General features: G+C 72.0%; 49 protein-coding genes and 2 pseudogenes (2 of these 51 running past the window's edge). 14 read left to right on the forward strand and 37 right to left on the reverse strand.

Features of this window, described 5'->3' with window-relative positions; all coding sequences use genetic code 11:
* On the reverse strand, nt 1–135 hold the start of the coding sequence (locus ACWCSV_RS05880) for an MFS transporter (RefSeq protein ID WP_451138871.1). 1,203 nt of this gene lie to the left of the window's left edge; the window shows 135 of its 1,338 coding nt (coding positions 1–135); it begins with the start codon at nt 133–135; its stop codon lies off the left edge, out of view.
* Nucleotides 136–357: 222 nt separating this feature from the next.
* Here ACWCSV_RS05880 and ACWCSV_RS05885 point away from each other — a divergent pair, with 222 nt between their 5' ends.
* The gene (locus ACWCSV_RS05885) at nt 358–1,044 is read left to right on the forward strand and encodes an NUDIX domain-containing protein (protein ID WP_451138873.1); all 687 of its coding nucleotides are present in this window, start codon (nt 358–360) and stop codon (nt 1,042–1,044) included.
* On the opposite strand, the gene ACWCSV_RS05890 is transcribed toward ACWCSV_RS05885, so the two are convergent.
* Complete coding sequence (locus ACWCSV_RS05890; RefSeq protein WP_451138875.1) at nt 1,028–1,225, reverse strand: CsbD family protein; 198 nt, start codon at nt 1,223–1,225, stop codon at nt 1,028–1,030. The two genes, ACWCSV_RS05885 and ACWCSV_RS05890, sit on opposite strands and share 17 nt — an antisense overlap.
* A 159-nt stretch (nt 1,226–1,384) precedes the next feature.
* Between ACWCSV_RS05890 and ACWCSV_RS05895 the strand changes: the two genes are divergently transcribed.
* Together ACWCSV_RS05895 and ACWCSV_RS05900 are read left to right on the forward strand one after the other, a co-directional pair.
* On the forward strand, nt 1,385–2,035 hold the full coding sequence (locus tag ACWCSV_RS05895; RefSeq protein ID WP_451138877.1) for an HAD family hydrolase: 651 nt from the start codon (nt 1,385–1,387) through the stop codon (nt 2,033–2,035).
* A gap of 86 nt (nt 2,036–2,121) precedes the next feature.
* The gene (locus tag ACWCSV_RS05900; protein WP_451138879.1) at nt 2,122–2,655 is read left to right on the forward strand and encodes an NUDIX hydrolase; all 534 of its coding nucleotides are present in this window, start codon (nt 2,122–2,124) and stop codon (nt 2,653–2,655) included.
* Nucleotides 2,656–2,709: 54 nt separating this feature from the next.
* Here ACWCSV_RS05900 and ACWCSV_RS05905 read toward each other — a convergent pair whose 3' ends face one another.
* On the reverse strand, nt 2,710–3,465 hold the full coding sequence (locus ACWCSV_RS05905) for a GntR family transcriptional regulator (protein ID WP_451138881.1): 756 nt from the start codon (nt 3,463–3,465) through the stop codon (nt 2,710–2,712).
* Nucleotides 3,466–3,524: 59 nt separating this feature from the next.
* Between ACWCSV_RS05905 and ACWCSV_RS05910 the strand changes: the two genes are divergently transcribed.
* Both ACWCSV_RS05910 and ACWCSV_RS05915 read left to right on the forward strand, forming a co-directional pair.
* Nucleotides 3,525–3,965 carry a hypothetical protein gene (locus ACWCSV_RS05910; protein ID WP_451138883.1) on the forward strand — a complete coding sequence of 147 codons (441 nt, stop codon included), beginning with the start codon at nt 3,525–3,527 and terminating at the stop codon, nt 3,963–3,965.
* On the forward strand, nt 3,962–4,387 hold the full coding sequence (locus ACWCSV_RS05915) for an ATP-binding protein (RefSeq protein ID WP_451138885.1): 426 nt from the start codon (nt 3,962–3,964) through the stop codon (nt 4,385–4,387). Before ACWCSV_RS05910 ends, ACWCSV_RS05915 begins: the two co-directional genes overlap by 4 nt.
* A gap of 337 nt (nt 4,388–4,724) precedes the next feature.
* Here the strand turns inward: ACWCSV_RS05915 and ACWCSV_RS05920 are convergent, their stop codons facing one another.
* Both ACWCSV_RS05920 and ACWCSV_RS05925 read right to left on the reverse strand, forming a co-directional pair.
* On the reverse strand, nt 4,725–5,816 hold the full coding sequence (locus ACWCSV_RS05920) for a branched-chain amino acid aminotransferase (RefSeq protein ID WP_451138887.1): 1,092 nt from the start codon (nt 5,814–5,816) through the stop codon (nt 4,725–4,727).
* A 254-nt stretch (nt 5,817–6,070) separates the two neighbouring features.
* A complete protein-coding gene (locus ACWCSV_RS05925; RefSeq protein WP_451138889.1) occupies nt 6,071–7,111 on the reverse strand; it encodes a 3-isopropylmalate dehydrogenase in 1,041 nt (346 codons plus the stop codon).
* 129 nt (nt 7,112–7,240) lie between these two features.
* Between ACWCSV_RS05925 and ACWCSV_RS05930 the strand changes: the two genes are divergently transcribed.
* Nucleotides 7,241–8,833: a purple acid phosphatase family protein gene (locus ACWCSV_RS05930; RefSeq protein WP_451138891.1), complete on the forward strand. Its 1,593-nt coding sequence runs from the start codon at nt 7,241–7,243 to the stop codon at nt 8,831–8,833.
* A 93-nt stretch (nt 8,834–8,926) separates the two neighbouring features.
* On the opposite strand, the gene ACWCSV_RS05935 is transcribed toward ACWCSV_RS05930, so the two are convergent.
* The 5 genes from ACWCSV_RS05935 to ACWCSV_RS05955 form a co-directional block, all read right to left on the reverse strand.
* A complete protein-coding gene (locus tag ACWCSV_RS05935) occupies nt 8,927–9,058 on the reverse strand; it encodes a hypothetical protein (RefSeq protein ID WP_390962475.1) in 132 nt (43 codons plus the stop codon).
* 663 nt (nt 9,059–9,721) lie between these two features.
* Nucleotides 9,722–10,786 carry an iron-siderophore ABC transporter substrate-binding protein gene (locus ACWCSV_RS05940; RefSeq protein WP_451138893.1) on the reverse strand — a complete coding sequence of 355 codons (1,065 nt, stop codon included), beginning with the start codon at nt 10,784–10,786 and terminating at the stop codon, nt 9,722–9,724.
* 102 nt (nt 10,787–10,888) lie between these two features.
* On the reverse strand, nt 10,889–11,719 hold the full coding sequence (locus ACWCSV_RS05945) for an ABC transporter ATP-binding protein (RefSeq protein WP_451138895.1): 831 nt from the start codon (nt 11,717–11,719) through the stop codon (nt 10,889–10,891).
* Between the two features lie 70 nt (nt 11,720–11,789).
* Nucleotides 11,790–12,890, reverse strand: a complete 1,101-nt coding sequence (locus ACWCSV_RS05950) for a FecCD family ABC transporter permease (protein WP_451138897.1) — start codon at nt 12,888–12,890, stop codon at nt 11,790–11,792.
* Nucleotides 12,887–13,957 carry a FecCD family ABC transporter permease gene (locus ACWCSV_RS05955; protein ID WP_451138899.1) on the reverse strand — a complete coding sequence of 357 codons (1,071 nt, stop codon included), beginning with the start codon at nt 13,955–13,957 and terminating at the stop codon, nt 12,887–12,889. The genes ACWCSV_RS05950 and ACWCSV_RS05955 overlap by 4 nt, the downstream gene beginning before the upstream one ends.
* 278 nt (nt 13,958–14,235) lie before the next feature.
* On the opposite strand from ACWCSV_RS05955, the gene ACWCSV_RS05960 reads away from it, so the two are divergent.
* A complete protein-coding gene (locus ACWCSV_RS05960) occupies nt 14,236–14,862 on the forward strand; it encodes an MSMEG_1061 family FMN-dependent PPOX-type flavoprotein (RefSeq protein ID WP_451138901.1) in 627 nt (208 codons plus the stop codon).
* 242 nt (nt 14,863–15,104) lie between these two features.
* On the opposite strand, the gene pruA is transcribed toward ACWCSV_RS05960, so the two are convergent.
* Together pruA and ACWCSV_RS05970 are read right to left on the reverse strand one after the other, a co-directional pair.
* Nucleotides 15,105–16,736 carry an L-glutamate gamma-semialdehyde dehydrogenase gene (gene pruA, locus ACWCSV_RS05965; protein ID WP_451138903.1) on the reverse strand — a complete coding sequence of 544 codons (1,632 nt, stop codon included), beginning with the start codon at nt 16,734–16,736 and terminating at the stop codon, nt 15,105–15,107.
* Nucleotides 16,737–16,784: 48 nt separating this feature from the next.
* On the reverse strand, nt 16,785–17,711 hold the full coding sequence (locus ACWCSV_RS05970) for a proline dehydrogenase family protein (RefSeq protein WP_451138905.1): 927 nt from the start codon (nt 17,709–17,711) through the stop codon (nt 16,785–16,787).
* A 237-nt stretch (nt 17,712–17,948) separates the two neighbouring features.
* Between ACWCSV_RS05970 and ACWCSV_RS05975 the strand changes: the two genes are divergently transcribed.
* A complete protein-coding gene (locus tag ACWCSV_RS05975) occupies nt 17,949–19,094 on the forward strand; it encodes a PucR family transcriptional regulator (RefSeq protein WP_451138907.1) in 1,146 nt (381 codons plus the stop codon).
* A gap of 67 nt (nt 19,095–19,161) precedes the next feature.
* On the opposite strand, the gene ACWCSV_RS05980 is transcribed toward ACWCSV_RS05975, so the two are convergent.
* The 3 genes from ACWCSV_RS05980 to ACWCSV_RS05990 form a co-directional block, all read right to left on the reverse strand.
* A complete protein-coding gene (locus tag ACWCSV_RS05980; RefSeq protein ID WP_451138909.1) occupies nt 19,162–19,746 on the reverse strand; it encodes a hypothetical protein in 585 nt (194 codons plus the stop codon).
* Entirely contained in the window at nt 19,743–20,447 is a 705-nt protein-coding gene (locus tag ACWCSV_RS05985; RefSeq protein ID WP_451138911.1) for a hypothetical protein, read from the reverse strand. The genes ACWCSV_RS05980 and ACWCSV_RS05985 overlap by 4 nt, the downstream gene beginning before the upstream one ends.
* 252 nt (nt 20,448–20,699) lie before the next feature.
* Nucleotides 20,700–20,876 carry a hypothetical protein gene (locus ACWCSV_RS05990; protein WP_451138913.1) on the reverse strand — a complete coding sequence of 59 codons (177 nt, stop codon included), beginning with the start codon at nt 20,874–20,876 and terminating at the stop codon, nt 20,700–20,702.
* 808 nt (nt 20,877–21,684) lie between these two features.
* Here ACWCSV_RS05990 and ACWCSV_RS05995 point away from each other — a divergent pair.
* Nucleotides 21,685–22,260, forward strand: a pseudogene (locus tag ACWCSV_RS05995) (cellulose-binding protein); the annotation flags it as partial.
* Nucleotides 22,261–22,521: 261 nt separating this feature from the next.
* Here the strand turns inward: ACWCSV_RS05995 and ACWCSV_RS06000 are convergent.
* From ACWCSV_RS06000 to ACWCSV_RS06030, 7 genes are all read right to left on the reverse strand, one after another.
* Nucleotides 22,522–24,933: a Tox-REase-5 domain-containing protein gene (locus ACWCSV_RS06000; protein ID WP_451138915.1), complete on the reverse strand. Its 2,412-nt coding sequence runs from the start codon at nt 24,931–24,933 to the stop codon at nt 22,522–22,524.
* A gap of 308 nt (nt 24,934–25,241) precedes the next feature.
* Nucleotides 25,242–26,834, reverse strand: coding sequence for a phosphoglycerate dehydrogenase (serA, locus tag ACWCSV_RS06005; RefSeq protein ID WP_390962493.1), 1,593 nt, complete (start codon nt 26,832–26,834; stop codon nt 25,242–25,244).
* A gap of 326 nt (nt 26,835–27,160) precedes the next feature.
* On the reverse strand, nt 27,161–28,162 hold the full coding sequence (gene ilvC / locus ACWCSV_RS06010; protein WP_327178153.1) for a ketol-acid reductoisomerase: 1,002 nt from the start codon (nt 28,160–28,162) through the stop codon (nt 27,161–27,163).
* 136 nt (nt 28,163–28,298) lie between these two features.
* Nucleotides 28,299–28,826 (reverse strand): acetolactate synthase small subunit, encoded by a 528-nt coding sequence (gene ilvN / locus ACWCSV_RS06015; protein ID WP_386886297.1) that lies wholly within the window; start codon nt 28,824–28,826, stop codon nt 28,299–28,301.
* 22 nt (nt 28,827–28,848) lie between these two features.
* The gene (locus ACWCSV_RS06020) at nt 28,849–30,705 is read right to left on the reverse strand and encodes an acetolactate synthase large subunit (RefSeq protein ID WP_451138918.1); all 1,857 of its coding nucleotides are present in this window, start codon (nt 30,703–30,705) and stop codon (nt 28,849–28,851) included.
* A 202-nt stretch (nt 30,706–30,907) separates the two neighbouring features.
* Nucleotides 30,908–33,748 (reverse strand): putative bifunctional diguanylate cyclase/phosphodiesterase, encoded by a 2,841-nt coding sequence (locus tag ACWCSV_RS06025; protein ID WP_451138920.1) that lies wholly within the window; start codon nt 33,746–33,748, stop codon nt 30,908–30,910.
* Between the two features lie 395 nt (nt 33,749–34,143).
* Nucleotides 34,144–35,094 carry a 2-hydroxyacid dehydrogenase gene (locus ACWCSV_RS06030; RefSeq protein ID WP_451138922.1) on the reverse strand — a complete coding sequence of 317 codons (951 nt, stop codon included), beginning with the start codon at nt 35,092–35,094 and terminating at the stop codon, nt 34,144–34,146.
* Nucleotides 35,095–35,472: 378 nt separating this feature from the next.
* On the opposite strand from ACWCSV_RS06030, the gene ACWCSV_RS06035 reads away from it, so the two are divergent.
* Nucleotides 35,473–36,465: an aldo/keto reductase gene (locus ACWCSV_RS06035; protein ID WP_451139106.1), complete on the forward strand. Its 993-nt coding sequence runs from the start codon at nt 35,473–35,475 to the stop codon at nt 36,463–36,465.
* A gap of 223 nt (nt 36,466–36,688) precedes the next feature.
* A complete protein-coding gene (locus ACWCSV_RS06040; RefSeq protein ID WP_451138924.1) occupies nt 36,689–37,909 on the forward strand; it encodes a PQQ-dependent sugar dehydrogenase in 1,221 nt (406 codons plus the stop codon).
* Nucleotides 37,910–37,952: 43 nt separating this feature from the next.
* On the opposite strand, the gene ACWCSV_RS06045 is transcribed toward ACWCSV_RS06040, so the two are convergent.
* The 13 genes and pseudogenes from ACWCSV_RS06045 to ACWCSV_RS06105 form a co-directional block, all read right to left on the reverse strand.
* A complete protein-coding gene (locus ACWCSV_RS06045) occupies nt 37,953–38,591 on the reverse strand; it encodes a hypothetical protein (protein ID WP_451138926.1) in 639 nt (212 codons plus the stop codon).
* A 72-nt stretch (nt 38,592–38,663) separates the two neighbouring features.
* Entirely contained in the window at nt 38,664–39,218 is a 555-nt protein-coding gene (locus tag ACWCSV_RS06050; protein WP_451138928.1) for a GNAT family N-acetyltransferase, read from the reverse strand.
* A gap of 95 nt (nt 39,219–39,313) precedes the next feature.
* A pseudogene (locus ACWCSV_RS06055) lies at nt 39,314–39,676 on the reverse strand (signal peptidase I); the annotation flags it as partial.
* Nucleotides 39,677–39,708: 32 nt separating this feature from the next.
* Nucleotides 39,709–40,968, reverse strand: coding sequence for an SLC13 family permease (locus ACWCSV_RS06060; protein ID WP_451139108.1), 1,260 nt, complete (start codon nt 40,966–40,968; stop codon nt 39,709–39,711).
* A 154-nt stretch (nt 40,969–41,122) separates the two neighbouring features.
* Nucleotides 41,123–42,631 carry an Asp-tRNA(Asn)/Glu-tRNA(Gln) amidotransferase subunit GatB gene (gatB, locus tag ACWCSV_RS06065; protein WP_451138930.1) on the reverse strand — a complete coding sequence of 503 codons (1,509 nt, stop codon included), beginning with the start codon at nt 42,629–42,631 and terminating at the stop codon, nt 41,123–41,125.
* 16 nt (nt 42,632–42,647) lie between these two features.
* Nucleotides 42,648–42,881 (reverse strand): hypothetical protein, encoded by a 234-nt coding sequence (locus ACWCSV_RS06070; RefSeq protein WP_451139110.1) that lies wholly within the window; start codon nt 42,879–42,881, stop codon nt 42,648–42,650.
* A 5-nt stretch (nt 42,882–42,886) separates the two neighbouring features.
* Complete coding sequence (gene gatA, locus ACWCSV_RS06075; RefSeq protein WP_451138932.1) at nt 42,887–44,389, reverse strand: Asp-tRNA(Asn)/Glu-tRNA(Gln) amidotransferase subunit GatA; 1,503 nt, start codon at nt 44,387–44,389, stop codon at nt 42,887–42,889.
* 5 nt (nt 44,390–44,394) lie between these two features.
* Nucleotides 44,395–44,691, reverse strand: coding sequence for an Asp-tRNA(Asn)/Glu-tRNA(Gln) amidotransferase subunit GatC (gene gatC, locus ACWCSV_RS06080; protein WP_266709411.1), 297 nt, complete (start codon nt 44,689–44,691; stop codon nt 44,395–44,397).
* Between the two features lie 148 nt (nt 44,692–44,839).
* Entirely contained in the window at nt 44,840–46,990 is a 2,151-nt protein-coding gene (locus ACWCSV_RS06085) for a putative bifunctional diguanylate cyclase/phosphodiesterase (protein WP_451138934.1), read from the reverse strand.
* 397 nt (nt 46,991–47,387) lie between these two features.
* Nucleotides 47,388–49,589 (reverse strand): NAD-dependent DNA ligase LigA, encoded by a 2,202-nt coding sequence (ligA, locus tag ACWCSV_RS06090; protein WP_451138936.1) that lies wholly within the window; start codon nt 49,587–49,589, stop codon nt 47,388–47,390.
* Between the two features lie 99 nt (nt 49,590–49,688).
* Nucleotides 49,689–50,714, reverse strand: coding sequence for a methionine synthase (locus tag ACWCSV_RS06095; RefSeq protein ID WP_451138938.1), 1,026 nt, complete (start codon nt 50,712–50,714; stop codon nt 49,689–49,691).
* 71 nt (nt 50,715–50,785) lie between these two features.
* Nucleotides 50,786–51,475: an SDR family oxidoreductase gene (locus ACWCSV_RS06100; RefSeq protein WP_451138940.1), complete on the reverse strand. Its 690-nt coding sequence runs from the start codon at nt 51,473–51,475 to the stop codon at nt 50,786–50,788.
* Nucleotides 51,476–51,543: 68 nt separating this feature from the next.
* Entirely contained in the window at nt 51,544–52,083 is a 540-nt protein-coding gene (locus tag ACWCSV_RS06105; protein WP_451138942.1) for an LOG family protein, read from the reverse strand.
* A 258-nt stretch (nt 52,084–52,341) separates the two neighbouring features.
* On the opposite strand from ACWCSV_RS06105, the gene ACWCSV_RS06110 reads away from it, so the two are divergent.
* Together ACWCSV_RS06110 and ACWCSV_RS06115 are read left to right on the forward strand one after the other, a co-directional pair.
* Nucleotides 52,342–52,677, forward strand: coding sequence for a DUF427 domain-containing protein (locus ACWCSV_RS06110; protein WP_451138944.1), 336 nt, complete (start codon nt 52,342–52,344; stop codon nt 52,675–52,677).
* Nucleotides 52,678–52,783: 106 nt separating this feature from the next.
* Nucleotides 52,784–53,587, forward strand: coding sequence for an alpha/beta fold hydrolase (locus tag ACWCSV_RS06115; RefSeq protein WP_451138946.1), 804 nt, complete (start codon nt 52,784–52,786; stop codon nt 53,585–53,587).
* 49 nt (nt 53,588–53,636) lie between these two features.
* Here ACWCSV_RS06115 and mnmA read toward each other — a convergent pair whose 3' ends face one another.
* The gene (gene mnmA, locus ACWCSV_RS06120; RefSeq protein WP_451138948.1) at nt 53,637–54,770 is read right to left on the reverse strand and encodes a tRNA 2-thiouridine(34) synthase MnmA; all 1,134 of its coding nucleotides are present in this window, start codon (nt 54,768–54,770) and stop codon (nt 53,637–53,639) included.
* Nucleotides 54,771–54,831: 61 nt separating this feature from the next.
* Here mnmA and ACWCSV_RS06125 point away from each other — a divergent pair, with 61 nt between their 5' ends.
* On the forward strand, nt 54,832–55,518 hold the full coding sequence (locus ACWCSV_RS06125) for an N-acetylmuramoyl-L-alanine amidase (protein WP_451138950.1): 687 nt from the start codon (nt 54,832–54,834) through the stop codon (nt 55,516–55,518).
* A 25-nt stretch (nt 55,519–55,543) separates the two neighbouring features.
* Here the strand turns inward: ACWCSV_RS06125 and ACWCSV_RS06130 are convergent, their stop codons facing one another.
* Nucleotides 55,544–56,671: the 3' portion of a cysteine desulfurase family protein gene (locus ACWCSV_RS06130; RefSeq protein WP_451138952.1), read on the reverse strand. It continues 42 nt past the right edge of the window; 1,128 of the gene's 1,170 nt are visible here — the last part of the coding sequence; the start codon falls outside the window, past its right edge; its stop codon occupies nt 55,544–55,546.

Raw genomic sequence — 56,671 nt, forward strand, 5'->3', positions numbered from 1 at the left:
CGCGGTCCCGTTGCCCTCGGGGAAGAACGCGTCCGCGAAGTAGACGGCGAAGGTCGCGTAGACGAACCAGTCGAACCACTCGACCATGTTCCCGGCCGAACCGACCCAGATCCTCTTCCACTGCTCTCGTCCCATGGTCGGCCACCGTGCCGCACGCCGGGGAGAGCGGACAAGGGAGCGGAGGGCAACGATCCGGTTTACTTGCGTACGTTGCGTACCCCGGCCGAGAGAAGCACTCCCGGCGCGAAGGGCGTCGTACGGCCAACGGCTGAGCGTCGTGCGGTCAACGGCTGGGCCGGGAAGCCTGGTTGCCCACCAAGCGCGATTCCGCCGCATCGGCGAGGGGTAGGGCCCCTCATGACCACGAGGACAACCGACCCCACTCCGGCCGTCACGGTCCGGGTCTGCGCCGCGATCGTCGAGAACGGGGAGATCTGCCTCGTCCGCCGCTCCCGCCCCGGCGGGACGCAGCACTCCCTGCCCGGCGGGCTCCTCGACCAGGACGAGGAAGTGCCGGAGGCGCTCGCCCGCGAGCTCCGGGAGGAGCTCACCCTCGACGTCGGCTCATTGCCCGAACCGCCCCGGCCGCTCTGGGTCCAGGACCAGATCTCCACAAGGCCCGGCCGCCCCGGCACCTTCCGCCGGCTCCATCTGATCCACCTCCTGGCTCTCCCGCGCCCCGCCCGGGAGGCCCTGCCGGAGAGCGAACAGGATGCCGAGTACCCCACCAGGGTGGTGTGGGTCCCTCTCGCGAAGGCTGCGGCCCTCCACCTCTACCCCGCCGTGGCCGAGCGAAGGCTGCGGCCCTCCACCTCTACCCCGCCGTGGCCGACGTGCTCGACCGGCTGCTCCCGGCCGGCGACCCTCCCGGCTCCGGACCCCTACTGCTTCCGCCGATCACCGACCGGACCCACCGCTGGCGCTGACGCGGTGGGGTCGGTGGTGCCGGCGGCGGTGGCGGCGGTGGCGGGACAGCCGACGGGCCCCCGCCCAGGAAAGGCGGGGGCCCGGAGAGTGAGTACCGGTCTCACTCGTCGTCGGTGATCAGCGGGTCCTTCGGGCCGGACTTGTCGCGCAGGTTCTTGCGCGCGTCGCCCACGGCGTCCTTCGCGGCACCCTTCGCCTGGTCGGCCTTGCCTTCGGCGACCTTGCTCCGGTTGCCGGTCATCCTGCCCATGGCTTCCTTGGCCTTGCCCTTGACCTTGTCCTTGCTGCCGTCAGTCACGGGGCCTCCTCGGATGGACGAACCTTCCACTGCCAACGTAGGTCACCTCGGCAGTACCTGCAGGACAGCGCCTGCCCGGCGGAGTCCGGGCGAAACAGGAGACGGCGGGAGCAGCCGCGGCCGGACGCCCCGCCCCTCCCGCCCAGTAGGGTCGGCCCGGTGATCGAGACCATCGTCTTCGACGTCGGCGAGACGCTGACCAACGACAACCGGTACTGGGGCTCCTGGGCCGACTGGCTGGACGTCCCCCGGCACACCATGAGCGCCCTGGTGGGGGCGGTGGTGACCCAGGGCCGCGACAACTCCGACGCGTTGCGCCTGGTCCGCCCCGGCATCGACGTAGAGGCCGAGTGGCGGGCCCGGGAGGCGGCGGGCCGGGGCGAGTACCTGGACGAGTCGGACCTCTACCCGGACGTACGCCTGACCCTGGGCGCGCTCCGCGAGCTCGGCGTCCGCGTGATCGTCGCGGGGAACCAGACGGCCCGCGCCGGTGAGTTGCTGCGGGCCCTGAACCTGCCCGCCGACCTCGTCGTGATGTCCGAGGAGTGGGGGGCCGCCAAGCCGGAGCCCGCCTTCTTCGCCCGCGTTTTCGGCGTCTCCGGCACCCGCTCCGAGAACACCCTGTACGTCGGCGACCACCCGGCCAACGACGTCTTCCCCGCCCACGCGGCGGGCCTGCTCACCGCCCACCTGAGGCGCGGCCCCTGGGGCCACTGGTGGGCCGACGACCCCGCCGTCCGCGCGACGGCGGACTGGTCGGTCGACTCGCTGGGCGAGGTGGCGGAGCTGGTGCGGGGGGAGCGGGAGTAGGCGGGGGCCACGGCGATCGGCGGCGTGCCTTACTGGACAGCCCCGTATGCTGGCGCGATCTTGACGGCCCTGCGGCAGGAACCGGTATGAGCGAGTGGACCGTGCATGGATCGCGACCGATCTACTCCAGCCGCTGGGTCGGCCTCGATCTCGTGGACGTGGAACCACCCGGCCGCCCCCGCTACGAACACCACCTGATCAAGCTGGCGCCCGTCGCGGCCGTGGTGCTCCTCTCCCCCGCCGACGAGGTACTGCTGATGTGGCGGCACCGTTTCGCCACATCGACGTGGAACTGGGAGATCCCGAGCGGCATCGTCGAGCCGGGTGAGGATCTGGCCGTCGCCGCCGCCCGCGAGGTCCTCGAAGAGACCGGCTATCGAGTGGACCCGGCCACCCTCGCCCCTCTCGCCTACATCCAGCCCGTCGGCGGCATGTCCGACGCCGAGCACCATGTCTTCCTCGCGCGCGACGCCGTGCGGGTGGCCGAGCCCGTCGACACCCACGAGGCGGATCGCATCGAGTGGCATCCGCTCTCGGCCGTACAGGGAATGATCGACGCCCGGCAGATCGTGGCCGGTGTGGCGGTGACCGGGCTGCTCCAGGTGCTTGCCCGTCACTGACTCAGGCCGGGCGCTTCGCGTCCAACCGCCGGCACAGGTACCGCATCCCTGCGGTCACTCGTCCAGCTCGATGACGAAATCCACCACGGTCGTATCGGCCCGCCGCACGATCGGGTGAGCCACCTCGACGATCCGGCCGGTGTCCGCAACGTGCCTGCGGGTGTACCGGAGAACCGGAACTCCCGCGCCAATCCGAAGGGTTCCGGCCTCTTCCTCGGTCGGCATCGCCGCCGTGAAGGACTCCGTGATCCGACTGACCGTGACACCCAGCGAGGCCATCTGGGCCCGGGTCCCGCCCGGCCAGGGCTCGTTGATCGGGTCCGCCACGGGAGTGCCCGAGACATCCGCCCAGCGCACGTACGAGGTGGACATCTGGGTCGGCTGATCGCCGTCGAAGAACACGAAGTGCCGTGCGAGGAGGCGCTCTCTGGGCTCGCACTCGAAGAGGTTGGCCAGCTCGGCGTTCGCCTCCACGCGCTCGAACCGCTTGTCGAGCCGGTACTCCGACCACCCGATGCCCTGGTCCCGGGTGTACGGCGTGGACGGTGCGCCCGGCACGGTCCGGTACCGGTCGGCCGCCATGCGGTGGACGGGAGGGCGCGGCCTCACGATGGTCCCCGCCCTGGCCCTGGTCTCGATCAGCCCCTCGTTGCGGAGCAGCCGCAGGGCGTTGCGGATCGTCGTGTCGGAGACCCGATAGGACTCACTGAGCTCGGGCAGCGTCGGAAGCTTGTCGCCCTGCCGGAACTCGCCGGAAGAAATACGGCGTCGCAGGTCAGCGGCGATCCGCAGGTACTCGGGCTGGGCCACGCCACACCACCGTTTCGAAGATCGCGTCAATTCTGTGCACACATACTCTCCCGTTCCGCTTGACCGACGCCAACTCCGCCGACAATCTGTGTACAGAAAGCAGGTATCCGTACACAGATAAACCGGAAGCCGGAAGGACAGTCATGCCCGAATCGGGCCATACCTGGCGCGTGCTCTTCAAGGGGCATCCCGGCGAGGCAAGCCACGTGCGCCGGTGGGCCCGTGGGCGGCTGAACCACGACGACGCCGAACTGATCGCCGACGAGCTGTTCGTAGCGATCCTGGTCGGCCTCACCGGCCGAAGCCCCGACGCCGTCGAGATGACCATCTCGACCGCCGGGAGCAGGGCTCGCATCAGCGCCACCGGCTTCCTGCCGCTGCCCGTGCCCGCCATGCGCGGTCCGGGCGCCCTCATCATCAGCCGGCTGAGCCACTCGTCGGGCGTCTCCCAAGACGGCCAGTGCTTATGGGCTCAGCTCCGCCCGGAGGTGACAACGTGACCAAGAACTGCACGGAAGACAGCCCCGCGAGGCTCTCCTCCTACTCCAAGACGCTCCCTCGCACACCGGCGAGCGCGGCCGTCGCACGTCAGCTCGTACGAACCGCTCTCGCCGAGTGGGGAATTGACGACCTGACCGATGACGCCACCCTGATCGTCACCGAACTGACGAGCAACTCCATCGACCACGGCCACCTGGAACAGGTGCGGGTCATCGTCTCCCGGCCGAGACCCGGCTGCGTCCGTATCGGGGTCATGGACCGCTCGAAGGTCATCCCCTTGATGCGCTCCAACCCCGACGAGAACGCTGTGCGGGGGCGAGGTCTGGTGCTGGTCGACGCGCTCAGCGAGCGCTGGGGGACCGAGCTGTACCGCTGGGGCAAGCAGGTCTGGGCGGAGTTGAGCAGTGAGGTGCGCCGGTGAAGGACGGCAAGCCCTGGGTGGGCGACCAGGTGCACGATGAGGAAACCGGGCGGGACGCGATCGTCACCGACGTCCAGGGCAACACCGTCTACGTTCTTCGCTCCGTACACGGACCTGACCTGTGGAAACGGAGAAACGGGCGCCGGCTGACAGTCGTGGTGCCCCGTGAGGAACAGAACGGGGCACCACAGGTGCCGGAGCCGGACGCCTCGGCAGGCCGAACCGCCTGACGAACACCCCCGTTCGCGCCTCGTACGACGCCCGAAGGCCGCGCCCCGTTCTTCCGTCGGGCGCGGCCTTCGTACGTACCGCGTGTGTGCGGTGGAACGACCGGCCGTCAGTCGCCCAGCGGGTGCATCCAGCCGTGGGTGTCCTCGGCGATGCCGCGCTGGATGTCCAGGAGGCGCTCGCGGAGCTTCAGGGTGATCTCGCCGGGGGTGCCATCGCCCTGGGTCCACTCGCCGCCGGCCGACTTCACCGTGCCGACGGGGGTGATCACGGCGGCGGTGCCGCAGGCGAAGACCTCCTTGAGGGTGCCGTTCGCGCTGTCCTCGCGCCACTGGTCGATGGAGACCCGTCCCTCCTCGGAGGTGTAGCCGAGGTCGCGGGCGACGGCGAGGAGGGAGTCACGGGTGACGCCGGCGAGCAGGGAGCCGGTGAGGGCGGGGGTGACGATGTGGTTCTCGTACACGAAGTAGAGGTTCATCCCGCCGAGCTCCTCGACCCACTTGTGCTCCACGGCGTCGAGGTAGGCGACCTGGTCGCAGCCCTTGGCGGTGGCCTCGGCCTGGGCGAGGAGGGAGGCGGCGTAGTTGCCGCCGGTCTTGGCGTCGCCCATGCCGCCGGGGACGGCGCGGACGCGGTCCTCGGAGAGCCAGATGGAGACGGGCTTCACACCGCCGGCGAAGTAGGCGCCTGCCGGGGAGGCGATGACGAGGAAGAGGTACTCGTTGGCGGGCTTCACGCCCAGGCCGACCTCGGTGGCGATCATGAACGGGCGGAGGTAGAAGGACTCCTCGCCGCCGTGCGCCGGGACCCATGCCTTGTCCTGCTGGACCAGCACGTCGCACGCCTCGATGAAGGTCTCCACCGGCAGCTCGGGCATGCCGAGGCGGTGGGCGGAACGCTGGAAGCGCTTGGCGTTGGCCTCGGGGCGGAAGGTGGCGACGCTGCCGTCGGGCTGCCGGTACGCCTTCAGCCCTTCGAAGATCTCCTGCGCGTAGTGCAGGACCATCGTCGCCGGGTCGAGGGAGAGCGGGGCGTACGGGACGAGCTGCCCGTCGTGCCAGCCCCGGCCTTCGGTCCACCGGATGGTGACCATGTGGTCGGTGAAGTGGCGGCCGAATCCGGGGGCGGCGAGGATCGCCTCGCGCTCCGCGTCGGACAGCGGGGAGGAAGTGGGCTTGAGCTCGATCGTGGGCGTCGTCATGAGTTGCGTGTCCTTCACGTATCTGTGTGTGAGGGACCGTGCTTCCGCCCGCTCCCGCCCGCAAGTGCGAACAAGCGCGAGGATGTCCGAACATTGCCGCGAGCTGCGGCCCCACGTCCGATTATCGCTCGTGGGCGGCCGGGCACGAAATGACGTGGTTCACGGTCCCTGGGTCGGTGGGGGCACCCGGGGCCGCGCATGCGGAAGCCGCCGGGTGCTTACGCGACCCGGCGGCTTCTTGGTGAGTCGTCGGGTCAGCCCGCTACCCGTACCGCGAGCGCGTCGCCGATCTCATCGGTGGTGCGGGTGATCCCGTCGCGCTCCGCGAGGTCGGCGGAGACGGCCGTCTCGATGCGCGCGGCCTCGGACTCGTAGCCGAGGTGGCGCAGCAGAAGGGCGACGGAGAGGATCGTGGCCGTGGGGTCGGCCTTGCCCTGGCCGGCGATGTCGGGGGCCGAGCCGTGGACGGGCTCGAACATCGACGGGAAGGCGCCGGTCGGGTTGATGTTGCCGGAGGCGGCCAGGCCGATGCCACCGGTGACGGCGGCGGCGAGGTCGGTGAGGATGTCGCCGAAGAGGTTGTCGGTGACGATGACGTCGAAGCGCTGCGGCTGCGTGACGAAGAAGATCGTCGCCGCGTCGACGTGCAGGTAGTCGGTGGTGACCTGGGGGTACTCGGCCGCGACCTTGTCGAAGGTGTTCTTCCACAGGTGCCCGGCGTAGACGAGGACGTTGTTCTTGTGGACCAGCGTCAGCTTCTTGCGGGGGCGGGCGGCGGCGCGGTCGAAGGCGTCGCGGATCACGCGCTCGACACCGTACGCGGTGTTGACGCTGACCTCGGTGGCGACCTCGGCGGGGGTGCCGGTGCGCAGCGAGCCGCCGTTGCCGGTGTACGGGCCCTCGGTGCCCTCGCGGACGACGACGAAGTCGATGTCGGGGCGGCCGGCCAGCGGGGTGGCGGTGTTCGGGAAGAGCTTCGACGGCCGCAGGTTGATGAAGTGGTCGAAGGCGAAGCGCAGCTTCAGCAGGAGCCCGCGCTCCAGCACGCCGGACGGGACCGAGGGGTCACCGATCGCACCGAGCAGGATGGCGTCGTGGCCCTTGAGGGAGTCGAGCTCCGCGTCGGGGAGGGTTTCACCCGTGCGGTGCCAGCGCTGGGCGCCAAGGTCGTACTCCTTGGTCTCCAGCTTCACGTCCTGCGGGAGGACGGCGTTGAGGACCTTCAGGCCCTGGGCAACGACTTCCTGGCCGATTCCGTCACCGGGGATCACTGCGAGATTGATGCTGCGAGACATGACCGCACCTTAGCCCTGCGTCCCACCCCATGACACCGGCCGTCCACTATACGGACACATGGTGAGCTGTACGCGTGCCGTTCACCTCGCGGACGGGATCGGGTCACTCCGGAAGTAGATGTTCTGGCCATGGACATCCCTCGCTTCGGAATCCCCGAGAAGCTCGCCGCCCGCATGAGCATGGCGGAGCAGCACGAGTACCTCCGCACCAAGCTGACGCGCCGCGGCGTGCTGCGTACGAGCGTGGCGACCGCCGCCGTCACCGGCGCGGGCCTGGGCACCGGCCTCCTCACCGCCTCACCGGCCGCCGCGCACTCCTCCTCCAAGGCAGCTCCGACGGTGCTCACCTCGCGCTCGACCACGCGGGTGGACGGCTCGCTGGTGGCGCCGTTCGGCCGTCACCTCGCCTACGGCGCCGACCCGAAGACGCAGATGAACGTCTCGTGGCAGGTCCCGTTCGCCGTGAAGCGCCCGTACATCCGCATCGGTCTCAAGCCGTGGTCGCTGAGCCGCCGCATCGACGCCGAGGTGCGCCACCTCACGACGCCGACGCTGAACAACGGCGCGATCGCCGCCGCCGAGCAGTTCTACGTGCACGCGGGTCTGGAGCGCCTGCAGCCCGGCACGACGTACTACTACGGTGTCGGCCACGACGGCTTCGACCCGGCCGACACCCGCAACCTGGGCTCGCTCGGTACGTTCACCACCGCGCCCTCGCGCGCCGAGAACTTCACCTTCACGGCCTTCGGCGACCAGGGCGTCAGCTACCACGCCCTCGGCAACGACCAGCTGCTGCTCGGCCAGAACCCGGCCTTCCACCTGCACGCGGGCGACATCTGCTACGCCGACCCCTCGGGTTCCGGCCAGGAGACCGACGTCTACGACGCGCGCACCTGGGACCAGTTCCTCGCCCAGACGGAGACCGTCGCGAAGACGGTGCCGTGGATGGTGACGACCGGCAACCACGACATGGAGGCCTGGTACTCCCCCGACGGCTACGGCGGCCAGAACGCCCGCTGGACCCTGCCGGACAACGGCCCCGACCCGGTCGGCCAGCCGGGCGTGTACTCGTTCGTCCACGGCAACGTGGCCGTCGTCGCCCTGGACGCCAACGACGTCTCGAACGAGATCCCGGCGAACCTCGGCATCAGCGGCGGCAAGCAGACGAAGTGGCTGGACCGCCGCCTCGGCGAGCTGCGCGCCCGCAAGGACGTCGACTTCGTGGTGGTCTTCTTCCACCACTGCGCCTTCTCGACCACCAACGCGCACGCCTCCGAGGGCGGGGTCCGCGAGGCGTGGGTGCCGCTGTTCGAGAAGCACCAGGTGGACCTGGTGATCAACGGCCACAACCACGTGTACGAGCGCACGGACGCGATCCGCAAGAACGCCGTCTCCCGCAAGGTGCCGATCGGCGAGCGCACGGACCCGACCCGCGACGGCATCGTGTACGTCACGGCCGGCGGCGCGGGCAAGTCGCTCTACAACTTCCCGGCCCCCGACACCTACGAGGGCCACGTCCACGACCAGGAGAGCGTGGACACGTACTACGTGGCCAAGGGCGGCGTCCACGCGGCGGAGACCGTGGAGTGGTCCCGCGTGCGGTACACCGGCTACTCGTTCCTCGCGGTCGAGATCTCGGTCGGCGCCCACCCGAGGATGAAGGTCACCGCGCTCGCCGAGTCGGGCGAGCGCATCGACCACTTCGAGGTCAGCCGCGGCTGACCCGCCGGGGTCGGCGCGGGCCCGGGGGCCTTCGCCCGTCCTCCGTCCGCCGCAGGACGGGAGACGCGACGGGACCCCCGGGCCTCAGCGGGTTCAGTGGCCGGTGGCCCCGCCGTTGTCGCGGCGGTCCAGGGCGCGCTGGAGGGCCGCGGCGGCGTTCTTGCGCTCGGCTTCGGTGGGGCGGGGAGTGTGACGGACGCGACGGCGGACGGTGGTCTCTGCCATGGGGGAACGCCTCCTGGGAATCACGGGTGACACGGACATCACGGGTCGTACGAATCACGGTTGTACGGCTCAAGTGCTCCACGGCTCACGGACAGCGCCGGTCGCGCGGAATCGCGCACGGGGGCCGGGCCGTGCTCCAGGGGTACGGCGGCGGGCGGTGAACTGCCGCCGGGTACGACGGAACCGGGTGGGAATGCCGGAAGGTGCGGGAGGGGCGCCGCAGGGATGGCCTGCATCGGGCGAACCCGCTCACCACCAGTCGCTGGTAGAAGCGAATCGTTCGGCTCCTACAACGCTAGGACACCTCGGCCGCTCTGTCCCCACAATTACTCGGACTTCCTACTATCTGAGACGGCCGCGTTCTCCGGTTTCCGCGCCGATGCCCGCGTCGGCACCCGCACCGGAGGGCGTCGCGCCTGATCAGGGACGGTGCAGCGGTCGGCTCGGGCTGTCCGGGCGGGCGGGGAGCCACTCACACCGGTGGGTGCGTCTTCGAGGGACATGTCCGTATTGATCAAAAACAGAACTGATCGAAAACGGACCGGGCCGGTGGGACGGGCGCGACCGTGCGCCCGTCCCACCGGCCCGGAGACCTGGGGTGCTTCTTCCGACTGCTGTGTGCCGGGCGACGCGGTTCGACGACGCGCCCTGGCGGGGTACCGCCTACTTCTTGACGTACTTCGCGAACTCCGGCACGACGTGGTCGATCGCGTAGGTGGTCGAGAGGATCGAGTCGGTGGCGAACGCCTGGCTCAGACCGCCCTGGTCGAAGACCATCGCGTGGCCCTCGGCGACCGCGGGGATCTTCTTGTACAGCGCGTTGGAGGTGACCTGCGCGGGCTTGAGACCGATGGGCGCGGTGACGACCAGGTCGGCGTCGAACTGGTCGAGGTTCTCCTCGGAGACGCTGACCGAGAACGCGTCGCCGGCCTGCTTCTCGATGACCGGGTTGTTCTTGAAGCCGAGCCGCTCGATGAAGTCGACGCGACCGGTGCCCGAGACGTACGCACCCCAGCCGACCGAGGTCTTCGAGGCGAGGGTGACCGTCTTGTCCTTGAACTCGGGGTGGGCCTTCGCCGCAGCGGTGAACTTGTCCTCGACGCCCTGGATCAGCTTGTCGCCCTCGGCCTTCTTGCCGAGAGCGGTGGAGACCATCCGGGTCTGCTGCTCCCAGGACAGCTTGTACTGGTCGCCACCCTTCGGGACGCCGATGACCGGGGCGATCTTGCTGAGGGTGTCGTAGCGCGTCTGGTCACCGCTGGACTTGGTGTCGAGGATGAGGTCGGGCTTGAGGGCCGCGATCTTCTCGTACTCCGGCTCCATGGTGCCGATCTTCTCGGGGCTCTTGGTGTAGAGGCCCTTGGCCCACGGGCCGACACCGTCGCCGCCGAAGGCCAGCCAGTCGCTCTCGCCGACGGGCTGGACGCCGAGGGCGAGCGCGGTCTCCGCGTCGCCCCAGCCGAGTGCGACGACCCGCTTGGGCTGCTCCTTCACCGTGATGGAGCCGAACTTGGTGTCGACGGACACCGGGAAGGCACCGGCAGAGGCGGAGGCGGTGGCCGACGTGTCCTTGGCGGAGTCGCCGGAGTCGTCGGAGGAGCAGCCGGTCGCGCCGATCAGCACGGCGGCGAGCGGAAGCGCCAGCAGGCCGAGGGAGGCGCGGGACCGGGTGGGGGTGCCGGAACGACGGGCGAGAGGGTTCCGGAGACGCACGTTCTTCATGCCCATGAGGTTAGCCTAACCTTATACGCTTCTCGCGTGGGGGGTCCGGAACGTACAATTCCCGGCGTTTCGGGCCGAGTTGGCCCCACCTCGACACCGAAGCACACCTCAGGCGGCGGCCACGTCCTCGCGTGCCGCTTCCGGCACGTGGTGGCGGCCGATCGGAACGATCATCGGGGTGCCGGAGGCCGGGTCGGGGACGACCGAGCAGCGCATCCCGAAGACCTCGGTGACCAGTTCCCCTGTGACGATCTCGGTGGGGCGGCCCTCGGCGACGATCCGGCCGTCCTTCATCGCGACCAGGTGGTCGGCGTACCGGCAGGCGAGGTTCAGGTCGTGCAGCACGGCGACCATGGTCACCCCGCGCTCCCGGTTGATGTCGGTGAGCAGGTCGAGGACGTCCAGCTGGTGGCTGATGTCGAGATAGGTGGTCGGCTCGTCGAGCAGCAGTACGTCGGTGTGCTGGGCGATCGCCATGGCGATCCAGACGCGCTGACGCTGGCCGCCGGAGAGCTCGTCGACCGGGCGCTCGGCGAGTTCCAGCACGTCGGTGGCGACGAGCGCCTCGGCCACCGCCGCGTCGTCCTCGGCGGTCCAGGAGCGCAGCCAGCCCTGGCGCGGGTAGCGGCCGCGGCCGACCAGGTCGGCGACGGTGATGCCCTCGGGGGCCACCGGGGTCTGCGGGAGGATGCCGAGGATCCCGGCGACCGCCTTGGTCGGCATGGACCGGATGTCCTTGCCGTCCAGCAGGACGGTGCCCGCCGAAGGGGCGAGCAGCCGGGCGAGGGAGCGCAGCAGGGTGGACTTGCCGCAGGCGTTGGGGCCCACGATCATCGTCACGCCGCCCGGCGGGATGTCGATGTCGAGGTCCTTGACGATGTCCCGGCTGCCGTATCCGAGGCGCAGTCCGCGCGCTCCCAGGCTGTGTTCCGCGCTCACGCGGCACTCCCCTTCTTCTGGTCGTTGCCGGCCCTTGCCGGTTCTGCGTGCGAGGCCGGACGCGGGCGGGTCATCCGCCCTGTCCCGAACGGTTGGCGCGGATCAGCAGCCACATCAGGTAGGGGGCGCCGATCATGCTGGTGACGACGCCCACGGGGAGCTGCCCGGAGGCGCCCATCGGCAGGTCGACGAGGTCCAGCACGTGCTGTGCGGCGAAGTCGGCGACCAGCACCAGCAGCGCCCCTGTCAGCCCGGAGGCGACCAGCGAGGCGCCGCGCCCAGGGGCCAGCCGGCGGGCGACGGGCGCGGAGACGAAGGCGACGAACCCGACCGGTCCGGCGGCGGCGGTCGCCACCCCGGCCAGCGCGACGGCGCAGCAGAGCAGCTGGAGCCTGCCCCGCTCGGTGCGGGCGCCCAGTCCGGCGGCGGTGTCGTCGCCGAGCTGGAGTACGGGCAGCTGCCGGGCGGCCAGGAACAGCAGCGGCAACAGCACCACGAGCGCCCAGGCCAGGGGTTGCAGCAGGTCCCAGGAGCGGCCGTTGAGGCTGCCGGTGAGCCAGAGCAGCGCCGACTGCGCCTCGGTGACCTCGGAGCGGGTCATCAGGTACGAGACCACGCTGGACAGCCCCGCGCCGATCCCGATGCCGACGAGGACGAGCCGGGCGCCGCTCACTCCGCGCCGCCAGGCGAGCGCGTAGATCAGCGCGGCGGTGAGCAGGGCTCCGACCAGGGCGAACACGGAGAGCAGCACTCCGCTGACGGCGAAGAGCGAGGAGGCGAGCACAGCGGCGACGGAGGCGCCCGAGCTGATGCCGATGACGTCGGGGCTGGCCAGCGGGTTGCGCAGCAGGCTCTGGAAGACCGCGCCGGAGAGCCCGAAGGCGATCCCGACCAGGACGGCCATCAGGGCGCGGGGCATCCGCAGCTCGCCGACGATGAACCAGGTGGCGGCGTCGGCGCGCCCGGTGAGGGCGGCGAACACGTCGGAGAGCGGTACCGCCATGTCCCCGTACGCCAGCGAACCGCACAGGACGGCGACAGTGGCGACGGCGAGGACCACGCAGACCAGGAGGTAGCGGGCGCGGCCGTTGCGGCGGACCCGGACGACCTCGCGTACGGCGGCGGAGGAGCCGGGGACGGTCCCACCGGGAGGGGCTGCGGGGGCGGTCACAGTTCCACCAGCTTCCTGCGGCGCACCAGGATCACGAAGGGGATGCACCCGATGACGGCGGTGACGATGCCGACCTGCACCTCGGCGGGGCGGGCGACCAGGCGGCCGGCGATGTCGGCGACGAGCAGCAGGATGGGGGCGAGGACCGCGCTGTAGGCGAGGACCCAGCGGTTGTCGGGGCCGGTGATGAGCCGGGCGGCGTGCGGGACGACCAGCCCGACGAACCCGATGGGTCCGGCGATCGCGGTGGCCGCGCCGCAGAGCAGGACCACGGCGAGGGCGGCGGCGGCGCGGGCCAGGCCCACCCGCTGGCCGAGGCCGCGGGCCACGTCGTCGCCGAGGGCCAGGGCGTTGAGCTGGGGGCCGAGGGCGAGGGCGAGGAGGGAGCCGGCCACGATGAACGGCAGCACCTGCCAGAGCGCGTCGGTCTCCCGTCCGGAGAGCGAGCCGACCTGCCAGAAGCGGAACTGGTCGAAGGTCTTGCTGTCCGTCAGCAGCAGCGCGGTGGTGAGCGAGCCGAGGAACGCGGTGGTCGCGGCTCCGGCGAGCGCCAGTTTGACCGGGGTGGCGCCCTCCCTGCCGATCGAGCCGACACCGTAGACGAAGAGGGCGGCGAGCAGCGCGCCGCCGAAGCCGAACCAGATGTACTGCCCGGGGGCGGTGAGCCCGAGGACGCCCATGGCGAGGACCACGGAGACGGACGCTCCGGCGTTGACGCCGAGCAGGCCCGGGTCGGCCAGGGGGTTGCGGGTGACGCCCTGCATGAGCGCTCCGGCGAGGCCGAGGGCGACCCCGGCGAGGATTCCGGCGCAGGTGCGCGGGATGCGGACCGTTTGGACGATGACGTCGGTGCGCCGGGCGTCGTCGGGGCTGACCAGGCCGTGCCACACGTCGGCGAGGGGGACGTGCCCCGATCCGACGGCGAGGCTGACCGCGGCGATCAGCACGAGGACCACCAGCCCGGCCACGAGGCCGGCGGCGAGTGCGGGGCGCGAGCCCTTGCGGCGGACACCACCGGCCTGCGGTGCGGTGCGCGCCGTCGGCAGGGTGGCGGAGGCCGGGTTCACCGGGCACCTGTCGCGGTGGCCGGTATCGCGTCCGGCATCGTTCGCTCCTCAACGGCTCCGCGTAAAGCCGGTATCCGGTTCACGCAGGGGGAATGCCCGCGAGGAGATCACCCGAGGGCCTACAGTAAGGTGACCCTAACATCGTAAGGGTGTACGGAAAAAACCGGTCCGGGGCGAAATGGCCCGGGGCCCGACCGTCCGGATCCGGCCACCCAAGCGTGCCGGCGAGGGCGACCTCCGCCCGTGCGTACCGCCAGGTCACCTGCCAGGAAGTCGTCTTGAGCCTCATCGCAGCGCCCGCCGCCGTCCAGCCAGCCGCCGCCCCGCTCTCCGCCGTCGCCGTCCCGCCCGCCACCGTCGCCCCGCTCGACCGCGACGGCTGGGTCGAGCTCGCCGCCCCCGGGGAGCTGACCGAACTCCTCGGCGCCCCGCACCCGATCGTCATCGAGAAGGTCCACGACCGGCTGACGGAGGAGGACCTGAGGCTCATCGGCCAGTCCCCGTTGTGCACGGTCGCCACCTCGGACGCGGCGGGCAACTGCGACGCCTCGCCGAAGGGCGGGGAGCCCGGCTTCACGCTGGTCCTGGACGAGCGCACCCTCGCGCTGCCGGACCTCCCGGGCAACCGCCGCTCCGACGGCTTCCGCAACATCCTGCAGAACCCGCACGTCGGCCTGCTCTACTTCATCCCCGGCGTGATGGACGTGCTCCGCGTCAACGGCCGCGCCCGGGTCCTGCGGGACGCGCCGTTCTTCGACGGGCTGGCGGACGCGAAGGGCACCCGGCCGCAGCTGGCCATGGTCGTCGAGATCGACGAGATATTCCGGCACTGCCCCGCGTCCCTGCGCCGCTCCGGCGTCTGGAAGCCCGACACCTGGAGCGCGGCGCCCGAGCGGCGCGGCTGAGGCCGCGGGCCGTACCCGTACATCCGCCACCGCACCCCCCGGCCGCTCACGGCCGGGGGGTGCGGTGGCGTCCGGACCCTTGCCCGGACGGGCCACGCACGGCCGGACCCGCGCTCGGCCGGACCCTCACACCGCCGGCCCCCGCACGGCCGGTGAAAGCAGGCCGCCCCCGTCCGGCAGGGGGGGTGCCGGACAGGGGCGGGGTTCTGGGCGGGGCGCCGGTATGCGGCGCCCCGGGGGCGTCAGCCCTGGTGGGGGTAGGTGTACTCGGTCGGCGGGACCAGCGTCTCCTTGATGGCGCGGGTCAGTGTCCAGCGCTGGAGGTTCTGCGGGGCACCGGCCTTGTCGTTGGTGCCGGAGGCGCGGCCGCCACCGAAGGGCTGCTGGCCGACGACGGCACCGGTCGACTTGTCGTTGATGTAGAAGTTGCCCGCCGCGTAGCGGAGCTTCTCCATCGTGTGGGCCGCGGCGGCGCGGTCGTTGGCGATGACGGAACCGGTCAGGGCGTAGTCGGAGACCGACTCCATCTGGTCCAGCATCGCGTCGTACTGGTCGTCCTCGTACACGTGCACGGCGAGGATCGGGCCGAAGTACTCGGTCGTGAAGACCTCGTTCTCCGGGTCGGTGCACTCGATGACGGTCGGGCGGACGAAGTAGCCCACCGAGTCGTCGTAGGTGCCGCCCGCGACAATCGTGCACGCCGGGTCGGCGGCGGCTCGGTCGATGGCGGCCTTGTTCTTGGCGAACGAGCGGTCGTCGATGACGGCGCCCATGAAGTTCGACAGGTCGGTGACGTCGCCCATGGTGATGGCGTCGACCTCGGCCGCGAACTTCTCCTTGAAGCCGGAGTTCCAGATGGAGGCCGGGACGTACGCACGCGAGGACGCGGAGCACTTCTGGCCCTGGTATTCGAAGGAGCCGCGGGTCAGCGCGGTCTTCAGCACGGCCTGGTCGGCCGACGGGTGGGCGACGACGAAGTCCTTGCCACCGGTCTCTCCGACGAGCCGCGGGTACGTGCGGTAGTTGGCGATGTTGGTGCCGACCGTCTTCCACAGGTGCTGGAAGGTGGGGGTCGAGCCGGTGAAGTGGATGCCGGCCAGGTCGCGGTGGTTGAGCGCGACCTCGGAGACGGCGATGCCGTCGCCGGTCACCAGGTTGATGACGCCCTTGGGCAGTCCGGCCTCTTCCAGTAGCTGCATCAGCAGCACGGCGGCGTGGGTCTGCGTCGGGGACGGCTTCCACACGACGACGTTGCCCATGAGCGCCGGAGCGGTCGGCAGGTTGCCCGCGATGGCGGTGAAGTTGAAGGGCGTGATCGCGTAGACGAAGCCCTCCAGCGGGCGGTGGTCCATGCGGTTCCACACGCCGGTGGAGTTGGCCGGCGGCTGCTCGGCGAGGATCTGGCGCGCGTAGTGCACGTTGAAGCGCCAGAAGTCGACGAGCTCGCAGGGGGTGTCGATCTCGGCCTGCTGGGCGGTCTTGCCCTGGCCGAGCATCGTGGAGGCGGCCATCGTCTCGCGCCACGGGCCGGAGAGCAGCTCGGCGGCGCGCAGGATGATCGCGGCGCGGTCGTCGAAGGCCATCGCGCGCCAGGCCGGGGCGGCGGCGAGCGCGGCGTCGATCGCGTCCTGGGCGTCCTGCTCGGTGGCACCGGCGAAGGTACCGATGACGGCGCGGTGGTTGTGCGGCTGCACGACGTCGACGCGGGCGCCGCCGCCCATCCGCTTCTCGCCACCGATGGTCATCGGGAGGTCGATCGGGTTCTCGCCGAGCTCCTTGAGCTTCGCCTCCAGGCGGGCGCGCTCGGGGGTACCCGGGGCGTAGGAGTGGACCGGCTCGTTGACCGGCGCGGGGACCTGGGTGACAGCATCCATGAGTGCCTTGTCTCCTTGGTTCGTCGGGGTGGGGGGTGGGAGCCGGACTCAGCCCTTGGTGAGGATGGAGCGCGCGAAGAAGAGGAGGTTGGCCGGCTTCTCCGCGAGGCGGCGCATGAAGTAGCCGTACCAGTCGGTGCCGTACGCGGTGTAGACGCGCATGCGGTGGCCCTCCGCGGCGAGGCGGACGTGCTCGTCGCTGCGGATGCCGTAGAGCATCTGGAACTCGTACTCGTCCAGCTTGCGGCCGGCCTGGCGGCCGAGTTCCTGGGCGATGGCGACGAGACGCGGGTCGTGCGACCCGATCATCGGGTAGCCGTCGCCCTCCATGAGGATCTTCATGATGCGGACGTACGCCTTGTCGATCTCGGCCTTGTCCTGGTACGCGACGGAGGCGGGCTCCTTGTACGCACCCTTCACGATACGCACGCGGCTGCCCGCGGCGGCGAGCCGACGGGCGTCGTCCTCGGTGCGGAACAGGTACGCCTGGATCACGCAGCCGGTCTGCGGGAAGTCCTTCCGCAGCTCCTCGTGGATGGTGAACATCGAGTCGAGGGTGGTGTGGTCCTCGGCGTCCAGGGTGACCGTGGTGCCGATGGCGGCGGCGGCCTCGACGACCGGGCGGACGTTCGCGAGGGCCAGCTCGTGGCCGTCTTCGAGGGCTTGGCCGAACATGGAGAGCTTGACGGACATCTCGGCCTTGGCGCCGAGGTCCAGGTCCTTCAGGCGGCCGATCAGCTCAAGGTAGGCGTCGCGCGCGGCGGCGGCCTCGGCGGGCGTGGTGATGTCCTCGCCGACCACGTCGAGGGTGAGCTCCAGGCCCTTCCCGACGGACTCGCGGATGACGGGCAGGACGTGGTCGACGTTCTCACCGGCGATGAAGCGGTCGACGACCTGCTTGGTGCCCGGCGCGGCCGAGACGAACCGGCGCATCCGGTCGCTGCGCGACGCGGCGAGAATCACGGGACCCAGCACGGGGCACCTCCACGAAAGTACTGATGATCGGCTGCATGGACGGCTGTACGAGTGGCTGCGCACGGCTGTGCGCGTACGGGCCGGTACGGGCGAAACCGTCGAACCGGTCCGGACCATGACAGCACGGAGAACCACGGTGAAATCTATGGATTGCACCGAACGTGTGCCATCGACAGCTGTCACGCATCGGCGCTCACCACCTCAGACATCTGTCTGAACGGATGCGAGAATGGCGGCATGAAAGGCGACTACCAGGAACTCGTCGACGAGATCTCCGGGCTGCTGAGCGCCCCCGCCACCCTGGAGAACCGCGACTTCGGCCTGATCGCCTTCGGTGTGCACGACAGCGACGACGACACCGCCATGGACCCGGTCCGCACCCGGTCGATCCTGACCCGCCGCTCCACCCCTGCGGTCCGCGCCTGGTTCGAGGGGTTCGGCATCACCCGGGCGACCGGCCCGGTCCGTATTCCGGCGGGCCCGGAGGCCGGGGTCCACCTCAGCCGGATCTGCCTCCCGGTCCGCCACCGGGGCGTGGTGCTCGGCTATGTATGGCTGCTGGACGCCGAACCGGGCCCGACCGACGAACGGCTGGCCGCGGCCATGGAGGTGGCGGACCGGATCGGGGCGCTCCTCGCCGACGAGGTCCGGGCGGGCGCGGACCTCTCGCGCGAGCTGGGCGCCGCCCTCACGGCGGGGCGCGGCTGGCAGCGGGACATGGCGCTGACCGCGCTCCGGGAGGCGCTGGGCGCCGACGCCGACGGGCTGCACGCGGTGGTCTGCGTCTCCCCGTGGGCGGCCGAGGACACCCCGTCGGCGCGTACGGTCCCCTCGGCGGCGGCGCTCACCGTGGTGGCCTCGCCCGGGGCCGACGCGCTCTGCCTGGCCGCGCTCGTACGGCTGCGCTCCGCGGAGGCGCCCGGTCCGGCGAACACCGCCGCCGACCGTCTCCGCGCCGAGGCGGGCGGGGCCGCCACCGCCGGGGTCGCCGTACCGCGCCGGGGCCTGGCCGAGCTGGCCGACGCCTGGCGCGAGGCGGTGTCGGCGGCCCGCGCGGCGGCGGCCGAACCCCGGTTCGGACCGGTCGCCCCGTGGTCCGGCATCGGTCCGTACCGCCTGCTGACCGCCCTGCCCCGCACCCCCGCGGGCCCCGACCCCTCGGTGGCCGCACTGCTGGCCCCGGCCCACGCGGAGCTGGCCCGCACGGCGGAGGCCTTCCTCGACCTCGCGGGCCAGGCCGGCCGGACGGCCGCCGAGCTGGGCATCCACCGCCAGACGCTGTACTACCGGCTCTCCCGGGTCCAGCAGCTCACCGGGCTCGACCTGGGCGACGGCGAGGACCGGCTGCTGCTGCACATGGCGCTGAAGGCGGCCCGGCTCTGACAACGGCCCGGCTCCGAGGACGGGCCGGCCCTGGGGTCGGCCCGTCCCTGGGACCGGCACCGGGCGGTCAGCCGTCGCCCCGGTCCGCGTCGCCCCGGTCCGCGTCGCCCTGGTCCGCGTCGCCCTGGTCCGCCTCGTCCTGGTCCGCCTCGACAACGGGCTCCCCGCTGACCAGCGCGACCATCACCAGGGGCGCGTCCCCGTCGCTGTGGCCGACGCTCACGCCCACCCACCGCTCGCGGCCGGGCAGCGGCCCCCAGACGCTGAGGTCGCCGTAGCAGTCCGCGCCGAGCAGTGCCGCGTGGAGCGGGGGCAGGGGCAGTCCCGCCTGCCGGCGGAACAGCGCGGGGTGCATCGCCACCCGGCCGTGCGGCCCCCATCGGACGTCCAACTCGGCCACCAGTGCATCGAGTTGCCGCCGGGCCGCACCCTCCGCGTCGGTCCAGTCGCTCCCGTGCACGCCGGTGAGGCCGTCGCTCTCCCAGAGCGGAACGATCCGGAAGCCCTCCCCGGTGGTGGCCCGCCACTCCCCCGTCACCGGGTCGCCCTCGCCGAGGGTGGGCCCCGCCGCCGGCACGGGCCCCGCCGCCAGGGCCGTCACCTCGGCCACGGCCCGCCCGGTGTCGAAGGGCTCCCCGGCGCGGACGCTCACAGCGCCGCCCGGTCCAGCGGCCGGGGCAGCGGCCGGAGCGCCCCGGCCGTGCTCAGCGCCTCGTACGCGGCGAGCACCTCGGCCGTACCGCCGAGGGCCAGCAGGAGACCCCCGCCGGGAAGCTCCTCCCGGGCGGCCCCGATCCCGTCCGGGACCAGGGCAGCCCGCACGGGTGAGAGGTAGCTGTACCGGCCCACGACCGGGTCGCCGACCGTGTAGCCGGCCTCGTCCTCCAGGGCGTCGAGGAGGTCGTCGTCGCTGACGTCGCCGAAGTCCGGCTGCCAGGCGCGTGCGAGGGCGGCGAGCAGTTCACCCTCGGGCACCTCGGCGCCGTCCGGTGCGTCGACGGCCGCCACCACGGACTGGAGCAGGAACTCCGGTGCGCCGCCCGCGAGTCCGCCGATCTCCACCCGAACTCCGTTGGCCGGGGCGGCGATCAGCCGCAGGCCGGTGCCGACCCGGTCGGACCAGTCGTCGGCGGCGCGCGCCTCCCGCAGCACCTCGGCCAGCGGCTCCCGCCCCGGGGCGAGCGGGGCGTCGTCCGCCCCGGACGCCCGGACGCGCCGCCACGCCCAGCCGGGGCCGGTCACCGCACCCCCGAGGACTTCGGCCACCTGCCGGAGCGTCAGCTCCCAGCGCCCGGCCAGCTCTTCGACGGATTCCATCCGCGGGCCCCAGAAGCCCCGCACCACACGCCGCATCCGCTTCCTCCGTCGCCGGTCTCCGAGGCGTCGCGCCGTGCCCGACGCCGCTCGCGTCAGCAGGCTAGCGCCTCGGCCCCGGGGCGGTCCGGCCACTCGCCGAGGTTCCGGATCGCCGCGAACACCGTCGCGGGCAGCGCGTGAAGCGCCCCGACGGCCGAAACCCGAGCCGGGCAAGCGTGCGGCCCGGCCCGGACGGTGGTGACATTCACCTCGTCGGCCGCCTCGTCGACCGGCGGGCGCCGGATCCGCTCAGTCGACGAGACGGTTGAGGAACGGTACGGCGACGGCGAAGGCGGCGCTCCCGGCGAGCACCGCTTGGGCAGCAACCGCTCCCGCCAGCGCGGTCAGCACTCCGGCTCCCAGACCGGCAAGCAGCCCCAGCAGCAGAATGAATGCCGCGCGCAACGACAACAACGGTCCGTTCACTTCGACTCCTCAGCGAGAGTTTCCAACGGCTGCTTCCCGCAGCCCCTTTCGCAGCTTGCGGTCGGCGCCGCGTGTTGCGGAACGGAAACAGTGCCCGTTTCCGCAGGTGGCAACAGATTCCTCGCCAATGCGTGTCCCGGCGCCACGACGGGCCGTCACAGTGGGACCCGACGGGGGATGGCTGGTACGAGGAGGCCGCATGTGGGAAGAGGGAAGCCGGCACGACCAGGAAGGCCGCGGCGGGACACCGTTCGAGGAGACGGAGGACGTTGCCGGGCTCGGCCCTCTGGCCGACGGACTGCCACCCGAGGTCCGCGAGTTCGTCAGGGCGATGCGCGGCCTGTTCAAGGCGACCGGCAAGACGCTCCGCCAGTTCGCGGCCTATCACCACATCAGTGCGCCCTCCGTGTCCCGCTACCTGAGCGGCAAGCGCATCCCCGACAAGTACGTCGTCGACGCTCTGTTGAAATCCGCCTGCAAGGCTCACGACGTCGATCTCACCCCCGATGTGCAGGCGTACGCGTACCGGCTGCATCGCGAGGCGCTCCTGACCCAGCCGGGCCGCTACCAGTTGCAGATGGCCAGCGACAGACTGGAGGACGCGATTCTCGAGCGGGAGCAGGCCGAGCTCCAGATCCGCGACCTACGACTGAGTGTTTCCGACCAGAAACACCAGCTGAGCCGTCTCGAAGGGCAGAAACGTGAAATCGAGCGCCGGGCCGCCTCGGAACGGGGGCGGTCGGCGGCGGAGATCGAGGTCTATCGCGGAAGGGAACGCGATCTGGAGGAGCAGTGCGACGAACTGCGTGAGGAGATCGACCGTCTCGAGGTGGAACTCGAGCAGGCTGAGCACGATCGCGACCAGGCACGGGCCCGCTGCGCCGAGCTGGAGACGGAGATCGCCGCCGTCGAGGAAGGGGCCGAGCGTGAAGCACTCGAAATGAGGGTGGCGGAAGCGCGGCGGGAGATGGCCGACGCCTCCGTGCTCGCCGAGAAGCGCCTCGGGGAGTTGCAGGACGCTGCGGATCAGGCCCAGATGCTGCGGGACCAGGCCATTCGAGACGCCCAGCAGCGGCGCGACGAGGCGGACGACCTCTTCGAGGAGACCCGTGCCAAGGCCGCCCAGGCCGCCGCGGACTTCGAGACCAACCTGGCGAAGCGCCGCGACCAGTCGGAGCGCGACCTGGCGGCCCGTCAGGGCAAGGCCGAGAAGCGTCTGACGGAGATCGAGCACCGCGCGGAGCAGCTCCGCCTGGAGGCCGAGAAGCTCCGTACGGACGCCGAGCGCCGGGCCCGCCAGACGGTGGAGACCGCGCAGCGCCAGTCCGAGGACATCGTGGCCGACGCGAACGCCAAGGCCGACCGCATCCGCAGTGGTCCGGAGACTTCGGTCGACGACGCTTTCGAGCCCTTCTGGTTCGCGGTACCGGACAGAAGGACGTTCCGGCTGCTCGGAAGCGTCCCGGGCGGCGCGGAGACCGCGGAACTGGTACCGGGGACCTGGTACCTGGCGCTGGCGCGTCGCGGAGACGGCCTTGTCGCGGAGGACAGGGCGACTGGACTGCGCGGCATCCTCCAGGACACCACCGGACTCCACCGCGCCAACGCTTGAGAGGACCGTCCCGACGCCCCGCTCCGGGCGGCCTCAGTCGAACGCCCCCGGCTTCCGCGCGCTGTCGATCGGCTTCTGCGCGGTGTGCACCACCTTGATCGGCAGTCCCTCCTCACGGAAGGCGGCGCGGGCGGCCTTGGCCACGTCCGGGTCGGAGAAGTGCCATTCGACCGCGCGCCCTCCGGACGCCTCCACCTGGGCGCGGGCCTCCGCGAGGAACTTCTCCTTGCCGGACGAGGTGAGAGCGGTCCTGCCCGGCTGGGCGAGGTAGCTGGTGTACCCGTTCTTGGCCTCCAGGAAGGTCTGGCGGCTGGAGTCCCAGCCGTCGTACTCGACCGCCGGCTTGCCCTCCTTGGGGCTGGGCACGACGTACTCCCGGCCGCGGGTCGTGCCGGTGACCTGCTCCTGGTAGCGGAGCCAGGACTCGTTGGTCCAGTTGGGCTGGGGGTTGCGGTCGCGGCTCGCCCAGTAGCCGTCCCCGAGATCGGCGGAGCCCAGCTCGGGGTCGTTCAAGTCCTTCGCCCAGGGCGCCGGTTCGTAGTTGCGCGGGTCCGAGGTGTCGCCGTGGCGGGGCTCCGGGTACTGCTTCAGGTCCTCGGCCGCCTTACGGGCGCGCTCGGGCTCCTCCAGCCGCTTCTTCTCCAGTGCGGCGGCGCGGGCGTCGGCGCGGGCCTTCTCCGCCGCCTCCTTGGCGGCCGTGTCGCAGCCGCCGTCCGCGAGGACGATCCGGCCGCCGGAGCCCGCCGCGAGGATGCCGGTGCCCGGCCCGGCGACCCCTCCGGCCTCCGGGTTCCGGCCTCCGCCGGAGTCCCCGTCTCCGCCGACGCGTACGAGCGGCGGTCCGGAGGCGATGACGCAGCCGGTCCTGCGCGCCGCGTCCTCCGCCTTGTCCGCGGCCTCGTCGGCCTCCTTGGCCGCCTTGCTCAGCGCGTCGAGGTCGCCCGCCTCGGCTGCCTTGGCCGCCCGCCGGGCCGCCGCGCCGGCGTCCCCGGCCGCCTCGGCCACCTCTTCGGCGGCCTTGCCGATCTTGCCGAGTTCGCCGACCTTCCCGGCGACCTTGCCGACGTCGTACCCCGGGATGAAGAGCGAGCCGACGTTCCACAGCACGTCGGTGACGGCGCGCGTCATCTCGCCGTTGTTCCACCGGTCGCGCACCTCGTCGCCGACGAACACGGTGTCGCCGACGCTGACGACGGTGTTGACCGAGGCCTTGCCCCAGTCGAAGACCGCGCCCAGGTAGTCCCCGTCGCCCCACTTGCCCGAGGCGTCCTTGGAGTCCTGCATCCAGTCGTGGCCGAGCTGCTTGCCGTAGTCGGCGATGCCGGACCAGGTCTCGGGCTTGACGAGGCTGACGATGCCGGTGACGTCACCCCAGACACCGTCGACCGCGACACCCTTGACCACCTGGGTGGTCTGGTCCCAGGCGCAGCCGAGGAGTCCCCAGCCGCCGCAGTCCTTGCCGTCGTCCTTGCCACCCGAGTCGGACCCGGGGCCGGGATCAGAGTCGGTGGCTTGGACCGGGGTGTCGTAGGCGGCCTCCGGCTCCTCGCTCGTCTCGGGGTACGTGTCGGTGCTGCCGGACGTCCCGCCGGAAGTGCCGCCGACCGTCCCGCCGGTGGAACCTCCGGCCGTGGTGCCGCCCCCGGTCGACGAACCCCCGGTCGTCGTGGAGCCGCCCGTCGTCGTGGTGCCGCCGTCCGGGGTGCCCCCGGTGGTGGTCGAGGAGGCCTCGCCCGTGGAGCCCGCACCGCCGCTCGCGCCGGCGCTCCCGTCCGTACCGGAACTTCCGCCCGTACCACCGCTCACGTCCGTACCGGCGCTTCCGCCCGTACCGCCGCTGGTGCCGCTGCCGGCCTCCACCGAACCGCTGCCGGAGACCGGGCACGAGGAGCCGGTGAGGGAGCAGATCGCGGACTGGAGGCCGTCGGTGATCCGGCCGCCGAGGCCGCCGACCGTGAGCGCCCCGATGAGCGCGACGACGATGAGGACCAGGCCCAGGTACTCCAGGGCGGTCTGGCCCCGGTCGCGCCGCCAGGTGATCAGGTGCGGGAAGGAGAACTCCGGCTTCTCCGCGCGCCGTCCGGGCGGCAGCAGGAACCACTCCCGGCTCCGCCGCCGGAAGAGCAGGATCAGGACCGTCGCGGGGACGAGGAGCTGGGTGAAGCCGTGCGGCGAACCGTCGGCGAGGTTCGCGAGGCCCCCGGCCACCAGCCAGAGCTGGAGGGCGGTCAGCGCCCACCGGAGGCCGTTGCCGCCTTCGTGGAGCCGGCGCGAGAGCCACCAGGCCAGCACCCCGGGCAGGGCCGCCCAGGCCGCGACGCCGAGGAGTTCGCCGCCCACCGCGTCCACCGCGAACGCCGAGCCGAACAAGCCGAGCGCGCCCACCGCGGTCGCGGCGGCCAGTACCAGCAGGAGAATCTGCGCCAGGGCCAGCGCGCGAGGCATCGGCTGCCTGCCGCCGGGCGCCGGAGCGGCCCCTCCGCCAACGGATGTCCCACCGACTGCCGACATGCTGACCCCAACCCCCGGTGCCCGTACGCGACACGACTGCCGCACACGCTAGGGCGGGGCGGCAGTCGGAGTCGTGGGCCCCAGGGCCCAACTCCGGGCCCATAACGGACTATTCAGCCGGCGGGGCAGTACGGGAGCGGGGGCCGGCAGCGGAGGCGGGCACGACAGAGCACCCGGGGCCCGGACGTCCGTGGTGGACGTACGGGCCCCGGGTGCGAAGGTCACACGGTGCGGGAAACGGCTCAGGCGACGAGGTTCACCGAGCGGGCCATGGCGGCCCCGATCTCCTCGGAGATCTCGTTCAGCACCGGCTGCGGGACGGTGTCGTCGACGGTGAGGACGACGAGCGCCTCGCCACCCGCGTCCGAGCGCGAGACCTGCATGCCCGCGATGTTGAGACCGGCCTCGCCGAGGATGCGGCCGACGGTGCCGACGACACCGGGACGGTCCTGGTAGCGCAGGACGACCATGTGGTCGGCGAGCGCCAGGTCGACGTCGTGCTCGCCGATGGCGACGATCTTCTGGAGGTGCTTGGGGCCGGCCAGCGTGCCGGAGACCGAGACCTCCTCGCCGCCCGCGAGGGTGCCGCGCACGGTGACGACGTTGCGGTGCTCGGCCGACTCGGAGCTGGTGGTGAGGCGGACCTCGACACCGCGCTCCTGCGCGAAGAGCGGGGCGTTGACGTAGCTGACGGTCTCGTCGACGACGTCCTCGAACACGCCCTTGAGCGCGGAGAGTTCGAGCACCTTCACGTCGTGCTGGGTGATCTCGCCGTACACCTCGACGTCGAGCCGGGCCGCGACCTCGCCCGCGAGGGCGGTGAAGATACGGCCGAGCTTCTCGGCGAGCGGCAGGCCCGGGCGCACGTCCTGGGCGATGACGCCGCCCTGGACGTTGACCGCGTCGGGCACCAGCTCGCCGGCGAGCGCGAGGCGCACCGACTTGGCGACGGCGATGCCCGCCTTCTCCTGGGCCTCGTCCGTGGAGGCGCCGAGGTGCGGGGTGCAGACGACCTGGTCGAACTGGAAGAGCGGGGAGTCCGTGCAGGGCTCCTTGGCGTACACGTCGAGGCCGGCTCCGGCGACGCGGCCCTCCTTGAGGGCGGAGGCGAGCGCCTCCTCGTCCACGATGCCGCCGCGGGCCGCGTTGACGATGCGCACCGAGGGCTTCACCTTGTGCAGGGCCTCGTCGCCGATGAGACCGAGGGTCTCGGGCGTCTTGGGCAGGTGCACGGTGATGAAGTCGGAGACCTCGAGCAGCTCGTCCAGGCTGAGGAGCTTGACGCCCATCTGCGCGGCGCGGGCGGGCTGCACGTAGGGGTCGTACGCGACGATCTTCATGCCGAAGGCGGACATGCGCTGGGCGACCAGCACGCCGATGCGGCCGAGGCCGACGACGCCGAGGGTCTTCTCGCTGAGCTCGACACCCGTGTACTTGGAGCGCTTCCACTCGCCGTTCTTCAGGGCGGTGTTGGCCTGCGGGATGTGGCGGGCGGTGGCGACCAGCAGACCGCAGGCGAGCTCGGCGGCGGTGACGATGTTGGAGGTCGGCGCGTTGACGACCATCACGCCGGCCTTGGTGGCGGCGGAGACGTCGACGTTGTCCAGACCGACACCCGCGCGGGCCACGACCCGGAGCTTCTTCGCCGCGGCGATGGCCTCGGCGTCGACCTTCGTGGCGGAACGCACCAGGATCGCGTCGACATCGGCGATGGCCGGGAGCAGTTCGGCGCGGTCGGCGCCGTTGCAGTGCCGGATCTCGAAGTCCGGCCCCAGGGCGTCGACCGTGGCGGGCGACAGCTCTTCGGCGATGAGTACGACAGGTTTCGAGCTCACGTGTGTCCTCACAAATCCAGTGCGGACGGCCGTCCCGACGGCCGCAGGCGGTGGAGGCTAGCCGCGTGGAAGACGCACGACACTGTGGGCCCTGACGCGTATATGTGTTGAGCAGTGTAGTCATGCACCGGGGCAATGACTGCTCCCCGGTGGAAGGATCACCCTCACGAGATGGGACGGCCTGTACATACGTACGACCGCAGCCTCTCGGTGGCGCCCTTCCGGTCTGCGTTTCCTTCCGCTTCGCCCGTCGCGCCCCGCAGTGACACGGAGCCGGGCGATGCACTGCCGGGCGGCCCCGAAGAGGCCGCCCGGCAGTGAGAGGCTTACGCCTCCTCGTCGTTCACCCAGCTCATGAGCTTGCGCAGCTCGCGGCCGGTGGTCTCCAGCAGGTGGTCGCTGTCGGCCTTCTTGTACTCGTTGTACTTGGGCAGACCGTTGTGGTACTCGGCCATCCAGTTCTTGGCGAAGGTGCCGTCCTGGATCTCCGCGAGGACCTTCTTCATCTCGGCCTTGGTGGCGTCCGTGATGATGCGCGGGCCGGTGATGTAGTCGCCCCACTCGGCGGTCTCCGAGATGGACCAGCGCATCTTCTCCAGGCCGCCCTCGTACATGAGGTCGACGATGAGCTTCAGCTCGTGGAGGCACTCGAAGTACGCGATCTCCGGCTGGTAACCGGCCTCGGTCAGGGTCTCGAAACCGGCCTTGACCAGGGCGGCGGTGCCACCGCAGAGAACGGCCTGCTCGCCGAAGAGGTCGGTCTCGGTCTCCTCGGTGAAGGTCGTCTTGATGACGCCGGCGCGGGTGCCGCCGATGCCCTTCGCGTACGAGAGCGCGAGCTCCAGGCCCTTGCCCGACGGGTCCTGCTCGACGGCCACGATGCACGGAACGCCGCGGCCCTCCTCGTACTGACGGCGGACCAGGTGGCCCGGGCCCTTGGGGGCGACCATGCAGACGTCGACGTTGGCCGGCGGCTTGATGAAGTCGAAGCGGATGTTCAGGCCGTGCCCGAAGAACAGGGCGTCGCCGTCCTTGAGGTTGTCCTTGATGGACTCCTCGTAGACCTGGGCCTGGATCGGGTCCGGCACGAGGATCATGATGACGTCGGCCTCGGCCGCGGCCTCGGCCGGGGTGACCACGCGCAGACCCTGCTCCTCGGCCTTGGCCTTGGACTTGGAGCCCTCGTGCAGACCGACGCGGACGTCGACGCCGGAGTCGCGCAGCGACAGCGCGTGGGCGTGGCCCTGGCTGCCGTAGCCGATGACCGCGACCTTGCGGCCCTGGATGATGGACAGGTCTGCGTCGGCGTCGTAGAACAGCTCGGCCACTGGTGATTCTCCTTGTGTGCAGGTGTTGCGTCCCACCGTACGGCGGGGGGCGCCGTGTACGTTCTCCGGTCTCGCCATCCGAGCGGCGAGACGGGGGCGGAGGGCCCGGGCTGTGCGCCGCGGGCCCCCCGAGGGGTCATGCGGTGCGGTCGAGAGCGCGCAGGGATCGGTCGGTGATCGAGCGCGCGCCGCGCCCTATGGCGATGGTGCCGGACTGGACGAGCTCCTTGATGCCGTACTGCTCCAGCATCTTGAGCATCGCGCTCAGCTTCTCGGCGCCTCCGGTCGCCTCGATCGTGACCGCCTCCGGGGAGACGTCCACGGTCTTGGCGCGGAACAGCTGGACGATCTCGACGATCTGCGAGCGGGTTTCGTTGTCCGCACGGACCTTCACCAGGACGAGCTCGCGCTGGATCGCAGCGCCGGGCTCCAGTTCGACGATCTTCAGGACGTTGACCAGCTTGTTGAGCTGCTTGGTCACCTGCTCCAGGGGCAGGTCCTCGACATTCACCACGATGGTGATGCGGGAGATGTCGGGGTGTTCGGTGGTCCCGACGGCGAGCGAGTCGATGTTGAACCCGCGTCGGGAAAACAGGGCGGTGATCCGGGCGAGGACACCGGGCTTGTTCTCGACCAGGACGGAGAGCGTGTGCTTGGTGGACATGGAGTCGGTCTCTCTCTGTCTCTCAGTCGTCTTCGTTGTCGCCGAAGTCGGGGCGGACGCCCCGGGCGGCCATGACCTCGTCGTTGGAGGTGCCGGCGGCGACCATCGGCCACACCATGGCGTCCTCGTGGACGATGAAGTCGACCACGACCGGCCGGTCGTTGATGGCGTTCGCCTCTTCGATGACCTTGTCCAGGTCGGCGGGGTCCTCGCAGCGGATGGCGTAGCAGCCCATCGCCTCGGACAGCTTGACGAAGTCCGGCACCCGGGTGCCGCGCTGCGTGACGCCGTCGGTGTCGGCTCCGCCGCTCAGCACGGTGTTGGAGTACCGCTGGTTGTAGAAGAGGGTCTGCCACTGGCGGACCATCCCGAGGACGCCGTTGTTGATGATGGCGACCTTGATCGGGATGTTGTTCAGGGCGCAGGTGGTGAGTTCCTGGTTGGTCATCTGGAAGCAGCCGTCGCCGTCGATGGCCCAGACGGGAGCGTCCGGGCGGCCGACCTTGGCGCCCATCGCGGCCGGGACCGCGTATCCCATCGTTCCGGCGCCCCCGCTGTTGAGCCAGGTGGCGGGCTTCTCGTACTGGATGAAGTGCGAGGCCCACATCTGGTGCTGGCCGACGCCCGCGGCGAAGATCGTTCCCTCGGGGGCCAGTTCGCCGATGCGCTGGATGACCTGCTGCGGGGAGAGGCTGCCGTCCTCGGGCATGTCGTAGCCGAGGGGGTAGGTCTCGCGCCAGCGGTTGAGGTCCTTCCACCAAGCGCTGTAGTCGCCGGTGTTGCCCTCGGTGTGCTCGGCCTGGACCGCCTGGACCAGGTCGGCGATGACCTCCCGGGCGTCGCCGACGATCGGCACGTCGGCGAGGCGGTTCTTGCCGATCTCGGCCGGGTCGATGTCGGCGTGGACGATCTTGGCGTACGGGGCGAAGCTGTCCAGCTTGCCGGTGACGCGGTCGTCGAAGCGGGCGCCGAGGGCGACGATCAGGTCGGCCTTCTGCAGCGCGGTGACGGCGGTGACCGAACCGTGCATGCCGGGCATGCCCACGTGCAGCGGGTGGCTGTCGGGGAAGGAGCCCAGCGCCATCAGGGTGGTGGTGACCGGGGCTCCGGTGAGCTCGGCGAGGACCTTCAGCTCGGCCGTGGCACCGGCCTTCATCACGCCGCCGCCGACGTACAGCACCGGGCGCTTGGCCTGGGTGATCAGCCGGGCGGCCTCGCGGATCTGCTTGGCGTGGGGCTTGGTGACCGGGCGGTAGCCCGGGAGGTCCTGGGTGGGCGGCCAGCTGAAGGTGGTCTGCGCCTGGAGGGCGTCCTTGGCGATGTCGACGAGGACAGGGCCCGGACGGCCGGTGGAGGCGATGTGGAAGGCCTCGGCGATGGTGTGCGGGATGTCGTCGGCGTTGGTGACCAGGAAGTTGTGCTTGGTGATCGGCATGGTGATGCCGCAGATGTCGGCTTCCTGGAAGGCGTCCGTGCCGATGGAGGCGGAGACGACCTGACCGGTGATCGCGACGATCGGCACGGAGTCCATGTGCGCGTCGGCGATCGGGGTCACCAGGTTGGTGGCGCCGGGGCCCGAGGTGGCCATGCAGACGCCCACCTTGCCGGTGGCCAGGGCGTAGCCGGAGGCCGCGTGACCCGCACCCTGCTCGTGCCGGACCAGGACGTGGCGCACCCGGGTGGAGTCCATCAGCGGGTCGTAGGCGGGGAGAATGCAGCCGCCGGGAAGGCCGAATACCGTGTCGGCGCCGACTTCTTCGAGAGAGCGGATGAGGGACTGCGCACCCGTGACGTGCTCAACGATGGCGGACGGCTGTCCGCCGGTACGGGACCGCGACTGGGGGTGGTGGGCCCCGGTGGCCTGCTCGGTCATCGGCATTCTCTTCTCGAGGCTGAGGGTTTTGCGGGGTTTTGGGGAGTGCCAGTGCAACAAAAAACCCCTCGTGCCGTGAGGCAAGCGAGGGGAGCGCGCCGGTGGGGTAAGCGGAGTGTCGTATGACTCCGCTTCAGCCGACGCGCTTTCCAAGTACGAGAATTCGGGTGCGCATGGCATTGACCCTCTCTCCGGCACGGCGACCGTGTCAAGCGGGTGGGACGGACGTCTCATCATGTGAGCCGCCCAGCCGGGGTGGCGACCCCCCGGCGAGGACGGGCTGAGCTGCCGGTACTCCGGGTACGGGGAAGTGCCCGCGGCGCAGCGCGTGGCGCAGCCGGTACTCGTCCAGCGGCCCCGAGAAGGCCATCCCCTGGCCGTGGGTGCACCCCATGGACCGCAGCGCGAGCACCTGCTCCGGGACGTCCACGCCGTCGGCCACCGACTGCATCCCGAGGTCGCAGGCGATCCGCAGCAGCCCGCTGGTGATCTTGTGCAGCCGGGCCGACTCCACCACGCCTTCGACCAGGCCCCGGTCGAGTTTGAGTACGTCGATGGGGAGGCGGCGCAGTGCGTTGATGGCGGCGTACCCGCTGCCGAAGCCGTCGAGCGCGATACGGACGCCGAGGCGGCGCAGCGCCACCAGGCGGCGTTCGAGTTCGTCGAAGGAGATCCGCGGGTCGCTGTCGCCCACTTCGATCATCAGGGCGCCGGAGGGCAGGCCGTGGCGGGTCAGCAACGCCTCGACGGAGCCGAAGGGGAGGGCGTTGTCCAGCAGGCGCCCGGCGGAGAGCCGGACGGAGACGGAGACCGGGTACCCGGCCCGGGTGCGCTCGGCGGCCTGCTGGACGGCTTCCTCGAGCAGCCAGCGGCCGAGTTCCGCGGTGCGGTCGCCGTCGTCGGCCACGCGCAGGAACTCGGCGGGGGTGAAGAGGATGCCCTGGGCGGACCGCCAGCGGGCCTGTGCGGCGACCGCGGCGACGGTGCCGGAGGCGAGGTGCACCACGGGCTGGTGGAGCAGGGCGAACTCGCCCTCGCGCAGGGCGGTGCGCAGCCGGGCCGCGAGCTCGGAGCGGCGCACGACGTCGGCCTGCATCTGCGGGGCGTACAGCTCGACCCGGTCCTTGCCGGCGGCCTTGGCGCGGTACATCGCGAGGTCGGCGTTGCGCATGAGGTCGGTGGGGGTGATCCCGGGCTCGGCGAAGGCGACACCGATGGAGGCCGCCACCCGCACCTCGCCGGTGCCGATGAGGTACGGCTGGGAGAGGGTGAGGCGCAGCCGGTCCGCGATCTCGTGGACCTGGTACTCCCGGGCGGCCTGGTCGCGGGTGCCGTCTCCGACGATCAGCGCGGCGAACTCGTCGCCGCCGAGCCGCGCCGCGGTGTCGGCGGCGCGGACCGAGTCGGCGAGCCGCCGGGCGGCCTGGACGAGGAGTTCGTCGCCGGCCTGGTGCCCGATGGTGTCGTTGACGGCCTTGAAGCCGTCGAGGTCGATGAAGAGCACGGCGGTGCCGAGGTCGCCGGCCCGCCGTCCGCCGAGGGCCTGGCGCACCCGGGAGGTGAAGAGCGCCCGGTTCGGCAGGTCGGTGAGCGGGTCGTGTTCGGCGTTGTGCTGCAACTGCGCCTGGAGCCGCACGCGTTCGGTGACGTCGCGGCTGTTGAGCAGGAGGCCGCCGTGGTGGCGGTTGACGGTCGACTCGACGTTGAGCCAGTCCCCGGAGCCCGACCGGAAGCGGCACTCGATCCGGGTGGTGGGCTCCTCGGCGGGCGGGGCGGCGAGGAAGCGCCGCACCTGGTGGACGACTCTGCCGCGGTCGTCGGGGTGGATGATCGAGATGAGTTCGGTTTCGAGCAGGTCCTCCGCCGGGCAGCCGTACACCCCGGCCGCCGCCGGACTGACGTAGCGGAGCTTGCCGTTGGGGTCGGCGATCATGATGACGTCGCTGGAGCCCTGGACCAGGGAGCGGAAGTGGTTCTCCTGCTGGGCGAGTTCCTGGGTGAGGGTGAGGTTGTCCAGGAGCATGATCGCCTGGCGCAGTACGAGGGCCAGCACGACGGCGCAGCCGGTGAAGACCACCACACCGTCGACCCGGCGGCCCTCGACGACGTTGTACAGGATGCCGAGGGTGCAGACGGCGGCGGCGAGGTAGGGCGTGAGCGCGGCCAGTGATCCGGCGATCGGCCGGCTGGTGGTGCGCCCGGCCCGGCCGGGGCGTTCGGCGTACGCGGGGTGCCCGGCGGGTGCGGTCGTATGGCGTACGCCCCAGGGGGCGTAGGCGAGCAGCAGCGAGCCGGCGAACCAGCCCGCGTCCAGGAGCTGGCCCGAGTGGTAGGTCGAGCGGAGCAGCGGGGAGGTGAACAGGGCGTCGCTGACGACGGTCAGGGCGAGTCCGGCGATGGCGGTGTTGACCGCCGAGCGGTTGGCGTTGTTCCGCCGGAAGTGGAGGGCCAGGACCATGGAGACGAGCACGATGTCGAGCAGCGGGTAGGCGAGCGACAGTGCGGCGCGGGCGACGCTCTCCCCCTCGCCGACGACGTCGGTGGTGTGCGCGAGGGCGAGGCTCCAGGAGAGGGTGAGCAGCGATCCGCCGATGAGCCAGGCGTCCAGCACCAGGCAGACCCAGCCGGCCCGGGAGACGGGGCGTTTGGCGAGCACCAGGAGTCCGACGATCGCGGGCGGGGCGAAGCAGAGGAAGAAGAAGTCGGCGGCGGAGAGCGGCGGTACGTGCCCGTCGAGGACGACTTCGTACCAGCCCCAGATGGCGTTGCCGCAGGCGGCCATCGCGGACGAGAACGAGAAGAGCAGCCAGGCGGCCCGGGAGGGACGCCCGGCCGCGCCCGCGTACAGGAAGCAGGAGACGGAGGCGATGAGGGCCGCCAGGCTGAGGCCGAAGTCGCCCATGAAGAGCGCCAGTCGGGTCGAGCCCCAGCCGACGGCGGCACCGACCGCGTAACCCGCGCAGACGACCGCGAGCAGGACCTGGGGCAGCACCCGCGCGCGGGCGGACACGGCCGGCCTGCGGGAGAGCGGGGCGTCCAGGGCACTCACCGGACCGACCCCCGGTCCAGGTCGTGTTCCGCAGGTCCCGCCTGTCCGGCGGCGTCCGGCACGCACGCTCGCCGCGCCACCGCGCGAACTGCCGTCGCGCTCCGGCCCGCAGCCACGCGGCGGAGCACCGGTCGCGACGGCGGGCGGCTGCGGCGCAGCGCTCGCGTCGAGGACCGCTGTCGCCGGTTCCGCGTCCGTCCGTCCCGTTTTTGGCCGCACATCGCCCACTGCCCCCTCGCGTCCAGCTGCCCGCCCCGCCGCCGTCCTGCCACGGCGCAGCCCCCGCCTCTGGACGATACACCAGACCCGTCACGCAGGGCCATACTTCCTCTACTCTCCGTGACGACCTGGGGTGTTGTGCGTACGGGGCGTGCTGTCGCCGCTCCGGACCGCTGTCAGCCGGTGGTGTGCACGACGTTGTGCACGGGCTCCCCCGCGGCGAACCGGTTCAGCTGACCGGCGATCAGCCGCTTGGCGCGCGGCAGGAACGCGGAAGTGCTGCCGCCCACGTGGGGACTGATCAGTACGTTGGGGGCGTGCCAGAGCGGGTGGCCCGCGGGCAGCGGTTCCGGGTCGGTGACGTCGAGTGCGGCCCGCAGCCGCCCCGACTCCAGTTCGGCCAGCAGCGCCTTGGTGTCCACGACGGGGCCCCGGGCCATGTTCACCAGCAGGGCGCCGTCCGGCATCGCTGCCAGGAAGGCCGCGTCGGCCAGCCCGCGCGTGGACGGGTTCAGCGGGGTGGAGAGGATCACGACGTCCGCCTGCGGCAGCAGCGCGGGCAGTTGGCCGAGGGCGTGGACGGGCCCGCGCGCGGTGGTCCGGGGGGTGCGCGCTACGCGCGCGATCCGCGCGCACTCGAAGGGCGCGAGCCGGTCCTCGATGGCCGAGCCGATGGAGCCGTACCCCACGATGAGCACCGACTTGTCGGCGAGCGCCGGGTAGAAGCCGGACCGCCACTCCTCGGCGTCCTGGCCCCGCACGAACCCCGGTATGCCGCGCAGCGAGGCGAGGACCAGCGCGAGGGCGAGCTCGGCGGTGGACGCCTCGTGCACACCCTTGGCGTTGCAGAGGCGCACGCCGGCGGGAAGCCCGGCGAGGGCGGGTTCCACGTGGTCGGTACCGGCCGAGAGGGTCTGGACGACCTGCACGGCCCGCATCTCGGGGATCGGGCGGACGGACGTCCGCGCGGTTTTCGCGTACGGCACCACGTAGAAGGCGCACTGTGCCGGGTCGGCCGGGAACTCCTCTCCGCCGTCCCAGAAGTGGTAGGTGAAGCCCTCGGGAAGCCCGGACATCTCGTCGGCCGGAAGCGGCAGCCACACGTCGGTGCAGGTCGTGGAAGTCATGCACCCGAGGCTATGCGAGGCGGTGGACGTCATGCCTCCGAGGTCGTGCGGGGCCGGCGGACGTCATGCCTCCGAGGTCGTGCGGGGCCGGCGGAGGTCGTGCCACCGACACCGTGCGGGACCCGTGGACGCCATCTTCCCGAGGCGGGAGGCAGGCCGTCGGGGCGCGCCGCCGAGGCGTCGGGGCGTCTTCGCGGGAAGCTGTCCTCCCCGGGGCTGTCCCGTGATCCGTGCGGCGTCCGGGCACGCGAGCCCGGCATGATCCGGACGAAAGGCCCTGGCCGCGTGACGCGACGTGCTGATCCACTCCCTATCGTGGGAGGAGCACGGGGCGGGCCCTGGGCGGTGCCGGACACGGCCGAGGGAGGGTTCGGGGAGTTGGAGCGCAGGACGATCGGTGGGGCGGCGCTCGCCGTGGGCGCGGTGGGGCTGGGCTGTATGCCGATGAGTTGGGGCTACAGCGCGTCACAGCGGCTCGGCGAACGCTCGGTGCGTACGGTGCACGCGGCTCTCGACGCGGGGGTCCGGCTGCTCGACACGGCAGACATGTACGGCCCGTTCACCAACGAGCTGTTGGTCGGCCGGGCGTTGAAGGGCCGCCGCCAGGACGCCTTCATCTCCACCAAGTGCGGGCTGCTGGTGGGGGATCAGCACATCGTCGCCAACGGCCGTGCCGGGTACGTGCGCAGGGCCTGCGACGCCTCGCTGAGGCGGTTGCAGACCGATGTGATCGACCTGTACCAGCTGCACCGCGCCGACCCGGAGGTGCCGGTGGAGGAGACCTGGGGCGCGATGGCGGAGCTGGTGACCGCCGGGAAGGTACGCGCACTCGGGCTGTGCGCCGTGGGGGCGCGGGTGCCGCGCCGGTCCCGGGCCGGGCTGTACGACGCGACGATCCGGCAGCTGGAGCGGGTGCAGCAGGTCTTCCCGGTCAGCGCGGTCGAGGCGGAGCTGTCGGTGTGGTCGCCGGAGGCGCTGGTCTCCCTGCTCCCCTGGTGCACCGCGCGCGGGGTGGGGCTGCTGGCCGCGATGCCGCTGGGCAGCGGCTACCTCACGGGCACCCTGAAGCCGGGGCAGGGCTTCGAACCGGACGATCCCCGGGCCCGGCACCCCCGGTTCACCGCCGAGATGATGGCCGCCAACCAGCCGTTGGTGGCCGGGCTGCGCCGGGTCGCGCAGCGGCACGGGGCGACGCCGGCGCAGGTGGCGCTCGCGTGGGTGCTGCGGCAGGGCCCGCACGTGGTGCCGGTGCCGGGGGCCAAGCGGGAGGAGTGGGCGGTGGAGAACGCCGGGGCCGCGGCGCTGGCCCTCACCGGCCGCGATCTGGCCGAGATCGCCGCGCTCCCGCCGGCCCTGGGCTCGTGGGACTGAGGGCGCCCCGGCTCGCGGACTGACAGCCCTCGGCTCGCGGGCTGACGGCCCCGCACGGCTGCCGCCTCCGGCAGCGCGGCCGGAGTGCGACCGGAGTGCGACCGGTTCGGCGCGATGCCCGACTACCCCGCGCCGGTACGGGCACCATGGGCGGGGGCGGTCCGTGGACGGGCGGCCCGGAGCGGACGACGGGGCCCGGCGGGCCCGGAGAAGGATCGGTTCTGTGCGCGGTGCGGTGTTCGAATCAGTACGTGTCCGGGGCGCACGCGGCCCGGCGGTGGTGGCCCTCCTCGTGGCGGCGGCCCTGGCGTTGACCGCCGGCTGCTCGTCGTCCCCGGAGGGCCCGGCAGATCCGGGGGCCACGGACGCGAGCGGCCCCGCCGAGGCAGCCTCGCCGTCGGCCTCCCCGTCCCCCACGGTCTCGCCGCCGCCCGCCGAGGGCTCGGCGAAGGTCGTCTCGACCCTCACCACCGGGCTGCGATCCCCCTGGGGGCTCGCGGTGCTGCCCGGCGGCGATCTGCTGGTCTCCTCCCGGGACGAGGGCACGGTGACCCGCGTCGACGCGAAGACCGGCCGCAAGACCCTGCTGGGGTCGGTCCCCGGGGTGTCGCCGGCCGGTGAGGGCGGGCTGCTGGGGCTCGCGGTCGCCGCGACGTACGGCGCCGACCACCAGGTGTACGCGTACTTCACCACCGAGTCCGACAACCGCATCGCCCGCATGGTGTACGACGAACGGCGTCCGGCAGGGGAGCAGTTGGGAGCGCCCGACACCATCCTGCGCGGCATCCCGAAGGGTGCCGTCCACAACGGCGGCCGGATCGCGTTCGGCCCGGACCGGATGCTGTACGCGGGCACCGGCGAGACCGGCGACGACGGACTGGCCCAGGACGAGGACTCGCCGGCGGGCAAGATCCTTCGGATGACCCCGGACGGGGAGCCGGTGCACGGCAATCCGGCGGCGGACTCGGTGGTCTACTCCCCCGGTCACCGCAATGTGCAGGGGCTCGCGTGGGACGGCGGGAAGAGGCTCTGGGCCTCGGAGTTCGGCCAGGACACCTGGGACGAGCTGAACCTCATCGAGCCGGGCGGCAACTACGGCTGGCCCGAGGTGGAGGGGATCGCACCGAAGGGCGCGGGCGGTGACTTCATCGACCCGGTCGCCCAGTGGAAGACGGCCGAGGCGTCGCCCAGCGGCATCGCGTACGCGAGGGGCTCGGTCTGGATGGCGGGGCTGCGCGGCGAGCGGCTCTGGCGGATTCCGCTGAGCGGCTCGGCGAAGGAGCCCCTGGCGAAGCCGCAGGCGTTCCTGGAGGGGACGTACGGCAGGCTGCGGACGGTGGTCGCGGCGGGCGGCGACAAGCTGTGGGTGGTGACCGGCAACACCGACGGGCGCGGCGACCCGAAGCCGGGCGACGACCGGATCCTGCTGGTGGAGGTCGGGTAGTGGCCGGACGCTGGGATCCGGCCACTACCTGGTCCGGGCCGGGTCAGGTGCTCGGCAGTCCGACGATCAGGTCGAAGAACATGGCGATCGAGAGGACCAGCCCGATCGCGCCCAGCACCACGCCGCCGAGGGCGACGGAGCGGATCCAGGACGGCTGCGGGTGCGCGGAGGGCGTGCCGAAGGCGGGCCGTACCAGCACGAAGACGCCGACGAGCACGGCGAGGATCGCGAAGATGCCGTTGACGAGGGCGGTGGTGTGCCAGGAGTCGCCGTAGATCTCGGAGATCTGCTGGGCGGCGCTGCCGCCGTTGGAGGTCTTGATCTGGCCGATCAGGGTCTCGCGCTCGGAGGCGACCTTGCCGGTCCAGCCGCCGACCAGGCCGACGACGCCGAGGGCGGTCGAGACGACGGCCCCGGCTCCGGCGCCGATGCCCCGGGAGGCGGCGTCGTCGTCGGGATCCTCGTCGTCCAGCCCCTCGTCCAGGTCCTCGAACCCCTCGGAATCGTCGGTCGTGCCGAGGGGGCCGGTCTTGGTGAGGGCGTCGGACGGCCCGTTCTTCTCCCCGGCGGCCGGGGAGCCTCCCTGCGCCACCGCGGCGGCGGCTTCGGACGTGGGCGGCTGCTCCTCGCGGTCGTCTTCGGCGGCAGGGGCGGTAGAGGTCTTGGAGGTGGAGGTGTTCATGCGCCGCACGCTAGGGGTCCCGTATGAGAACCCTCTTAACGTCACGGTCCCCCGGCGGCCGTCCTGGGCGGTTCAGGCCCGTCCGGCCCGCCATTCCGGGGCGAGGACCGACCAGATCTCGGTGTCGTGGCGCACACCGTGATACGCGTAACTCTCCCGGAGGACCCCGTCGCGGGTCATGCCGAGCCGGCGGGCCACGTCGATGGACGGGGTGTTCCCGGCGGAGGCGTGCCACTCGATCCGGTGCATCGACCGGACGTCGACGGCCCAGTCGATGAGTACGCGCACGGCCCGGGTGACCAGGCCGCGTCCCATGGCGTCCGGTTCCAGCCAGCAGCCCACCTCGCAGTTGCCCTCCTCCGCGTCGAAGATCCGGAAGAGCACGCCGCCGACGAGGGTGCCGTTCAGCCGGATGCCGTAGAGCCGTCCGGTGTCGGCGGCCTGCTTGTCCGCGTACCGCTGGAGCAGGGCGCGGGCGGAGGGCAGGTCGGTGGCGAAGCTCGCGAAGGGGATCCAGGGGTCGAGGGCCGGGCGGGCCCGGTCCATGTGGGCGAGGAACTCCTCGGCCTGCCAGACCTCCAGCGGAAAGAGCTCGGCTCCGTCCTCACCCAGGCTCACTGCGAACATGCGGCTCCTTCGTCATCGGTACGCACGCCGGACACACCGGCACGCACGCCGGACATACTCGCACAAACGTCCGCTCGGCTTCCGTCCGCGGGAGCCTCGGGCACCGCGTACCCGGGCACCGAGGGCCACCGGACCGTCAGGACGACCGACTCCTCCTCCGCGAACCAGGAGTGGTCGACGCCATGGCCCCAGACGACGTAGTCGCCCTGGCGCGACAGCACCACGTCCCGGCCGGGCAGCTCCACCCGGAACCGCCCGCCGATGAGCACCAGCAGCGCCGTACGTTCCTCGCCCCGCACCCACTGGGCCCGCTCGTCGCCGCGCGGGTGGACGCCCCACTTGATCTCGACGTCCTCGCTGTGGCGGGGGTCCGCGGCGTCCTTGAAGTGCCCGAGGATCCATCCCCGGTCCAGCGCCGCGTCCGCGCCGGCGTTGCCCACGTACACGTTGTCGTCCATGTGTACGAAGGCTAATCCGCGCGCACGCCGCCTCACACCCCGATCAGTTCCAGCGCCCCCCAGAGCGCGACGGTCGAGACGGCGAGGGTGGCGGGGACGGTCAGCAGACCGAGCCGGGTGAAGTGGCCGAGGTCGGGCGGGGAGTCGTGGGCGTGCAGGATGCGGCGCCACAGGAGGGTGGCCAGCGAACCGACGTACGTCAGGTTCGGGCCGAGGTTGACCCCGATCAGCGCGGCGAGCAGCGGTCCGGGGCCGGCCGCCGCCACGACCGGCAGCAGCGCGAGGATCGCGGGGAGGTTGTTGATCAGGTTGGCCAGCACGGCGGCGACGGCCGCGACGGCGAGCAGCGCGGTGAGCGAGGAGCCGTCGGGGAGCACCTTGCCGATACCGGTGCCGAGCCCGTGGTCCACGACCGCCTTGACCACGACGCCGAGGGCGAGCACGAAGAGGCAGAACGGCAGGTTCGCCGAGTGCAGCAGCCGCAGCGGGGTGGTCCGGCGCTGCCCCAGCGCGCGCACCCCGAGCACCAGGGCGCCGGCGAGGGCCGCCCAGAGGGGTTCGGCGCCCGCGAAGGAGGTGACGACGAACCCCACCAGGGTCAGCACCAGCACCACCAGGGTGAAGACGGGCACCTCGGTGCGTTCGGCCTCCGGGTCCGGTGCGTGGGCGCCGGCCGCGAGGTCCTCGGCGAAGACCCGGCGGAAGACCACGTACTCGACGGCGATGGCGGCCAGCCAGGGCAGCGTCATCAGCGCGGCGAACCGGGTGAAGGAGAGCCCGCTCGCGGTGAAGGCGAGGAGGTTGGTGAGGTTGGAGACGGGCAGCAGCAGGGAGGCGGAGTTCGCCAGGTGCGCGCAGGCGTAGACGTACGGGCGGGGGCGGGCGCCCACCCGGGCGGCGGTGGCGAAGACGACGGGGGTCAGCAGCACGACCGTGGCGTCCAGCGAGAGCACGGCGGTGATGACGGAGGCCACCACGAACACCCCGGCGAGCAGCGGTCCGGTGCGGCCCCCGCAGAGCCGGGCGACCAGATCGCCGGCCGCCTTGAAGAGTCCCTCGTCGGCGCAGAGCTGGGCGAGTACGAGGATCGCGGCGAGGAAGCCGACGACCGGCAGCAGGTCCTCTGTCTGCTCGCGCGCCTCGGAGAGCGGTACGGCTCCGATCGCCACCACCAGCAGGGCGGCGGGCACGGCCAGCACGGCCTCGGGCAGCCCGCGCGGGCGTACGACGGCGAAGGCGAGGACCGCCAGGAGGACGGCGACGGAGACGGTCGCGGCGAGCACGGTGTTCAGCGGACCCTCCGGGGCCGACGGGCCCGCCACCGGGGCGGGCGGGAACGGGAATGGTGCGCGCACGGTGCGGCAGGCCGTGCACGTGCGAAGGGGCGGCGCACCCGGTACCGGGATGCGTCGCCCCTTCGTACGAACGAAGCCGCGTGCGGGAGGGTCAGCCCTCGACGCCGAGCTTCTCCAGGATCAGCTCGCGGACCCGGGCGGCATCGGCCTGGCCGCGGGTGGCCTTCATGACCGCGCCGACGAGCGCGCCCGCCGCCGCGACCTTGCCGGCCCGGATCTTGTCCGCGATGCCCGCGTTGGCGGCGATCGCCTCGTCCACGGCCGTGGACAGCGCGCCCTCGTCCGAGACGACCTTCAGGCCACGCTTCTCGACGACGGCGTCCGGGTCGCCCTCGCCCGCGAGGACGCCCTCGATGACCTGGCGGGCCAGCTTGTCGTTGAGGTCGCCCGAGGCGACGAGCTCGGTCACCCGGGCGACCTGCGCCGGGGTGATGGGGAGCTCGTCGAGGCCGCGGCCGGTCTCGTTGGCGTTGCGGGCCAGCTCGCCCATCCACCACTTGCGGGCCTGGTCGGACGGGGCGCCCGCCTCGGTGGTGGCGACGATCAGGTCGACGGCACCGGCGTTGAGGATCGACTGCATGTCGAACTCGGAGACGCCCCACTCCTCGCGGAGCCGGTTGCGGCGCACTCGCGGCAGCTCGGGGAGGCCCTTGCGGAGCTCCTCGACCCATGCGCGGGCCGGGGCGACCGGTACCAGGTCGGGCTCGGGGAAGTAGCGGTAGTCCTCGGCGTTGTCCTTGATGCGGCCGGCCGTGGTGGAGCCGTCCTCCTCGTGGAAGTGCCGGGTCTCCTGCACGATCGTGCCGCCGGAGGAGAGCACCGCGGCGTGCCGCTGGATCTCGAACCGGGCCGCCCGCTCGACGGAACGCAGGGAGTTCACGTTCTTCGTCTCGGAGCGGGTACCGAAGGTCTCGGTGCCGTTGGGGCGCAGCGACAGGTTCACGTCGCAGCGCATCTGGCCCATCTCCATGCGGGCTTCCGAGACGCCGAGCGCCTTGATGAGCTCGCGGAGTTCGGCGACGTACGCCTTGGCGACCTCGGGGGCACGCTCGCCCGCTCCCTCGATCGGCTTGGTGACGATCTCGATGAGGGGGATGCCCGCGCGGTTGTAGTCGAGCAGCGAGTGCGAGGCGCCGTGGATGCGGCCGGTGGCACCGCCGACGTGCGTCGACTTGCCGGTGTCCTCCTCCATGTGGGCGCGCTCGATCTGCACGCGGAAGATCTCGCCGTCCTCCAGCTGGACGTCCAGATAGCCGTTGAAGGCGATCGGCTCGTCGTACTGGGAGGTCTGGAAGTTCTTCGGCATGTCCGGATAGAAGTAGTTCTTCCGGGCGAAGCGGCACCACTCGGCGATCTCGCAGTTCAGCGCGAGGCCGATCTTGATGGCGGACTCGACGCCGATCTCGTTGACGACGGGGAGTGCGCCGGGCAGACCGAGGCAGACCGGGCAGGTCTGCGTGTTGGCGTCCTGCTTGAGCTCGGTGGAGCAGCCGCAGAACATCTTGGTCTTGGTGCCCAGCTCGACATGGACTTCGAGGCCCATGACGGGGTCGTACGTCGCGAGAGCGTCCTCGTACGACACCAGGTCAATGACAGTCACGGTGAAACTTTCCCTCTCAGCCCAGCAGGACGTCGTCGTCGCCGAGACGCTTCAGTTCGCGGTACAGGATCGCGAGACCGGTGACGATCGCCGCGGCGGAGACGGCCGCGTCGATGAGCCGGAGCACGTCGTTGTCGTTGCGCGCCAGCTTCGCCTGCCTGGCGACGCTGATCGCACCGAAGGCGGTGGATCCCAGCGAGACGTACAGACCGGTCTTGGACTTCTTGAAGTTCTTGGCCTTCTTTGCCATGGCACTCACAGCGACGGAGCCTCCTCAAGCAGCGGGTGACCCCACTGTTCCACGAAGGCGGCCTCGACGGCGGCTCCGACCTTGTAGAGCCGGTCGTCCTTCATCGCGGGGGCGATGATCTGGAGACCGACCGGCAGGCCGTCCTCGGGGGCCAGGCCGCAGGGGAGCGACATGGCGGAGTTGCCGGCGAGGTTCGTCGGGATGGTGCAGAGGTCCGCGAGGTACATCGCCATCGGGTCGTCGGCGCGCTCGCCGATCGGGAAGGCGGTGGTCGGCGTGGTCGGCGACACGATGACGTCGACCTCCTCGAACGCCTTCTCGAACTCGCGGGTGATGAGGGTGCGTACCTTCTGCGCCGAGCCGTAGTACGCGTCGTAGTAGCCGGAGCTCAGGGCGTACGTGCCGAGGATGATGCGGCGCTTGACCTCGTCGCCGAAGCCGGCCTCACGGGTGAGGGCGGTGACCTCCTCGGCGGACTTCGTGCCGTCGTCGCCGACCCGCAGGCCGTAGCGCATGGCGTCGAAGCGGGCCAGGTTCGAGGAGCACTCGGACGGCGCGATCAGGTAGTACGCGGAGAGCGCCAGGTCGAAGGAGGGGCAGTCCAGTTCGACGACGGTGGCACCGAGCGAACGGAGCAGCTCGACCGACTCGTTGAAGCGCTGGACGACACCGGCCTGGTAGCCCTCGCCCGAGAACTGCTTCACGACGCCGACGCGCAGGCCCGCGACGGAACCGTTGCGGGCGGCCTCGACGACCGGCGGGACCGGGGCGTCGATGGAGGTGGAGTCCATCGGGTCGTGCCCGGCGATGGCCTCGTGCAGCAGCGCCGCGTCCAGGACCGTGCGGGCGCAGGGGCCGCCCTGGTCGAGGGAGGACGAGAAGGCGACCATGCCGTAGCGGGAGACCGAGCCGTAGGTCGGCTTGACGCCGACGGTGCCGGTGACGGCGGCGGGCTGGCGGATCGAGCCGCCGGTGTCCGTGCCGATGGCGAGCGGCGCCTGGTACGAGGCCAGCGCGGCGGAGGAACCGCCGCCGGAGCCGCCGGGGATGCGGGTGAGGTCCCACGGGTTGCCGGTCGGGCCGTAGGCGCTGTTCTCGGTGGAGGACCCCATGGCGAACTCGTCCATGTTGGTCTTGCCGAGGATGACGACATCGGCCTCGCGGAGCTTGCGCGTGAGGGTCGCGTCGTACGGCGGGACCCAGCCTTCGAGGATCTTGGAACCGACGGTGGTCGGCATGTCCTTCGTGGTGAAGATGTCCTTCAGCGCGAGCGGGACACCGGCCAGCGGGCCGAGCTTCTCGCCGGCGGCCTTCTTCGCGTCGACGGCGCGGGCCTGCGCGAGCGCGCCCTCGCGGTCGATGTGCAGGAAGGCGTGGACCTTCTCGTCGACGGCCTCGATCCGGGCCAGGTGGGCCTCGGTGACCTCGACGGCGGTGAGTTCGCCGGAGGCGACGGCCGCCGCGATCTCGGCCGCGGTGAGCTTGATGATGGTGCTGTGGTCCGTCATGGCTGTTAGTCCTCCCCCAGGATCTGCGGCACCTTGAAACGCTGCTGCTCCTGGGCGGGAGCGCCGGAGAGCGCCTGCTCGGCGGTGAGCGACGGGCGGACCACGTCGGCCCGCATGACGTTGGTCAGCGGCAGCGGGTGGGAGGTCGGCGGTACGTCTTGGTCGGCGACCTCGGAGACGCGGGCGACCGCGCCGATGATGTCGTCGAGCTGACCGGCGAAGTGATCGAGCTCTTCGCCCTTCAGCTCCAGACGCGCCAGCCGGGCGAGGTGGGCGACCTCCTCGCGCGTGATGCCAGGCATGCAGCGATCCTCAGGGGTTGGGGTGTGTGGCTACGGTGTGTCGCATCGGCCAACAGGATTGGCCAAGTCGGTTTGGCCCAATCTTATGGGGTCGCCCGTACGCCCCTCCGCCACCGGGTGCCGGGCACCCCGGGGCGGCCACCCGGGGTCAGGCCGTGGCCGGGCCGGAATTCACGGTGCGACCCGACGGGAGCTGCTCGGGTTCGGGTGCCCCGGCCGCCGCTGCCGCCTCGGCGGCCTTCAGTTCGGCCGGGCGCCGCCAGCCGTGTTCGCCGCGCGCGCGCAGCCAGGCCGTCGCCTCGGCCGGCGGCATCGCCGCCGCCACCAGCCAGCCCTGCACGGCGTCGCAGCGCAGGTCCCGCAGCCGCTCCCAGGTCTCGTCGTCCTCCACGCCCTCCGCGACGACCAGCAGCCCGAGCGAGTGGGCGAGGTCGATGGTGCAGCGGACGATCTCCGCGTCCTCCTGGTCGACGGCGAGCCGGGCCACGAACGACCGGTCGATCTTGAGTTCGCTCACCGGCAGCCGCCGCAGGTGGACGAGGGAGGAGTAGCCGGTGCCGAAGTCGTCCAGCGACATCTTCACGCCGTGCCCGGTGAGCCCGGCGAGGGTGTCGGCGGCGCGCTGCGGGTCCTCCAGCAGTACGTGTTCGGTTATCTCCAGCTGGAGGGAGCCGGCGGGGACCCCGTGGCGGGCCAGCCGGGCGGCCACGCCGCCGGCGAACCCGGGGGTGTGCACGTCCCGGGGCGAGACGTTGACCGCGACGGGCACGAAGAGGCCCTCGGCCCGCCAGCGGGCGACCTGTGCCAGCGCCGTCTCCAGGACGTAGTCGGTGAGATGGGGCATCAGCCCGGACGACTCGGCGATGGCGATGAACTCGTCCGGGGGGACCCGGCCGCGCTCGGGGTGCACCCACCGCACCAGGGCTTCGAGCCCGGCCACCTGGCCGTCGAAGCGGACCTTGGGCTGGTAGTGCAGCTCCACGTCCCCCGCGTCGAGCGCCCGGCGGAGGTCGCCGAGGAGGCCGAGCCGGTCCGGGGTGTTGCTGTCCCGCTTCGACTCGTACACCTCCACGCCCGTGCGGTCGCGCTTCGCCTGGTACATGGCGACGTCGGCGCGGCGCAGCAGGCCCTCGGCGTCCTGCGCGTGTTCGGGGTGGACGGCGACCCCGGCGCTGGCCTCCAGCACCAGGGTGAGGCCGTCGAGGTCGAGCGGTGAGGAGAGTTCGGCGACCAGGTGCCGGGCGACGCGCTGGGCGCTGGTGGTGGACTCGGTGTACGGGAGCAGTACCGCGAACTCGTCCCCGCCGAGCCGGGCCGCCTCGGCGCCGCGCGGCAGGGCGAGCCGCAGCCGGTCCGCGATCTGGAGCAGCAGCCGGTCGCCGGCCAGGTGGCCGAGGGTGTCGTTGACGGCGCGGAAGCGGTCCAGGTCGATGAGGACCAGGGCGGAACGGTTGCCGAGGGGTTCGGCCTCCTCCAGCGCGGACCAGGTCCGCTGGAGGAGCCACTGCCGGTTGGGCAGTCCGGTCAGCGGGTCGCGGAGCTGTTCCTCGGCGCGGGCGCGGGCGATCCAGAGCGTGGAGTCCAGGGCGACGAGCGGCACCGCGAAGAGCGGCAGCAGGACCGGCATGGTCGTCGCGACGACGCAGATCAGCGGGGCGATGCCGAGCAGGGCGACGGCGACGAGCCCCTGGCGCAGCAGGGTGGTGCGGGCGATGGTCGGCAGTCCGCCGCCCTGGGGGGCGCGGGCGTACCAGAGGAGGGCCCGGGTGACGAGGAGGTGGGTGGCGGCGGCGAGCACCACGGCGGGCAGGGTGTCGATGCCCCAGTCGAGTGGTCGCCAGGGGGTTTCGACACTGGGTTCGACGCCGAAGGCGGCGAGTACGAGGGCGGCGGCGCCGATGCCGAGTATGTCCACGGCTCCGTGCAGAAGCCCCTGCGACCAGCGGTGTCTGCGGGCGACGCCGACGAGGACGACGACGATCACGCTGACGAGTCCGGCGGGCACCCAGCCGTAGAGCAGCAGGACGGAGAGGGTCAGCGCGGCGCCGGAGCCGGTGCCGCCCCACCAGCGGTCCCGGCCGAGGGCGACCAGGTGGCCGACGATGACGCCGGTCAGGACGGCGAGGGACCAGCCCGCGGTACCGTCCGGGAAGAGTGCCTCGCCGTGGTGCAGCCCGCGGCCGAGGCCGGTGACGAGCTGTATGCCGGCGAGCGCCACGAGGAGGACGCCCACTTTCGGCGTGAGGCCCGCGAAACCCTGCGTCCGCGACACCGGTACGGCGCTCTCGGTCGGCTTCATTCCGTCCCTCTCACAGCCTGCGGTGGCGATGTCACACGGTGGCCCCCACTCCCATGCCACCACGGCCCGCCCCCACCACGCAGCGTGCACGGAGGGCGCAGGAGCCAACAGTAGGACGCCGAGAGCGTCCGGGTCAGCGCTCCGCACCTCTTGGGGTGGGCCCGTGCTTCCCGGCCGGTGTGCGACGTCGGCCGCGGCGCCTCGCCGCGCCGCGGGAACGTACCGATACGTCCCGTTCATTCCGTAGGAGGGACGTCCTCCGCCGCGCGAGGCACACGTCCGACGCCGCACGCCGATCCGCCAGGGAGGTTTCATCCCCGCTCCGGGACCGGGCCATTCCCCGGGGGCGTCTCGAAAACGTCTCGATGCCCGGTCCCCTCCCGCCTGCCGCCGCCGGCTACTCCTCGGTGGGCAGCGCCGCCGCGCGTGCCGCCTCGGGGCCCTCGTCGAGCAGGACCGCGAATCCGGCCTCGTCGAGCACGGCCACCTTGAGCTGCATCGCCTTGTCGTACTTGGAGCCGGGGTTGTCGCCGACGACCACGAAGGAGGTCTTCTTCGACACCGAGCCGGTGACCTTGGCGCCCCTGCTCTGGAGCGCGTCCTTGGCGCCGTCCCGGGTGTGGCCGGCGAGGGTGCCGGTGACGACGACGGTGAGCCCCTCCAGCGGGCGGGGGCCCTCGTCCTCACCGGCCCCCTCGTCCTCCATGCGGACCCCGGCCTCCCGCCACTTGCGGAGGATCTCGCGGTGCCAGTCGACGGCGAACCACTGCTTGACGGAGGCGGCGATGATGCCGCCGACGCCGTCGGCATCCGCCAGCTCCTTCTCGGTCGCGGCGTCGATGGCGTCGATGGAGCGGAACTGCCGGGCCAGCTCCTGTGCGGCGACCGGGCCGACGTGCCGGATGGAGAGTCCGGTCAGCACCCGGGCCAGCGGGGCCCGCTTGGCGGCTTCGATGCCCTCCAGCATGGCGAGCGCGTTCTTCTTCGGCTCGCCCTTCTGGTTGGCGAAGACGGTGGCGATCTTCTCCTCGCCGGTCTTCGGGTCGCGCTTGGGCAGTCCGCTGTCCTGGTCGAGGACGTAGGCGCGGATCGGCAGCAGCCGTTCGATGGTCAGCCCGAAGAGGTCGCCCTCGTCGAGCAGCGGCGGTTCGGCGGGCTCCAGCGGCTGGGTCAGGGCTGCCGCGGCGACGTAACCGAAGTGGTCGATGTCGAGGCACTTGCGGCCGGCGAGGTAGGAGACGCGCTCGCGCAACTGGGCCGGGCAGGAGCGGGCGTTGGGGCAGCGGAGGTCGATGTCACCCTCCTTGGCCGGCTTCAGCGGGCTGCCGCACTCGGGGCACTCGGCGGGCATGACGAACTCCCGCTCGGTGCCGTCGCGCAGGTCCACGACCGGGCCGAGGATCTCCGGGATGACGTCGCCGGCCTTGCGCAGGACGACGGTGTCGCCGATGAGGACGCCCTTGGACTTGACGACGTCCTGGTTGTGCAGGGTGGCGAACTCCACCTCGGAGCCGGCCACCTTCACGGGCTCCACCTGGGCGTACGGGGTGACACGGCCGGTGCGGCCGACGCCGACGCGGATGTTGACGAGCTTGGTGTTGACCTCCTCCGGGGCGTACTTCCAGGCGATGGCCCAGCGGGGGGCGCGGGCGGTGGAGCCGAGCCGGCCCTGGAGCGGGATCTCGTCGAGCTTGACGACGACCCCGTCGATCTCGTGCTCCACGGAGTGCCGGTTCTCACCGAAGTACCGGATGAACTCGCGTACGCCGTCGAGGGTGTCCACGACCTTGTTGTGCTTGGCGGTGGGCAGGCCCCACTCGCGGAGCAGCTCGTAGGCGTGGGAGAGGCGGTCGATGTCGAAGCCCTCGCGGGCGCCGATGCCGTGGACCACCATGTGCAGCGGGCGGGTGGCGGTGACCTTGGGGTCCTTCTGGCGGAGCGAACCGGCCGCCGCGTTGCGCGGGTTGGCGAAGGGCTTGTCCTCGGCCGCCACCAGGCGGGCGTTCAGCTCCTCGAAGTCCTCCATGGGGAAGAAGACCTCGCCGCGGATCTCGACCAGCGCGGGAACGCGGTCGCCCTCCAGCCGGTGCGGGATCTCGGCGATGGTGCGGACGTTGGGGGTGACGTCCTCGCCGGTGACGCCGTCGCCCCGGGTGGCCGCGCGGGTCAGCCGGCCGTGCTCGTACGTGAGGTTGACGGCGAGGCCGTCCACCTTCAGCTCGCAGAGGAAGGAGTGGCCGGTGGAGCCGACGTCCTTGGCGACCCGCTCGAACCAGGCGGCCAGTTCCAGGTCGTCGAAGGCGTTGTCCAGGGAGAGCATCCGCTCGCGGTGCTCGACCGAGGTGAACTCGGTGATGTACGGCCCCGCGACCTTCTGCGTCGGCGAGTCCGGGGTGCGCAGCGAGGGGTGGGCCTCCTCCAGCGCCTCCAGTTCGCGCATCAGCCGGTCGAACTCGGCGTCGCTGACGACCGGCTGGTCCCGCACGTAGTACCGGAAGCGGTGGTCCTCGACCTGGTCGGCGACCAGGGCGTGCCGCTCCCGTGCCTCGGTGGGCACCTCGGTGTCCTGCTGGATCCGTTCGTCGCCGGTGCCGGCCATCGTCCCGTCCTCCCGTTGGGGTTGTCTCTCGCGTGGTCTCTCGCATGGTGCGGGGCGCGCGGCGCGGTGCCCCGGGGCAGGGGTCCGCGCCGCGTCCCGTCACTCGGGGTTGTCCGCGAGGGAGCGCGCTGCCCGGGCGCAGTGGGCGAGCGCGGCGCGGGCGTACGCGGGCGAGGCACCCGCGAGGCCGCACGCCGGGGTGAGCACGACGGACTCGGCGAGAGTCCCCGGATTCAGCCCCAGCCTGCTCCACAGCTTCCTGACCCCCATGACGCTACCGCCAGGGTCGGACAATCCGGCCGAGGCGGCGTCGGTGCCCGGCACGATGCCGAGGAGGAGCTGGGTGCCGCCCTCGACCGCTTCGCCGATCGCCTCCTCCTCACGCTCGGTGAGCAGCGAGAAGTCGAAGGAGACCGCGGCGGCCCCGGCCCGCCGCAGCAGGGCGAAGGGGACCTCGGGGGCGCAGGAGTGCACGAGGCCCGCGCCCTCCCCGGCGACGGCGAGCAGGTCGCGCAGGGCGCTCTCGACGATCTGCCGGTCGACCGAGCGGTAGGTGCGGTAGCCGCTCGCGGTCCTGACCCGGCCGCCGAGCACGGCGGTCAGGGACGGTTCGTCGAGCTGGAGCACGACGTCGGCGCCGGGGATCCGGCGGCGCACCTCGGCGAGGTGGGCCTTGAGGCCCTCGGCGAGCGATCCGGCGAGGTCGCGGCAGGCGCCGGGATCGCCGAGGACGGCCTCGCCGTTGCGCCGCTCCAGGGCCGCGGCGAGCGTCCACGGCCCCACCGCCTGGACCTTGAGCACCCCTTCGTACCCCTGGGTGAACTCCTCCAGGGCGTCGAGGTCCTCGCCGAGCCAGGAGCGGGCGCGGCGGGTGTCGCGGCCGGGGCGGTCGCTGATCCGCCAGCCGCTGGGCTCGACGTGCCCGTACATCTCCACGAGGAGTCCGACGGTCCGCCCGATCATGTCCGCGCCGGGCCCCCGGCCGGGGAGTTCCGCCAGGTGGGGGATGCCCTGGCCGTCCGCGAAGGACCCGGTGACGGTCTTCGCCGTCTCCCGCGCGTCGCCTCCGGGCATGGACCCGACCCCGGTCGCCGCGCACTCGCTGAACCTGCTCTTCTCGCTCACCCGGGAAGCGTACGGTCCCCGGGCGGCGGGGCCGGTCCCCAGGGCGGGGCGTCCCGGGCACGCGGGCCGGGTCAGCGCCCGGGGCGGACCGTCAGGTCGTTGACCTCGGCGTCGCGCGGGAGGTCGAGCGCCATGAGGATCGTGGTGGCCACCGACTCGGGGTCGATCCACTGCCCGGCGTCGTACGCCTTGCCCTCCTGCTGGTGGACCTTGGCCTGCATCGGGCTGGCGGTGCGGCCGGGGTACACGGAGGTGACGCGGACGCCGTTGCCGTGCTCCTCGTGGCGGAGCGAGTCGGCGAGCGCCTTGAGGCCGTGCTTGCTGGCGGCGTAGGCGCCCCACTGGGCGGACGCGGAGAGTCCGGCGCCGGAGTTGACGAAGACGGCGTGGCCCCGGGCGACACGCAGCTGCGGCAGCATCAGCCGGGTCAGCTCGGCGGGGGCGACGAGGTTGGCGTTGAGCTGGAAGTGCCAGGCCTTCGGGGTGAGGTCGCCGATGTTCCCCAGTTCGACCACGCCGGCGATGTGCAGCAGTGAGTCGAGGCTCTCGGGCATCGGCTGCTGGCCGAACGCCCAGGAGAGCCGGTCGGGGTTGCCGAGGTCGCCGACGAGCGTACGGGCCCCGGGGTGGAGGGCGGCCAGTTCCTTGGCGCGGCCTGCGTCGCGGGCGAGCAGGACGAGGTCGTCGCCGCGGTCGCGCAGGCGGCGGGCGACGGCTGCTCCGATGCCGGAACCGGCGCCGGTGATGAGGTGGGTAGGCATGGGCTCCATGATCCCACCCGGTCCCGCGCGACCGCCCGGCGGGCGCACGGGACCGGGTGGGTCACGGATCAGAGCCGGCCTGCGGACTCCTCCAGGTAGGCCAGCGCGCCGACGCCGTCCTCGGCGAAGAAGACGAGGTCGGTGAGGGGCAGCGGCAGGAAGCCCTCCTCGTCCATCCGCAGGAACTGCTGCCGCAGACCGTCGTAGAAGCCGTCCGCGTTGAGCAGGACCACCGGCTTGGTGTGCTTGCCGTGCTTCTTGAGTTCGAGGATCTCGGTGGCCTCGTCGAGCGTTCCCATGCCGCCGACCATGATCACGACGGCGTCGGCCTTCTCCAGCAGCAGCGCCTTGCGCTCGGCGAGGTCGCGGGCGAAGACCATCTCGTCGGCGTTCTTGCGGGCCTGGTGCGCCATGAAGTCCACGGAGACGCCGACCAGGCGGCCGCCCGCCTCCTGGACTCCGTCGGCGACGACCTTCATCAGCCCGCTCTCCGAGCCGCCCCAGACGAGGGTGTGTCCGCCGCGTCCGAGCAGCTCGGCGAATTCCCGGGCGGGGCGGGTGTAGCGGTCGTCGAGGTCGGCGGCGGAGAGGAAGACACAGATGTTCATACGGACACCGTACGACCGTGCGCCGGTCACACCGTCCGCGCCCCGGAGGGCGGGCGGAAACGGGTGCGGCGCGGGAGGAGAATCGGGTGCGGCGCGGGTGCGGCGCGGGTGCGGCGCGGGTGCGGCGCGGGTGCGGCGGGGGAACTGCACGGTGCGGCGGGGTCCGGCACGGTGCGGCGGGGTCCGGCGCGGGAACGGCACGGGAACGGCACGGTGCGGCGCGGGAAGAAATCCGGTGTGCCGTCCGCTGCACCTGACATGACTTCCGTCAAGGGACACCTCATCACCGTCGAGCCCGGTACCGACCACGTACGCGTCGTCCGCGACGGCCAGGTGCTGGCCGAAAGCCGACGGCCGCTCGTGCTGCGCGAGACCGGCTGCCCGGTCCGCTACTACCTGCCGCCCGAGGACGTCCGTACCGAGCTGCTGACGGCCTCCGGCACCCGGACTCACTGCCCGTTCAAGGGAGATGCCTCCTACTGGTCGGTGCCCGGAGCGGACGATCTCGTCTGGGGCTACCTCGATCCGAAGCCCGAAGTGGCGGCGATCAAGGACCACTTCTGCTTCTACGAGACCGAAACAGTCGTCGACTGAGCGTCACCGCCGCGCACAGGCAAGGGTTTTGAGCCTCCTTCGACCGGTGGAGAGAAAATGCGCGCGGCAGCGATGAGTTCTCCGGGCACCCGGGGTCTGCCCTCCCATGGACAGGATTCTCTCGCTGGACGGCACCCCGATCGCCTGCCGCAGACAGGGCGAAGGCGCGCCGGTGGTGCTGGTCGGGGGCGCGCTGAGCACCGCCGCGACCGAGGGCCCGCTGGCCGCGCTGCTCGCGCGCCGCTTCACCGTCGTGACGTACGACCGCCGGGGCCGGGGCGGCAGCGGGGCCGGTCCGGGCGGTCCGTACGCGGCGGCCCGGGAGATCGAGGACCTCGCGGCGGTCGTCGGGGTCGCGGACGGGCCGGTCTCGGTGTTCGGCATGTCCTCGGGCGGGGCGCTGGCGCTGGAGGCGCAGGCGGCGGGCGTGCCCATGGAGGTGCTGGCGGTGTTCGAGCCGCCCTACACCCCGGGCGAGGAGGGTCTGCGCTACAAGGCGCGGTGCACGGCGGAGCTGCGGGAGCGGCTGGCGGCCGGCGACCGGGGCGGGGCGGTGGAGCTGTTCCTGGTACGGACGGGCGTGGAGCCGGAGACGGTGGCGCGGATGCGGCGGGCACCGCTGTGGGCGGGGCTGGAGGAGCTGGCGCACACGCTGGAGTACGACGACGCCCTGCTCGGTGACGGGGCTCCCCCGCTGGAGCGGTTCGGGGCGGTGACCGCCCGCACCCTGGTCGTCAGCGGCGGGTTCAGCGCGGACCCGGTGCGGGAGACGGCGCTGGCGCTGACCGGGGCGATCCCGGGGGCCCGGCACCGGACGCTGAGCGGCCAGACCAGGGAGCTCGCCCCGCAGGTGCTCGCCCCGGTCCTGGCGTCCTTCTTCGCCCGCCGGGGGCTGGTTCCCCAGGTGTGAGGCGAGGTCCCGTGGCCGGGCGGACGCGCCGGCCACGGGGCTCCCGCGTTCAGGAGGCGGTGGGGGCCGTCTCGCGCCGGACGGTGGTCGCGATGGTGGCCGAGCCGACGACCCGGGTGCCGTCGTAGAGGACGACCGCCTGGCCGGGGGCGATCCCGCGCACCGGCTCGGCGAAGGAGACGTGCAGGGTGCCGTCGACCAGCTCGGCGGTGACCTCGGTCTCGCCTCCGTGGGCGCGCAGCTGCGCGGTGTAGGTGCCGGGGCCCGCCGGGGCGGTGCCGCACCAGCGCGGCTTGATGGCGGTGAGGGCCGTGACGTCGAGGGCCTCCACCGGGCCGACCGTGACGGTGTTGTTCACCGGGGAGATGTCCAGGACGTAGCGCGGCTTCCCGTCGGGGGCCGGGTGGCCGATGCGCAGGCCCTTGCGCTGTCCGATGGTGAAGCCGAAGGCCCCGTCGTGGGTGCCGAGCCTGGCGCCCGACTCGTCCACGATGTCGCCCTCGGCCTTGCCGCCGAGCCGGCTCGCCAGGAAGCCCTGGGTGTCGCCGTCCGCGATGAAGCAGATGTCGTGGCTGTCGGGCTTCTTGGCGACGGCCAGTCCGCGCGCCTCGGCCTCGGCGCGGATCTCCTCCTTGGTGGTGAGGGTGTCACCGAGCGGGAACATCGCGTGTGCGAGCTGCTTCTCGTCCAGCACCCCGAGGACGTAGCTCTGGTCCTTGGCCATGTCGGAGGCGCGGTGCAGCTCGCGGCTGCCGTCCTCGTTCAGGACGACGGTGGCGTAGTGGCCGGTGCACACCGCGTCGAAGCCGAGGGCGAGCGCCTTGTCGAGCAGCGCCGCGAACTTGATCTTCTCGTTGCAGCGCAGGCAGGGGTTGGGCGTGCGCCCGGCCTCGTACTCCGCGACGAAGTCCTCCACGACGTCCTCGCGGAAGCGTTCCGCGAGGTCCCACACGTAGAACGGGATGCCGATGACGTCCGCCGCCCGGCGGGCGTCCCGGGAGTCCTCGATGGTGCAACAGCCGCGCGCTCCGGTACGGAACGACTGGGGGTTCGCGGAGAGGGCGAGGTGCACACCGGTCACGTCGTGCCCCGCCTCGGCGGCGCGCGCGGCGGCGACGGCGGAGTCGACTCCGCCGGACATGGCGGCGAGCACGCGGAGGGGGCGCTGGGAAGTCTGAGTCATAGCCCGTCCAGAGTACGGGTCTCCTGGAACCGATCGCCCGCGGATATGCGTTGCAGCTGTCATGGGAACCACGGGAGGCAGCGGCTCCGGCCGGGACGGGACGGGCGACGGGGTGAGCCGTCGCACCCTGCTGATCGGCGGCTCGGCCATGGCCGCGGCGGTCACGGCCGCCGCTGTGGCCCGGGACGAGCTGAAGCACGCGTGGTGGCGGCTGCCAGGCGTGGAGCGGCCGCGCACCCCCGGTGAGCTGGACTACGCGGGGGCCCGCTGGACGGCCGCCTCCGAGGCGAACTGGCGGCGCGCGGACCGCCCCGACGACTTCTCCATAGACCGGGTGGTCGTCCATGTCACGCAGGGCAGTCTGGCGAGCGCGGTGCGGGTCTTCCAGGACCCGGCGCACCGGGCCGCCGCGCACTACCTGGTGGGCCAGGACGGGTCGGTGACCCAGATGATCCGGGAGCTGGACGTGGCGTTCCACGCGGGCAACCGCGCGTACAACGAGCGGAGCGTGGGGATCGAGCACGAAGGGTTCGTGGACCGCCCGAAGGACTTCACCACCGCGATGTACGCCTCCTCGGCACGGCTGACGGCCTCGGTCTGCGGGCGGTACGGCATCCCCGTCGACCGGGAGCACGTCGTCGGACATGTGGAGGTGCCGGGGACGGACCACACCGACCCGGGCCCGTACTGGGACTGGGACCGGTACATGGAGCTGGTCCGGCGGGCGTCCTCCGCCCGCGGCGCCTGAGCGGGGCGCCGCTCCCCCCGGCCGGTCAGCTGAGTCCGGCGGTGCGGGCGCGTTCGACGGCGGGGCCGATCGCGCGGGCCACGGCGGCGACGTCCTCGGCGGTCGAGGTGTGGCCGAGCGAGAAGCGCAGGGTGCCGCGCGCCAGGTCGGGGTCGGTGCCGGTGGCCAGCAGGACGTGGCTGGGCTGGGCGATCCCTGCGGTGCAGGCGGAGCCGGTGGAGCACTCGATGCCCTGGGCGTCCAGCAGCAGCAGGAGGGAGTCGCCCTCGCAGCCGGGGAAGCTGAAGTGGGCGTTGGCCGGGAGCCGGCCGCCCGGCGCCGGGTCGCCGCCGAGCACGGCGTCCGGTACGGCCTTCAGCACGGCCGCGACCAGGTCGTCGCGGAGCCCTCCGACGCGGCGGGCGAACTCCTCGCGGTGGCGGGCGGCGTGCTCCCCGGCGACAGCGAAGGCGGCGACGGCGGGCACATCGAGGGTGCCGGACCGCACGTGCCGCTCCTGGCCCCCTCCGTGCAGTACGGGTACGGGGGTGTGGGCGCGGCCCAGCAGCAGGGCGCCGATGCCGAACGGGCCGCCGATCTTGTGCGCGCTGACCGTCATGGCGGCGAGCCCGGAGTCGGCGAAACCGACCTCCAGCTGACCGAAGGCCTGCACCGCGTCGGCGTGCATCGGGATCCCGAACCCGGAGGCGACGGAGGCGAGTTCGCGGACCGGCATGACGGTGCCGATCTCGTTGTTGGCCCACATCACGGTGATCATCGCGACGTCGTCGGGGTCGCGGAGGATCGCCTCGCGGAGCGCCTCGGGGTGCACCCGGCCGTACCGGTCGACGGGGAGGTACTCGACGGTCGCGCCCTCGTGCTCGGCGAGCCAGTCGACCGCGTCCAGCACGGCGTGGTGCTCGACCGGACCGGCCAGCACCCGGGTGCGCCGGGGGTCGGCGTCGCGGCGGGCCCAGTACAGGCCCTTGACGGCGAGGTTGTCGGCCTCGGTACCGCCCGAGGTGAAGACCACCTCGCTGGGGCGGGCGCCGAGGGCGTCGGCGAGGGTCTCTCTGGACTCCTCGACGGTACGGCGGGCCCGGCGCCCGGCTGCGTGCAGGGAGGACGCGTTGCCGGTCGCGGCGAGCTGCGCGGTCATCGCCGCGATCGCCTC

This window comes from Streptomyces sp. NPDC001770, from assembly GCF_053596135.1.

What these genes read in the sequence shown, in the direction of transcription:
- ilvN (WP_386886297.1), bottom strand. Translation starts at nt 28,826, where the DNA reads ATGTCCACCAAGCACACGCTCTCCGTCCTGGTCGAGAACAAGCCCGGT.
- ACWCSV_RS06085 (WP_451138934.1), bottom strand. Translation starts at nt 46,990, where the DNA reads ATGAAGCCGACCGAGAGCGCCGTACCGGTGTCGCGGACGCAGGGTTTC.
- ACWCSV_RS05985 (WP_451138911.1), bottom strand. Translation starts at nt 20,447, where the DNA reads ATGCGGCGTGTGGTGCGGGGCTTCTGGGGCCCGCGGATGGAATCCGTC.
- mnmA (WP_451138948.1), bottom strand. Translation starts at nt 54,770, where the DNA reads ATGACTCAGACTTCCCAGCGCCCCCTCCGCGTGCTCGCCGCCATGTCC.
- gatC (WP_266709411.1), bottom strand. Translation starts at nt 44,691, where the DNA reads ATGCCTGGCATCACGCGCGAGGAGGTCGCCCACCTCGCCCGGCTGGCG.
- ACWCSV_RS05925 (WP_451138889.1), bottom strand. Translation starts at nt 7,111, where the DNA reads ATGTCTCGCAGCATCAATCTCGCAGTGATCCCCGGTGACGGAATCGGC.
- ACWCSV_RS06125 (WP_451138950.1), top strand. Translation starts at nt 54,832, where the DNA reads ATGGGAACCACGGGAGGCAGCGGCTCCGGCCGGGACGGGACGGGCGAC.
- ACWCSV_RS06100 (WP_451138940.1), bottom strand. Translation starts at nt 51,475, where the DNA reads ATGCCTACCCACCTCATCACCGGCGCCGGTTCCGGCATCGGAGCAGCC.
- ACWCSV_RS06110 (WP_451138944.1), top strand. Translation starts at nt 52,342, where the DNA reads ATGACTTCCGTCAAGGGACACCTCATCACCGTCGAGCCCGGTACCGAC.
- ligA (WP_451138936.1), bottom strand. Translation starts at nt 49,589, where the DNA reads ATGGCCGGCACCGGCGACGAACGGATCCAGCAGGACACCGAGGTGCCC.
- ACWCSV_RS05975 (WP_451138907.1), top strand. Translation starts at nt 17,949, where the DNA reads ATGAAAGGCGACTACCAGGAACTCGTCGACGAGATCTCCGGGCTGCTG.
- gatA (WP_451138932.1), bottom strand. Translation starts at nt 44,389, where the DNA reads ATGACGGACCACAGCACCATCATCAAGCTCACCGCGGCCGAGATCGCG.
- ACWCSV_RS06000 (WP_451138915.1), bottom strand. Translation starts at nt 24,933, where the DNA reads ATGCCTCGCGCGCTGGCCCTGGCGCAGATTCTCCTGCTGGTACTGGCC.
- pruA (WP_451138903.1), bottom strand. Translation starts at nt 16,736, where the DNA reads ATGGATGCTGTCACCCAGGTCCCCGCGCCGGTCAACGAGCCGGTCCAC.
- ACWCSV_RS05900 (WP_451138879.1), top strand. Translation starts at nt 2,122, where the DNA reads ATGAGCGAGTGGACCGTGCATGGATCGCGACCGATCTACTCCAGCCGC.
- ACWCSV_RS06030 (WP_451138922.1), bottom strand. Translation starts at nt 35,094, where the DNA reads ATGACTTCCACGACCTGCACCGACGTGTGGCTGCCGCTTCCGGCCGAC.
- ACWCSV_RS06105 (WP_451138942.1), bottom strand. Translation starts at nt 52,083, where the DNA reads ATGAACATCTGTGTCTTCCTCTCCGCCGCCGACCTCGACGACCGCTAC.
- ACWCSV_RS05885 (WP_451138873.1), top strand. Translation starts at nt 358, where the DNA reads ATGACCACGAGGACAACCGACCCCACTCCGGCCGTCACGGTCCGGGTC.
- ACWCSV_RS05920 (WP_451138887.1), bottom strand. Translation starts at nt 5,816, where the DNA reads ATGACGACGCCCACGATCGAGCTCAAGCCCACTTCCTCCCCGCTGTCC.
- ACWCSV_RS06070 (WP_451139110.1), bottom strand. Translation starts at nt 42,881, where the DNA reads ATGGCAAAGAAGGCCAAGAACTTCAAGAAGTCCAAGACCGGTCTGTAC.
- ACWCSV_RS06020 (WP_451138918.1), bottom strand. Translation starts at nt 30,705, where the DNA reads ATGCCGATGACCGAGCAGGCCACCGGGGCCCACCACCCCCAGTCGCGG.
- ACWCSV_RS06115 (WP_451138946.1), top strand. Translation starts at nt 52,784, where the DNA reads ATGGACAGGATTCTCTCGCTGGACGGCACCCCGATCGCCTGCCGCAGA.
- ACWCSV_RS05935 (WP_390962475.1), bottom strand. Translation starts at nt 9,058, where the DNA reads ATGGCAGAGACCACCGTCCGCCGTCGCGTCCGTCACACTCCCCGCCCC.
- ACWCSV_RS06045 (WP_451138926.1), bottom strand. Translation starts at nt 38,591, where the DNA reads ATGAACACCTCCACCTCCAAGACCTCTACCGCCCCTGCCGCCGAAGAC.
- ACWCSV_RS05940 (WP_451138893.1), bottom strand. Translation starts at nt 10,786, where the DNA reads ATGGGCATGAAGAACGTGCGTCTCCGGAACCCTCTCGCCCGTCGTTCC.
- ACWCSV_RS05930 (WP_451138891.1), top strand. Translation starts at nt 7,241, where the DNA reads ATGGACATCCCTCGCTTCGGAATCCCCGAGAAGCTCGCCGCCCGCATG.
- ACWCSV_RS06050 (WP_451138928.1), bottom strand. Translation starts at nt 39,218, where the DNA reads ATGTTCGCAGTGAGCCTGGGTGAGGACGGAGCCGAGCTCTTTCCGCTG.